The following is a 57,265-nucleotide window of genomic DNA, read 5'->3' as shown; positions in this document are numbered from 1 at the left end:
CCGAGGCGGCCCGTCGGTCCCTCCGGCGAGTAGAGCTTGTCGATGCAGATCTCCGAGCGATGCGTGTTGCCGGTGATGTCCACCAGCAGATGCCTGAACAGCCGGTCGACCAGCCACAGCGGCACGCTCTGCCCGATCCGTGGCACATTGGCGAGCGCGATCTCCAGCTCATAGAGACTGTCGTGGCGCGCCTCGTCGATGCGCGGAGCCTGGCTGGTCGGCCCGATGAACATGCCGGAGAACAAATAAGACAGCGACGGATGCCGTTGCCAATACAGGACGAGGCTCTTCAGCAGATCGGGGCGGCGCAGGAACGGCGAATCCGGCGGCGAGCTGCCGCCGACGACGACATGATTGCCGCCGCCGGTGCCGGTGTGGCGGCCATCGATCAGGAAGCGATTGGCGCCGAGCCGCACCTTTGCAGCATCCTCATAGAGCCCGAAAGTGATGTCGACCGATTGCCGCCAGCTCGCGGCCGGCTGGATGTTGACCTCGATGACGCCCGGATCGGGCGTCACCTTGATCACCTCGATGCGCGGATCGAACGGCGGCGCATAGCCCTCCACGTGAACCTTGATCTGCATCGCCTCCGCCGTCGCTTCGACCGTTGCGACGAGTTCCAGGTAGTCCTCGATGGTTTCGACAGGCGGCATGAACACGCAGAGAATGCCATCGCGGATCTCGACCGACATCGCCGTGCGGACGCCGAGCCCACCCCAGTACTGATACTGAACGTCCTGCTGCGGCTTCGGCGCGCGATCGAGCTTCGGCAGCGGCGGCACCTCCGGCACGATCACCGGCCGCCCCTGCGTGAACATCGGCAGCGGCCCGCGCTCCTCCATCGGGTCCTGCTCGTGGATATACGGGAAATCTTCCGGCGGAATGTAGGCCAGCGAGCCGATCGGCAACCGCAGGCCGAGCGGCGAGTCGCCGGGAATCAGGAACAGGCGCTTGCGCCGCAGGCCCCAGCGCTCGCTGCGCCAGCGCCTGGGCTGTGCATTCCAGCGTTGGATCGGCAGCACGAAGCCGCGCGGAATGTGCAGCCCTTCGTCGAACACCCGCGCCATGCGTGCGCGCTCTTCGGGATCGGCGAGCTTGGAGTCGAGTGCGTCGACGTTCTCGGGCAGCGCGGCTTCCTTCTGCAGCCAATGCGCGGGATCCTCGAACGCGGGCAGCACGTAGTCGGATTCGAGCCCGAGCGTCTCGGCGGCCATGTCCAGGAAACGCTCCGCATCCTGGATCGTCGCCTTGCGCGGACCATCGACGCTGGCGATCAGGTCCGGATTGCGCCAGATCGGCTCACCATCCTTGCGCCAATACAGTCCGAACGCCCAGCGCGGCAGGCTTTCGCCGGGATACCACTTGCCCTGGCCGTAATGCAGCAGGCCACCGGGCGCGAAGCGCGCGCGCAGACGCCGGATCAGGCTGTCGGCGAGCCCGCGCTTGGCCGGGCCGACGGCAGCCGTATTCCACTCAGCCGATTCCATGTCGTCGATCGACACGAAGGTCGGCTCGCCGCCCATCGTGAGCCGCACGTCGTTCGCGGCGAGATCGGCATCGACGGCTTCGCCGAGGCGGTCGAGCCGGTCCCACGCCTCATCCGAAAATGGCCGGGTGATCCGCGGCGCTTCGCGGATGCGCCTCACATTCATCTCGAAGTTGAAGTTGACCTCGGCAACTCCGGCGCTGCCGCTGATCGGCGCGGCCGAGTGATAGTGGGGAGTCGCAGCAACGGGGATGTGTCCCTCGCCCGCCAGCATGCCCGAGGTGACGTCGAAGCCTATCCATCCAGCACCGGGCAGATAGACCTCGGCCCAGGCATGCAGATCGGTGAAATCATTCTCGACCTCGACCGGCCCCTCGACCGGATCAATGTCGGGACGAAGCTGAATCAAATAGCCGGAGACGAAGCGGGCGGCGAGGCCGAGATGCCGCAGCGTCTGGATCAGCAGCCACGCCGAGTCGCGGCAGGAGCCGGCGGCCGACGACAGCGTCTCCTCCGGCGTTTGAACACCGGGCTCCATCCGGATGATATAACGAATCTTTTTCTGCAACTGCGCATTGAGTTCGACGAGATAGTTGACGGTGTTGTCCGCATCGCGGGGAATCGACTTCAAGTATTCCGCGAACAACGGCCCCGGCTCGATCGTCTCGAGATAGGGCGCGAGTTCCACCTTGAGACCCTCCGGATAGGCAAAGGGAAAACTGTCCGCATAAGGCTCGACGAAGAAGTCGAACGGATTGATCACGGTCATCTGCGCCGTGAAGTCGACCTCGATTTTGAGTTCGTTCACCTTCTCAGGGAAAACGTAGCGGGCCAGCCAATTGCCTTGCGGATCCTGTTGCCAGTTCACGAAATGGTTGGGCGGCGTGACCTTGAGCGAATAGCTCAGCACGGGGGTCCTGGTATGTGGTGCAGGACGCAGGCGGATGGTCTGCGGGCCCAGTTCGACCGGACGATCGTATTTGTAATGGGTGACGTGATGTAATGCGACGTAGATTGACACGAGGTTTCGGCGCTCCAGCAACTTTTTTAAGCAGAACATTGCTGTGCTTAGGGATCAAGCACTAACAAAGGGCAGAGCTGCCTATTGAACTATCCTAAGCCCGAAAGGCGGCATTTGGGTCCGCATAGGTCGAGTTGAGCCTCCCCTGTCAGGTGCTTCCGCTGCACGCACCGGTCGCTTTTCCGGCCGCTGCGCGCCCCAATCCGGCCCGTCACGAAGAACGAGAGAAGAACAAACAACCTCTCCAGCCACACGCGGAGAGTTGTCCACAGGAAGGCGCGCAGGCGCTCACGGAAGATTGACCAGTCCCTCAAAGCAGGGATTAACCCCGAATGATGAACTAACAAGAACTAATAGCGTTGCATTTGCCGCAATCGCTTGATAGCTCGACTACACATGCTATTTAGGACCACCATTGCCAAAAGGAGAATCAAGTGGCGAAGACAGCTAAGAAGGCAGCTACCAAGAAGTTGGCGCGGAAACCCTACACGCCCGCCGACATCAAGCTGCTGAAGCAGCACTCGAAGTCCAAGACCCCGGTTGCCAAGATCGCCAAGGCCATGAAGCGGACCGAAGGCTCGCTCCGTCAGAAGGCCCTGGCGCTCGGCATCGGCCTGGGCCACCAGCGGTAAATTGCTCTGCGCCGCTGTCGCGCGAGCGTCGGCAGGGCCAGCCCATGACGGACTGCCCACGACAGCCAGCACATGGCGGCGCGCTCACCTGTCATCTGATCTCAGTTGCGATCCAGTCTCAGCTATTGGCGATCTCAGCTGCGATCAGATGCCGGGACATGTCAGACGGCAGCCCCGATATGGGGCAGCCGAATAGCTGAGTAATCCAGCTACATCGTCGCGCCGAGCACCCAGGGTGCGAACTCGGCCCCGCCGAAATCGAAGCTCTCGCTCTTGGTCGGCTGCCCCGAGGCGGTCTTCAGCATCAATTCGAAGATGCGCTGGCCGCACTCCTGCACCGTCTCCTCGCCGTCGAGGATGGTGCCGCAATTGACGTCCATGTCGTCTTCCATCCGCCTGTACATCGGCGTGTTGGTCGCGAGCTTGATGGACGGCGCCGGCTTGCAGCCGAACACGCTGCCGCGTCCGGTCGTGAAGCAAACGAGATTGGCTCCTCCGGCCACCTGCCCCGTCGCCGCGACGGGATCGTAGCCAGGCGTGTCCATGAACACGAAGCCCTTCTTGGTGACGGCCTCGGCATAATGCAGCACATCGACCAGATTGGTGCTGCCGGCCTTGGCCATCGCGCCGAGCGACTTCTCGAGAATCGTCGTCAGGCCGCCCGCCTTGTTGCCCGGGCTGGGATTGGCGTTCATCTCCGCACCCTCGCGCGCCGTATACTCCTCCCACCAGCGCATCAGGGAGACGAGCTTCTCGCCGACGTCGCGGCTGACTGCGCGGCGCGTCAGCAGATGCTCGGCGCCATAGGTCTCGGGCGTCTCCGACAAGATCACCGTGCCACCATGTCGCACCAGCAGATCGCTTGCTGCACCGAGCGCCGGATTGGCCGAGATGCCGGAATAGCCGTCGGAGCCGCCACACTGCAGCGCGACCGTCAGCTCGCTGGCCGGAACCGTCTCGCGCTTGACCCTGCTGGCGTCGGCGAGCGCTTCCTTGACGAAAGCAATGCCGGCCTCGACGGTCTTGCGGGTGCCACCGACCTCCTGGATGTCCATGGCACGCAGACGGCCGGCGAGCTTCTGCTCCTCCATCAGTCCGCCGATCTGATTGGCCTCGCAACCGAGACCGAGCACGATCACCGCAGAGAAGTTCGCGTGACGCGCGTAGCCGCCGAGGGTTCGCCGCAGCAGCTTCAGCGGCTCGTCGAGCGTCATGCCGCAGCCGGTCTTGTGCGTCAGCGCCACGACGCCATCGACGTTCGGGTAGTCGGCGAGCGGATCATCACCGGTGAAGGGATTCCGCTTGAAGACGTCGGCGACCAGGCCCGCGACATGCGCGCTGCAGTTCACCGACGTCAGAATGCCGATGTAGTTGCGGGTCGCAACCCGGCCATCGGGACGGCGAATGCCCTCGAACGTCGCCGGAAGATCGAAATTCGGCGTCGGCTTCACGTCGACGCCATAGGCATAATCCTTGGCGAAATCGCCCATGCCGCAGTTCTGTGTATGAACGTGCTGCCCCGGCGCGATCGGCGCGGTAGCGAAGCCGATGATCTGGCCGTAGCGGCGGATGGGCTCGCCCTGCGCGATCGGACGCACCGCGACCTTATGCCCCGCCGGAATGCGGTCCACCGTGGCCACGCCATCGGCAACCGCGAGGCCGGGCGGCAGACTCGCACGCGCGATCAGGACGCTGTCCTCGGGATGAAGACGGATGACGGGGGCGGGAGCCATGGCAGTCTCTCTTCGTTTGTATCGGTAGGTCGCAAACCGGCATGCGAATAGCGAGTTGCGAATAGCGAATGAATGAATCCCCTATTCGCTACTCCCCATTCGCAATTCGCCTCAGGCCTTGCCGCCGGAGTCCTTGCGGGTCTGCGCGACTTGCTGGCGGGCATAGACCTGCATCAGGCCGACCTCGTTGGACAAGGTCACGAGCTTAAAGCCCATGTTGATGGCGCGGACAGCGCCCTCGGCGCCGCTGCAATGAATACCGGGATTGAGCCCGCGCTTGCCGCATTCCTTCACGATCTTCTCATAGATCTTGAGGATCTCCGGCTCGTCACGATCGAGCTTCGGCACCAGGCCATAGGAAAAGCCGAGATCGGAGGGACCGATATAGACGCCGTCGATGCCTTCGACATCGAGAATGGCTTCCATGTTCTCGACCGCGGTCCTGGTCTCCATCATCGGCAGCAGCACGATCTCGTCGTTGGCCGTCTTCTGATACTCGCCCGCGCCGCCATACATGCCCGAACGGATCGGACCGTTGGAGCGCACACCCTTGGGCGGATATTTGGAATAGGAAACGAGGTTGCGCGCTTCCTGCGCTGTGTTGACCATCGGGCAGATGACGCCATAGGCACCGCCATCGAGCACCTTGCCGATGATGCCGGGCTCGTTCCACGGCACGCGCACCATCGGCGTGACCGGACGGCCATGCATCGCCTGAAAGCACTGCACCATCGACAGATAGTCCTGTACCCCGTGCTGCATGTCCACGGTGACGCTGTCGAAGCCGCACTGAGCCACGACCTCCGCGGAAAAGCCCGAGGGGATCGCGAGCCAGGCATTCACCACCGTCTTGCCTTCGGCCCAGAGCTGCTTGACCTTATTGTTCGCCACGACTGCGTTTCCTTCCCTTGTTGTTCAACCGATCCGTCTCGTTAGAATTCGTTGTCGCCGATGGCGCAACGCAATGCAATCCCGCTCAATTTGAGCATGGATGCTTCGCACCACCCGCAGTCACACTGATTTCACGATGTCGCCCGCTGAATGCTCGCTTCGCTGACACCCACTTCGCGTGCCGTGTTCACTATTGCCGCCCAGGTGTCATCGGGCAAGGGCACGCCATTGGCCGTACGCTCGGCCCGCATCTTGCGCTCGGGATCGCCCGGCACCAGCACCTGATCGACGCCGGAGACCGGCTTGGTCGCCCGGATGAAATCCGTGTAGCGGGTGATCTCACCATCGAAGAAGCTCGCCGGATCGACCACCTTCGGGTCGATGTAGATCGCGAGCATGCCGTTGGCAAAGCGCCGGTTTGCCGACGTCGCCCCGGTGCCGGTCAAGGCGCCGCCAAGCAGCTCACAGATGAAGGCGAGACCGGAGCCCTTGTGCTCGCCGAAGGCGCGGATCGCTCCCGTCCCCTTGGTGTGGTCGCGCGTCCCCTCGGCCTCATAGGGTCCATAGAGCACCGCCGGATCCTCGCTGAGCGTACCATCGGCATCGATCAAGGCGCCCTTGGGCAGCTTCTTGCCGCCGCGGCTCGCCACCAGGACCTTGCCCTCAGCCACGATCGAGGTCGCGAAATCGAGCACGATGGGATCCTGTCCCTGGCGTGGGATGCCGACACAATATGGCGCGGTCGAGAACCGCTTCTCGACTCCGCCATAGGGAGCCACCAGCAGCGAGCCTGCGGCCGTGACGAAATGAATGGAGACGAGTCCCTCAGCGGCGGCCATCTCCGCCCAGTCGCCGACCCGGCCGAGATGGCCGGAATTACGCAGCGCCAACGCAGCCAAGCCGCTCTTCTTGCAACGCTCGATGCCGATCTTCACGGCCTGTGGTGTCACGGTCTGGCCGTAGCCGAACTTGCCGTCGACGACCACCAGCGACGGGGTGTCGACCACGACCTCTGCGGTCTGGTTGGGCACGATCGAACCCATCTTCTGCCAACGGATATAGACGGGCACGCGGATCACACCGTGGCTGTCATGCCCTGTCAGGTTGGCCGTCGTCAGATAGGTCGCGATCCGGCGGGCCTCCTCCGGCGAGGAATTGGCGTGTTCGAAGACATCGGCAACGAAATCGATGAGATGCGCAACCTTGATAGTGACCATGACAACTCGCGGGTTCGATCAGCATGCGAAAACAGAGTTAGCATGGTTTGCCATGCCTGCGACGCACGCCATCTCCGCTCGACTGCATCGCTTCTTATCAAAACGCCGAACGGCCTGCCAAGCACGAGACCCCACCCATTGCGTCTCGTCCGCGGCATATCAGCCGTCGCCGCTGTCGTCGGGGTCGAGATCGCCGCCAATGCTCCGCTCGAGCTCGCCCAGCATCTTGTGCAATGCGGCAAGCTTGCGTGCACCATACCGGCTGGAAATTGATGCGTAGATCGCCTCTGAGCTCGGCGCGACCTGCGCGATCAGCTTCATGCCCTTGGTCGAAATCGACAACACGCCCCTGCGCATGTCGCGGCTATCGACTTCGCGCTGAATCAAGCCGCGCGCCTCGAGATCGCGCAGGATGCGAGAGAGGCTGGGCCCGAGCAGGAACGCGACCCGCGCCAGCTCCGTCACCTCGATCACATCGACCGCCGCCAGCGCGCGCAAGATGCGCCATTGCTGCTCGGTCAGGCCGTGCTGTCGCAGATTGGGGCGAAACTGCCGCATCACGGCCTCACGCGCCCGCAACAAGGCCATCGGCAGCGACTGCGAGAAGTCGCGCATCGGCACCTTGCGCGCTTCCTTCGCAGCCTGCCTGGCGACCTTGGCCCTGGTCTCGCTCACATCAATCTCCCGTGGGCCATCCTGAATATTTGCACTGCAGCAAACGTCCTTTCGGTTTGCCGGCTGAAACTTAACATGTTAATCATCTGCCGCTATCTCTTTTCTGAGCGATAGACCATGCCTCTTGCGAGCGACCAGATTCATAGCTGCGCCTTACGCCTGGATCAGGCCGAAAAGAGCCGCCGCCAGATCAGGCAGTTGTCGCAGGAGTTTCCCGATATCACCATCGCAGATGCCTATGCGATCCAGGACGCCTGGATCGGCATCAAGGTCGCCGCGGGCCGCGTCATCAGGGGTCATAAGATCGGGTTGACATCGAAGGCGATGCAGAGCGCGCTGAACATCGATGAGCCGGATTCGGGCGTGCTGCTCGACGACATGTTCTTTGCCGATGGCGGGCTGGTGCCGTCCGACCGCTTCATCGCGACGCGTATCGAGGCGGAGCTTGCCTTCGTCATGAAGCATCGTCTTTCGGGACCGGACTGCACTCTGTTCGACGTGCTCAACGCGACCGATTTCGTGGTGCCGGCATTGGAGATTCTCGACACCCGGATCGAGCGGGTTGATCAGGAAACGAAGGCGACGCGCAAGATCTTCGACACGATCGCCGACAACGCCGCAAATGCCGGCATCGTGCTCGGCGGCCGGCCGCTGCGGCCGCTCGATGCCGACCTGCGCTGGATCGGCGCACTCTGTTATAAGAACGGTCAACTGGAAGAGACCGGCTTGGCCGCCGGCGTGCTGAACAACCCGGCAACGGCCGTTGCGTGGCTCGCCAACAAGATCGCGGCAAATGGATTCGCGCTGGAGCCGGGACAGGTGGTCCTTGCCGGCTCGTTCATCCGGCCGATCGAGGCGCGCAAGGGCGACACGATCCAGGCCGACTACGGCCCGTATGGGACGGTGAGCTGTTACTTCGCCTGACGCCTGCCCCGGAGCGACCGCACCATGCCGCATTTCAGCATCGAATACTCCGCCAATCTCGACGGCTTTGTCATGATGGGCAACCTTTGCGAAGTGGTCCGCAAGGCCGCCAGCGAGACCGGGATCTTTCCGATCGGCGGCATCCGCGTGCGCGCGATCCGCTGCGAGCACTACGCGATCGCCGACGGCAAGCCCGATTCCGCCTTCCTCGCGATGCTGCTGCGGCTCGGCGAAGGCCGCGACCTCGCGGCACGGCAGAAGGCCGGCGAGCACGTCTTCAAGGCACTTTCAGATTACCTCGACCCAGTCTTCGCCAGTAGCAAGTTCGCGCTGTCCTTCGACATGCAGATCAACGATGCCGCGACCAGTTGGAAGCGCAACAACATCCACGACGCCCTGAAAGCGGAGGCATCCCATGGATAAGGCCAGTCCCAAAGCCGACATCTACAAGGCCAATCTCGACCGTGCCGCTCCCCTGCTCGCGAAGCTGAAGGACGAGGGCATCGGTCACGTCATCGATGGCAAGGTCGTGCCGGCGATCTCAGGCGCGACGTTCGAGACGAAGTCTCCGATCGACGGTGCCGTGCTCGCCAAGGTCGCGCGCGGCAATGCCGAGGACATCGATCGCGCGGCGACGTCGGCCGCCCTCGCCTTCAAGTCGTGGCGCGACATGGCGCCGGCGATGCGGCGCAAGCTGCTGCATCGCGTGGCCGACGCGATCGAGGATCATGCCGACGACATCGCCGTGCTCGAATGCATCGACACCGGTCAGGCCTATCGCTTCATGGCCAAGGCCGCGATCCGCGCCGCCGAGAATTTCCGCTTCTTCGCCGACAAATGCACCGAGGCCCGCGACGGCCTGAGCACGCCGAGCGACGAGCACTGGAACATCTCGACGCGGGTGCCGATCGGGCCTGTCGGCGTGATCACGCCGTGGAACACGCCGTTCATGCTGTCGACCTGGAAGATCGCCCCGGCGCTCGCGGCGGGCTGCACGGTCGTGCACAAGCCGGCGGAATGGTCGCCGATCACGGCGCAGTGGCTGGCCAAGCTCGCCAAGGACGCCGGCATTCCCGACGGCGTCCTCAACACCGTTCATGGCTTCGGGGAGGAGGCCGGCAGGGCGCTGACCGAGCATCCCGCGATCAAGGCAATCGGCTTCGTCGGCGAGAGCTCGACGGGATCTGCGATCATGGCGCAGGGCGCACCGACCCTGAAGCGGGTGCATTTCGAGCTCGGCGGCAAGAACCCGGTGATCGTGTTCGACGATGCCGATCTCGACCGCGCGCTCGATGCCGTCGTGTTCATGATCTACTCGCTCAACGGTGAGCGCTGCACCTCATCCAGCCGCCTGCTGGTGCAGCAGAGTATCGCCGAGACCTTTACGGCCAAGCTTGCGGCGCGCGTGCGTGCGCTGAAAGTGGGTCATCCGCTCGATCCCGCCACCGAGCTCGGGCCGCTGATCCACGAGCGGCATCTCGCCAAGGTCTGCTCCTATGTCGACGTTGCACGCGAGGACGGTGCGATCATCGCCGTCGGCGGCAAGCGGTTCGACGGCCCGGGTGGCGGGCATTACGTCGAGCCGACGCTGGTGACCGGCGCGCGCCAGACCATGCGCGTGGCGCAGGAAGAAGTGTTCGGGCCGTTCCTCACCGTGATCCCGTTCCGCGACGAGGCTGACGCGATCGCGATCGCCAATGACGTGCAATACGGCCTTACCGGCTATGTCTGGACCGGCGACATGGGCCGCGCGCTGCGCGTCGCCGACGCGCTGGAAGCCGGCATGATCTGGCTGAACTCGGAGAATGTCCGCCACCTGCCAACCCCGTTCGGCGGCATGAAGGCATCGGGCATCGGCCGCGACGGCGGCGACTATTCGTTCGACTTCTACATGGAGACCAAGCACGTCTCGCTCGCGCGCGGCACCCACAAGATCCAGCGGCTCGGCGTGTAAGGAGACAAGCCCATGACCTCCCCTCGCCTCGCCACCTATGTCGCCGATGGCTCGGTCCGCTACGGACTTGCGACCGACAAGGGCCTCATCGATCTCTCCACGCGTTTCGCCCAGGATTATCCGACCTTGCGCGAGGTGATCGCCGCGGGAGCCCTGCCCCGGCTGATCGATGCCGCAGCCGGGCTGTCGCCCGATCATGGCCTCGATGCCATCAGCTGGCAGCCGCCGGTCCCCGCGCCCGAGAAGATCATCTGCATCGGCGTCAACTATCCCGATCGCAACGCCGAGTACAAGGACGGCCAGGACGCGCCGAAATATCCGTCGATGTTCATGCGCACGCCGCGCTCCTTCGTCGGCCATGACACGCCGCTGGTGCGCCCGCGCGCCTCGCCGCAGCTCGACTATGAGGGCGAGCTGGTCCTCGTAATCGGCAAGGCCGGACGGCACATTCCGGAGAGCGAGGCGCTGGATCACATCGCCGCGCTCACGCTGTGCAACGAGGGCACGATCCGCGACTGGGTGCGGCATGCGAAATTCAACGTCACGCAAGGCAAGAACTTCGATTCGACGGGCAGCCTCGGGCCCTGGATCGTGCCCTACACCAATGAGAGCCAGCTCGCCGACATCAGGCTGACCACGCACGTCAATGGCGAATTGCGCCAGGACGACCGCACGTCGCGGCTGATCTTCGGCTTCCGCTACCTCATCAACTACATCTCGACCTTCACCACGCTTGTCCCCGGTGACGTGATCGTGACGGGCACGCCCACCGGCGCCGGTGCACGGTTCGATCCGCCGCGCTATCTGAAGCCCGGCGACGTCATCGAGATCGAAGCCGAGGGCGTCGGCACCTTGCGCAACGGCGTCGTCGACGAAGCCCTGTAGAAGTTCAGAAACGGAATGTCAGCATGACCACCATGACCGGCGGCGAAGCCATCGTCAGCGGGCTCGTCGCCCACGGCGTCGACACCGTGTTCGGCCTGCCCGGCGCGCAGGTCTACGGCCTGTTCGACGCCTTCCACCAGGCGCAGCTCAAGGTCGTCGGCGCCCGCCACGAGCAGGCCTGCGGCTACATGGCGTTCGGCTATGCGCGCGCCAGCGGCAAGCCCGGCGTGTTCAGCGTCGTACCGGGTCCCGGCGTGCTGAATGCTGGTGCTGCGCTGCTCACCGCCTTCGGCTGCAATGAGCCGGTGCTGTGCCTCACGGGCCAGGTGCCGACCGACTATCTCGGCCGTGGCCGCGGCCATCTGCACGAGATGCCGGACCAGCTCGCGACCTTGCGCACCTTCGTCAAATGGGCCGAGCGCATCGAATACCCCGACAGCGCGCCGACGCTCGTGTCGCGCGCCTTTCAAGAGATGATGTCCGGGCGGCGCGGCCCCGCGGCGCTGGAAATGCCCTGGGACGTCTTTACGCAGAAGGCGGCAACGGCGGCTGCGACGCCGCTGGCGCAATTCGCGCCGCCGCAGCCTGATCCTGATCGCATCGCCAAGGCGGCGGCGCTAATTGCGGGATCGAAGACGCCGATGATCTTCGTCGGTGCCGGCGCGATCGAGGCGCGCGAGGAAATCCGTGAGCTCGCCGAGATGATCGACGCGCCGGTGGTCGCCTTCCGCTCCGGGCGCGGCATCGTCTCCAATGCGCACGAGCTCGGGCTCACCATGGCCGCGGCCTACAAGCTCTGGCCGACCACGGATCTGATGATCGGCATCGGCACCCGCATGGAGCTGCCGACCACGTTCCGCTGGCCGTTCAAGCCGGACGGCCTGAAGTCGATCCGCATCGACATCGATCCCGCCGAGATGCGGCGCCTGATCGTCGATGCCGGCATCGTCGCCGATGCCAAGACGGGCACGGCCGCGCTCGCCGCTGCCGTCAGCAAAGCGGGCTATCGCAAGACATCAGGCCGTCGCGCGGCCATCCGCGACGCCAGCGCTGCGACCTTGCGGGAAATCCAGCAGGTGCAGCCGCAGATGGCCTATCTGAACGTGCTGCGCGAGGTGCTGCCGAAAGACGCCATCGTCACCGACGAGTTGTCACAAGTCGGCTTCGCTTCCTGGTACGGCTTTCCGGTCTACGAGCCGCGCACCTTCATCACCTCGGGCTATCAGGGCACGCTCGGCGCCGGCTTCCCGACCGCGCTCGGCGCCAAGGTCGCGCATCCCGACAGGCCTGTCGTCGCGATCACCGGCGACGGCGGTTTCATGTTCGCCGTGCAGGAATTGGCGACCGCCGTGCAATACAACATCGGCGTCGTTACCCTGGTGTTCAACAACAATGCCTATGGCAATGTCCGGCGCGATCAGCGCGAGCGCTTCGACGGCCGCGTCGTCGCCTCCGATCTCGTCAATCCGGATTTCGTCAGGCTCGCCGAATCCTTCGGCGTCGCCGCCAGCAAGGTCACGTCACCCGACCAGTTCAAGTCGGCGCTGGAGACCGCGCTCGCCCATGGCGGGCCGTATCTGATCGACATCGAGGTGCCTCGCGACAGCGAGGTCTCGCCCTGGGCCTTCATCCATCCGTCGAAGCCTCCAGGGATCTGATCGACCTCACGGCGGGGACGCGCGGCGTCCCTGCAATCCGGCCGCGGCCATCGCCAGCAGGCCGGCCCCGGCCACGAGCCAGCACGCGACCGGCGCCCACTGCACCAGAGGTGCGTAGTCGGGCAGCTTCTGCAGACCGCCGGCGACGGCGGCGATCCGCGCGAAGGTTGCCAGCGCCAGCGCCGAGAAGACGAGCCCGGTCACCTTGCCCTCGGCACCCGTCGTCCCGATCGCGAGCGCCGCGGAAATGGCGCTCATCATCATGCAGCCCCAGGCCGCACCGGCGATGAACTGCGCCACGATCAGCACGGTCAGCGCACCCGCGAGCTCGGCACTGACGATGGCGAGTGCACCCAGCAGCCCGGCAATTCCCATCACCATGAGCCCGCCGCGATGCTTCACCACGACGCTGGCCGGGAACAGCACGAGGTTGAAGCCGATCCAGAACACCGGCATCAGCCAGGGCAGATCCTCCGGCTTGGCAAAGCGCAGATAGAACGCCGAGCTGTTGATGCTGAAATGCAGCTGGTAGCCGAGCGCGAGGATCACCATGGCGCCGATGAACAGCAGCGGCAGTCCCCGCAGCGGCTTGGGCTCGGGCTTGGGATTGGCCGGCGCTTGCGCGGCCGGACCGGCATCCTGCGGGATGCGCGCGAGACCGAGCGCGGTCAGCAGCAGCACCGCCGATGAGATGACGAACGGCAATCGCGGATCGTAGTCGCGCAGGATCACGCCGAGATACGGCGACACGGCGCCGGCCACGCCATAGCCGAGCATGACCAGCGCTGCCAGGAACGGAATGGCCGGCCGGGCCGCATGGCGCCCGAGCAGGGTCAAGGGCGGTGCGCGCAACACCGAGGAGGTCAGCGCCCAGATCGCGATCAGTCCGATGAAGACCGCTGGACCTGCGGAGGCCGCCACGAACGGCAGCGCGACGAAGGCGGCGCAGGATACCGCAGTCAGCAGGCCGACGAAGATGCCGAAGCGCGCGGCCGCGCGCCCGATCCGATCGGCCGCAACTCCCATCGCGGTATCGGACAATGTGAAGATCGCCTGGTCCAGCATCAGGATCAGAACGACGGCCGAGGGCGCGACGCCGGCCTGGGCCGCGAGCTTCGGCAGATAGATCACATAGGTCGTCCACAGCAGCGTGAACACCAGCTGCAGCAGCGCAAGGTGAAGTCCCAATCGCGTCGCCGCCGGCGCTCGCTCCTCCGCAAGTTCGACAGTGCTCATGGCCCCTCTCCCGGGGGCAGCATAGAGCCAAGGATGCCCGTTGCAAAACGAGGAAGATCACAGACCGGCCAGGACTACCGCGCTCGGCGGAAGGTCAGGTTGATGCGCCGGCGGCCGAGCCGAGCATGCTCACCGTCGGCGAGCGGCGCAACGCCGTGAAATGCGAGCCGCGCCGGCCCGCCCCAGACGACGACGTCGCCGTGGACCAGCCGATAGCGTTGCGTCCTGTCGGTGCGTTTGAGCCCGCCGAACAGAAAGGTCGCGGGCAGCCCGAGCGACACCGAGACGATCGGCGCGCCGATGTCACGCTCATCGCGGTCCTGATGCAGCGACATCCTGGCGCCCGGCTCATAGCGGTTGATCAGGCAGGCATCGGGCGCGAAGCCTGCGAAGCCGGCTTCGCTTGCGGCGACCTCGGCAAGTTGATGAAACAGCGGCGGCATCGCCGGCCATGGCTGGCCGCTGTCCGGATCAACAGCATCATAGCGGTAGCCGCTGCGATCCGTGACCCAGCCACACGCGCCGCAACTCGTCATCGCCACCGACATCTGATGGCCGCCCGGGGTCACCATGCGGCGGAACGGCGCCTGCGCCGCGATCGTCTCGATCGCTGTGATAAGCTCCGCCTCCTGCGGCCGCGCGAAGCCGCGCAGCAGCACTGCGCCGGGCGCGAGCTGCTCGCGGGTCGGTCCTGCCAACTCGAGGCCATCGAACAGATCCGCCGTCATGCGCCTCACTTCGCATCGTGAAAGATCACGCCCAGCGTATGCCGCCGGCCGGCGCGCAGCCGGCTGACACCATGGCGCATGTTGACGCGGTAGCTGCCGCGCGTGCCCTGCACCGGACGATTGTGGACCGCGAACACCACGGCATCGCCCTGCCGCAGCGGCACCACCTCGGCGCGCGACTGCATGCGCGGGCGCTGCTCGGTCAGCACGAACTCGCCGCCCTCGAAATCGCGCCCCGGCTCCGACAGCAGGATCGCGACCTGCAACGGAAATACGTGCTCGCCATAGAGATCCTGGTGAAGACAATTGTAGTCGCCCTCGACATATTGCAGCAAGAGCGGCGTCGGCCTGATCTGGCCGGCCTGATGACAGCGCGCCAGGAAGTCGTCGTGCTCGGCGGGATATTGGATGTCGATCCCCATCGTCGCAGTCCAGCGATTGGCGATCGCGACCAGACGCGCATAGAGACGCGGCCGCAGCCGCGCGATCGGATCCGGCAGCGGATAGCTGAAATATTTGTATTCGCCGCGCCCGAAGCCATGTCGCGCCATGACGACGCGGCTGCGGAAATGCCGGTCGTCCGGATAGAGCGCCGCCAGCGCGCGGCAGTCGTCGGGCGACAGCAGCTGCGTCAACACGGCGCAGCCGCGCGCATCGAGGTCGCGTTCCACCATCGCCCAGTCGACCGCGTTGGGGCGCGGCGTGGGTTCGGGCGACGATGGAGTCATCTTGCGTGCCTTGATCATGCAAGCAATGTGGCCATCAGGCTGGTCCAGCGCCACCCGTTTTCCGGGGTAGAGCAAACTCGATCAGAGACAACGCTGCTCCCCGAAAACGAGCTCACGTAGCTCGATACCGAGCCGCAGACATGCCGAGCCGCCGCCTCAGCCCCGCACCACGCCCTCGACCCCCGCCGCGATCTCCAGCAGCTTGCGGTCATTGCCGCCGGATTGCGCCAGCATCAGGCCGACGGGGACCTCGCCATGGCGGTGCGCCGGCAGCGAGATCGCGCAGCCGTCGATCATGTTGATGAAGGTGCAGTTGCGCAGGGCACGGATGTTCTCGCGGGCGAAGACCTGGTCGTCGGCGAGATCGGCGATCCTGGGCGGCGCGTTGGCGGTGGTCGGCATCACCAGCGCGTCATAGGGCGCGATGCGCGCGGCGGCCCGCTTCACCAGCGAGCGTCGGGCATTCAGCATCTCGATGTAGTCCGGCACCGTGATCGCCTCGCCGCGCAGGATGCGGACGGAGACGCGCGAATCATAGACGTCGCCCTTGGCTGTCAGCAGGAACCGGTGCCAGGCGTAGCTCTCGGCCGCGGCAAAGCCGCCCTTCGCGCCGATGAGGCCGACGTCGAGGAACTCGGGGAATTCGATACGCTCGATGAGCGCGCCCTGCTTCGCCAGCGTCTGCAGCGCCCGCTCAAAGGTCTCGGCGACCTCGGCATCGAGCTCGTCGAGCACGATCGTCGTGGGCACCGCGAGCCGCAGACCCTTCACCGGTCGCGCGGCCAGCGGCCGGATCGGCTCATCGGCCAGCACCGAGTCGAGGATCGCGCAGCATGCGACGGTGTTGGCGAGCGGCCCAAAGCTGTCGAGCGTCGACGACAGCGGCACGCCGCCGTCGAGCGGCACGCGGGCCTGCGTCGGCTTGAAGCCTGTGATGCCGTTGAAGGCGGCGGGGATGCGGCAGGAGCCGCCGGTGTCGGTGCCCAGCGCGCCATAGGCCATGCGGTCGGCGATCGAGACGGCGGCGCCCGACGACGAGCCGCCGGGGACATGGCCGACCTCGCGCTTCCAGGCGCTCTTCGGCGTGCCGTAATGCGGGTTGATGCCGATGCCGGAATAGGCGAACTCGGTCATGTTGGTGCGGCCGATCACGACGAAGCCGGCCCGGCGCAGCCGCGCCACGGCAGGCGCATCGGCCTCGGCCGGCGCGGAGTCGTCGAGCGCGCGCGAGCCGGCACGGGTCACCTGGCCCTTGATGTCGAACAGATCCTTGATCGAGACCGGAATGCCGGCGAAAGGCGACGGCGCGGCATTGGCCTTGCGCAGCGCGTCCATGCCGTCGGCGGCCGCCAGCGCGGCGTCCTTGTCGACATGGATGAAGGCGCGCCCTCCCTCGCCGGCGGGATCGGCGATCCGGGCCAGACACGCCTCCACCAGCTTGCGCGACGTGGTGCGGCCAGCGGCGAGATCGTCGGCCAGCGCGGCCAGGGTCGGATTTGAAGCGGTCATGGCGTCCTATCGCGTGTGATCAGCGGCATCGGCCGCGATATCCATATCGAGCAGCGCGGAACTCAGCGACTTGCCGTGCGCATCCAGCGCCAGCGAGCGGGTCACCCCGCCGCCGAGCGCCCGGCTCATCACGAAATTCAGCGCCGCAATGTTGGGCAGCTCATAGCGGACCACCTTGCCCCGGACAATGCCGGCGAAGTGGGCCCTGACCCGCTCGGCCGTCACCTGTGCGAGCAGCAATGGATAATCCTTGGCGTCGTAGGCGATGACGGAGATGTTCGAGGTATCACCTTTGTCGCCGGTCCTGGAATGGGCGATGTCGCGCAGCTTCATCTCGTCTCCGATCATGCGGCCGCATCAAAGACCAATTTTCATCAGGCGGCAATTGCCGTCCAAACACCTCTGCGCCTCCCGGAGGGCCGCATGCGTAGCGTGATGGACCGTTGACGCGTCTGCGTCAAATGGCGCATCACGGATGCAAAGGAGCGGGCGACGGAGCCCGCCGCAGGGAGGATCAACCGGGATGGCCGAGCCGATGCGTGCACGCCCCAAACCGACACCCGAGACGCAGCATTTCTGGGACGGCACCCGCGCTGGCGAATTGCGGCTGCAGCGCTGCGACGCCTGCGCCCACGTCTACTTCCCGCCGCGCCCGTTCTGTCCGGCCTGCGCCAGCCGCAAGGTCAGCGTCTTCAAGGCCACGGGCAAAGGCACGCTCTACAGCTACGTCATCAACCATCGTCCCCCGGCGCCCGGCTTCACGCCGCCCTACGCCATTGCCGTCGTGGCGCTCGAAGAGGGCCCGCGCATGATGAGCAACATCACGGGCTGCCCCCAGACACCGGAGGCATTGGAGCTCGACATGCCGCTCGAAGTCACTTTCGAGCCGCTCGACGAACAAATCACCCTGCCCCTGTTCCGGCCGGCGAAAGGATAGCGCCATGCGTCGAAACCAGGTGGCCGTGGTCGGCGCGGCCGAGACCACCGAGCTCGGAATCATCCCGACGATGTCGCAGATCCAGCTGCATGCGGACGCGGCGCTGAATGCCATCGCCGATGCCGGGCTCAAGCTGTCGGACATCGACGGCTTCGCCACCGCGGTCGAGACGCCGCAGCAGATCTGCCATTATCTCGGCATCACGCCGACCTGGGTCGACGGCACCTCGGTCGGCGGCTGCTCCTTCATGCTGCATGTCCGCCACGCCGCGGCTGCGATCGAAGCCGGCCTATGCAAGACCGTGCTGATCACCCACGCCGAGAGCGGCAAATCGATGATCGGCAGGCTGCCGCGCTCGATTCCGCCGGACAGTCTGCAGGGCCAGTTCGAGGCGCCGTTCGGCATCTCAGGGCCGCCCAGCATGTTCCCGATCCCCGTACTGCGCTACATGAAGACCTACGGCATCACCCATGAGCAGCTCGCGATGGTCGCGGTGGTGCAGCGGGAATGGGCGGCGAAGAATCCGCGCGCGATGATGAAGGACCCGATCACGGTCGACGACGTCCTCAACTCGCGCATGATCGCTTATCCGTTCCGGCTGCTGCAATGCTGCCTCGTCACCGATGGCGGCGGCGCACTGATCCTGACCTCGGCCGATCGCGCCAAGGATTTTCCGCAGAGGCCAGTCTATGTTCTCGGCACCGGCGAAAGCGTGGAGACGCCGATGGTCAGCCAGATGGAGACGTTCAATTCGTCGCGTGCCTTCAAGGTCGCGGGCCCCCTCGCCTTCAAGGAAGCCGGCATCAGCCACGCCGACGTCGACCATCTCATGATCTACGACGCGTTCGCGCATCTGCCGCTGTTCGGGCTCGGCGATCTCGGCTTCATGCCGCATGAGGAGACCGGCCCGTTCATCGCTGCCGGTCACACCCGTCCAGGCGGCAAGCTGCCGCTCAACACCAATGGCGGCGGCCTGTCCTACATGCATTCGGGCATGTACGGCATGTATGCGTTGCAGGAGAGCGTGCGCCAGATGCGCGGCATCGCCCCGGCGCAGGTACCAGGAGCCAAGATCTCGGTGTGTCACGGCGTCGGCGGCATGTTCGCCGCGTCAGGGACGATTATTTTCACGAACGAAGGATAACCACCGTCATTCCGGGGTGCGCGAAAGCGCGAACCCGAAATCTCGAGATTCCGGGTCTGGTGCTGCACACCAGCCCGGAATGACGGGGCAAAACAAGGAGACCTCCCCATGACCAAATCGCTCCAGGACAAAGTCATCATCGTCACCGGCGCCGGCCGCGGCATCGGCCGCGAGATCGCGCTGCTGTGCGCCGCCGAAGGTGCCAAGGTCGTGGTCAACGATCCCGGCGTCGCCTCCGACGGCTCGGGCACCAGCGCAGCGCCGGCGGAGGAAGTGGTCGAGGAAATCAAGAAGCGCGGCGGCACGGCGGTGGCGAATTTCGAGAGCGTGTCCGAAGCGATCCCGGCCAGCAAGATCGTGAAGGCCGCGACCGACCACTTCGGCAAGCTCGACGGCGTGGTCAACAATGCCGGCATCCTGCGCGACATGATCTTCCACAAGATGAGCATCGAGGCGTTCGAGGCCGTCATCAAGGTCCACCTGATGGGCTCGTTCTATGTCGCTCACTCCGCCGCGCGGCTGTTCCGCGAGCAGGAGAGCGGCTCCTTCGTCCATTTCACCTCGACCTCAGGCCTGATCGGCAATTATGGCCAGGCCAACTACGCCGCGGCAAAGCTCGGCATCGTCGGCCTGTCGAAGTCGATCGCGCTCGACATGGGCCGCTTCAACGTGCGCTCCAATTGCGTCTCGCCATTTGCCTGGAGCCGCATGATCGGCACCATCCCGGCGGAGACCGAGGCCGAGAAGGAGCGCGTCGAACGCATGAAGCGGATGGGGCCCGAGAAGATCGCGCCCGTCGTCGCCTATCTGCTCGGCGATGCCTCGAAAGACGTCACCGGCCAGATCTTCGCCGTTCGCATGAACGAGATCTTCCTGATGAGCCAGTCGCGCCCGCTGCGCTCGGTGCACCGCGGCGAAGGCTGGACGCCGCAGACCATTGCGGAGCATGGCATGCCGGCGCTGAAGCCGTCGTTCTACAAGCTCGATCGTTCCGCCGACGTGTTCGGCTGGGATCCGATCTGAGATTTGCAGCGCGCAAAATGTGCTTGCAGCGCACACCATCTCAAGTTGTTTTTTATCCAAACGACCCGCGCGTTGCCATGATTTCGTCGTATGGTCGCCTCCCAACAAAAGTCGGGAGGACATAGATGACGAATGCACGACACGACCTCACGCAGGATTCGCCGGCCGGAACTGATGGCTTCGACCGGCGCATGCTCCTCAAGGGCGTCGCCGGCTTTGCCGCGGCGGCAGCGGCAGTCTCGCCGGCCGGTGCCCGCGATTTCGGACCGGGCGCGCAGCCGCAACGCTATCCGGATCCCGACATCGTCGTGATCGACGAGAAGCGCTTCAAGGCCAAGGTTGGCAACACCACGATCAAGCGTCTGTTCACCGGCTGCCTGTGGGCGGAAGGTCCGGCCTGGAACGCGCAGGCGCAGTATCTGGTCTGGAGCGACATCCCGAACAACCGACAACTGCGCTATCTCGACGACGACGGCCACATCTCCCAGCAGTTCCGCAAGCCATCGAACGAATCGAACGGCAATACCTTCGATTATGAAGGACGGCAGATCACGGCCGAGCGGACCCGCCTCGTCCGCTTCGAGCACAACGGCTCGGTCACCGTTCTCGCGGAGAAGGCGAACGACAAACCCCTCAACGGCCCGAACGACATGGTCGTCAATCCCAGCGACAAGTCGATCTGGTTCACCGATCCCGGCTACGGCTCGATCAACCTGTATGAAGGGCAGAACGCCCGCAGCGGCTCCAACCAGCCGTTCCAGAAGGAAGCCGTCTACCGCGTCGATGCGCAGTCCGGCGCGATCACCAAGGTCGCGGACGAGCCGTTCAAGCCGAACGGCATCGCCTTCAGCCACGACTACAAGAAGCTCTACGTCTGCGACACCGGCATCACGCACTATCCGAACGCCAAGAACGTGATCTGGCAGTACGACGTCAATGGCGACAAGCTGGCGAACCCGAAGGCGTTCATCGACATGACGCTCGACGGCAAGTCGGGCTTCGCGGACGGGCTGCGGGTCGACATCGACGGCAACATCTGGGTCGGCGCCGGCTGGGTCGGCGAAGGCTATGACGGCGTCCACATCTTCGCGCCGGATGGCGTCCGCATCGGCCAGATCAAGCTGCCGGAGATCTGCGCCAATGTCTGCTTCGGCGGCAAGAAGCGCAATCGCCTGTTCATGACCGCGAGCCAATCGCTCTATGCGGTCTATGTGGAGACGCAGGGCGCGCATATCTGTTAGGCCGGAAAACCGCCCTTGCTACGAGGCGTCCCTGCGAAAGCGGGGATGCCTCGTCAACGATGGGGCCACACTCACACTGCCGTCCCGGACAGGCGCGCGGTACGCGCGCGCAGATCCGGGACCCATAACCCCAGGGAGACGTGGGAGGCACGATGGTCGATCCTCCTCGCCCAGCCACATCTGCCTGCGGCTCCGGGTCCGAATCAAGACCGGGACCCGACGAAGGGACGCACCTCACCTTCTGAAACGAATAAAGCGCTTGCTATTTTTCGGAAATCATGTTCTTCTCTCGCCATCCCGCCTCATGCAAGGGGCGTAGCGCGCGATCGTCACGACACGCGAGGCGGGGATGCGATGGCCGCGGTTGAGCCGCAGCGTGTCCCTGGATGCGCGGACGAACGGCTTTGCCGCGGACGTGAAATCGCGTGGTCCTGGCGCCCCGAAGCAGGCGTCAAGTCCGTGGTGATGCCCAGCGCATCGCGCGGGCGACGGTGTCTACGAGCCGGCACACCGGGGAGATCGCGTATAAGCGTGAAGACATCGCGCGGGGAATGCCGGATGTTCGGCTGAACCTGTGGTGACTGCCGCCTGCTTTCTTTTCTGCAGGCGGGCCATGGGTGAGGCCTTCACCCGGCATTCCCCGCGCCCTTGCACTCTCGTGAGGGACATGTTCGCTGCATGCACTCGGGCGCGAAACGCCGCGAGGACGAGATCGTATGTCATTTGCTGCTTGAGCCGCAAATCAGTCGCACCACCGCTGTCGTCCCGGGCAAGCCACGATGCGCGCAGCGCGTCGTGGCGCCGACCCGGGACCCATACGCCGCGGCGGCCGTGATAGGCGAAGGTCGACAACGCATTCGCCCCAAACTACTCCCTGGTGTTATGGGTCCCGGCGTTCGCCGGGACGACAGAGAGTCTGTGGTTACAGCCGAGCTATCCCGTATTTCTCAACCCCGCCGAGATGCCGTTGATCGTCAGCTGAATCCCGCGCAGCACCTGCTCGTCCGGGTTCTGCGCGCGGTGCTCCTTGAGAAGCTCGACCTGCACGTGGTTGAGCGGATCGAGATACGGAAAGCGGTTGCGCACCGAGCGCTCCAGCAGCGGATTGCCCTGCAGCAAGCGCTCCTGTCCCATGATATCGAGCAACGTCTCGATCACCAGATTCCATTCGCGCCGGATGCGGCCAAAAATCTTTTCGCGCAGGGCCTCGTCCGGGACCAGCTCGGCATAGCGCGAGGCGATGGCGATCGAGCTCTTGGCGAGCACCATGTCCATGTTCGACAGCAGCATGCGGAAGAACGGCCATTCCTGATAAAGCTCGCGCAGGAACGGCATGCCCTGCTCCGGATTTTCCGCGATCCAGGTCTCGACCGCGCTGCCGAAGCCGTACCAGCCCGGCAGCATCAGCCGGCACTGCGCCCAGGAGAACACCCAGGGGATCGCACGCAGGTCCTCGATCGCGCGCGTCTTCTTGCGCGACGCCGGGCGGCTGCCGATGTTCAGGGTGGCGATCTCGTTGATGACCGTCGAGGCCCAGAAATATTCGACGAAGCCGTCGGTCTCGTAGACGAGGCCCCGATAGGCCTTGAAGGCGAGCTCCGAGAGCCGATCCATGGCAGTCAGATACTCGCGCTTCGGCGCCGGCTGCCGCGGATGCAGCAGACTCGCTTCGAGCGTCGCCGCGGCGAGGATCTCCAGGTTGTTGCGGCCAACCTCTGCGTTGGAATACTTGCTGGAGATGATCTCGCCCTGCTCGGTGATCCGGATCTGGCCGTTCACGGCGCCGCCGGGCTGGGCGATGATGGCGTCATAGCTCGGACCGCCGCCGCGGCCGACCGATCCGCCGCGGCCATGGAACAGCCTGAGCCGGATGCCATGGCGTTCGAAGATGTCGACCAGGCCGATCTCGGCCTTGTAGAGCTCCCAGCCCGAGGTGACGAAGCCGCCGTCCTTGTTGCTGTCGGAATAGCCGAGCATGACCTCCTGCACGGCGCCGCGGCTGTCGACCAGGCGGCGGTAATCGTGCAGCGCCAGCATGCGGTCCATGATGGCGCTGGAGGCCTGCAGGTCCTCGATGGTCTCGAACAGCGGCACGATATTGACGGCGCAGCGGCCCGAGGGATCGATCAGGCCGACCTCCTTGAGCAGCAACGCCACCTCGAGCATGTCGGACATGCCCTTGCACATCGAGATGATGCACTGGGGGATCACGTCGGCGCCGAAGGTCGCGTGCGCCTCGGCAGCGGCGCGGAACAGCGCGAGCTCGCCGATGGTCTCGTCGCTGTACTTGACGAATTGCGATACGAGCGGCCGCGCATTGCGCAACTCGCTGACAAGCAGGCCGACCCGCGCATCCTCGCTCAGCGCCATATAGGACATGCCGGGCATCGCGGTGTCGATCAGCTCGGCGACCGTTCGCTCGTGCACCGCCGAGTTCTGGCGGATGTCGAGCCGGGCCAGATGGAAGCCGAAGCAATCCACGGCACGCCGCAGCAGCCGCAGCCGCCCGCGGGCGATCACCTCGGCATTGTTGGCGACCAGCGAGTGATGCAGCACGTCGAGATCATCCTGCATCTGCTTGACGCTGTCGTAAGGCGCCACCGCCGCCACGGGAAGGCGGCTGATCTGGATACCGAGCTTCTTCGCCGTCGCCGCCAAGCGCGCATAGATGCCGGACACCGCCAGGCGATAAGGCTCGCCGTGACGATGCGGCGACGTGTCCGGCGAGCGCTCGGCCAGCGCACGCAGCTCCTCGGAGACATCGGCGAGATGCGCGGCGATGGACAGCTCGCTGCCGAGCAGATGCAGCTCCTCGAGATAGTAGTGCAGCGCCAGGCTGGATTGCAGCTTGAGCGTTCCGCGCATCACCTCGGCGGTCACGAATGGATTGCCGTCGCGATCGCCGCCGATCCAGCTCCCCATGCGCAGGAACGAGGCGAGATCGCCCGCCACCTCCGCTCCGTCATTGAGCCGATCCTCGAGCGAGCACAGCAGCCGCGGCACCTCACGCAGAAACGTGTAGTCGTAGAACGACAGCCCGTTGGTGACCTCGTCGAGCACCGTCAGCTTGGTCCGGCGCAGCAGGTTGGTCTGCCACAAGGTCAGCACGGCGCGGCGCAGCGCCTCGTCATTGGCCTCGCGCTCATCCGGCGTCAGCTGCATCCGCTCGCGGCGGTCGAGCAGCATCGCGATCTCCATCTCGCGATCCATCGTGCTCTTGCGCCGCACCTCTGTCGGGTGCGCGGTCAGGACCGGGCTGACCAGCGCCGTCGAGAAGAACTTGCGCAGATCGGAAGCCTCGAACCCGGCGGATTTGGCGTGAGCGAGCGTCGCCGCCAGCATGCCGGCCCCGCCATTGGAATCGCTCTTGGCACGCATGCGCCGGATGTTGTTCTGGTCCTCGGCAATGTTGGCGAGGTGAGAGAAATAGCTGAAGGCGCGGACGATGCGGACGGTCTCAGCCGTCGTCATGCCGTCGAGGATCTGCTCCAGCTCGCGCCGCGCCTGGCGGTCTTCGTCGCGGTGGAAGCGCACCGATGTCTGGCGGATGCGCTCGACGAGGTCGAACAATTCGGCGCCCTCCTGGTCGCGGACCGTATCGCCGAGGATGCGGCCGAGCAGCCGGATATCGTCCCGCAGCCGCGCATCCTCCTCCATGGCCTGCGCCTCGGCAGCGCGGTTGGGACGGATTTCCTCTGTCATGGTTTGCGGCGACATGGATGCGCTCTCCAGCAGCTGCCCATTTACGGGTCAGTCTGCCGTATCTATACCGCAGCGCAAGATCAAGAAGGAGGCGTCGCCTGCCCTATTCAATGCTCACGTGACGTCTTCTCATCGCTGAGAGCCGCCAATCGATCAGATCTTTCGCCCTGCCTGCGCCCAATAGGGGTCGCGCAGCCGCCGCTTGAAGATCTTGCCGGAATCCTCACGAGGCAATTTGTCCTGGATTTCGATGTGCTTGGGCACCTTGTAGTCGGCCAGCGAAGCCCTGAGCCGGTGTCTGATCTCGCCGGTGTCCAGCACGACGCCGGGCTGCGGCTCGACCACGGCCATCAGGGCTTCCCCGAACTCGGCATCGGGAATGCCAAATACCGCGCAATCGTGCACGCCGGGCACGGCATGCAATACGGCTTCGATCTCGGCCGGATAAATGTTGACGCCGCCGGAGATCACCATGTCGCGCTTGCGGTCGCACAGGAAGACGTAGCCCTCGGCATCGATGTAGCCGACATCGCCCGAGGTGATGAAGCCGTCGCGGTCGATCTCGGCAAGCTTCTCCGGCTTGTTGTGATAGGTAAAATCCGGATTGCCCGCGATGCGCGAATAGATCTCGCCAACCTCGCCCTGCGGCAGGATGCGGCCGTCCTCGCCGAGGAAACGAAGCTCGGCGCCCGGCGAGACCTTGCCGACGGTGCCTGGCTTCCTCAGCGCGTCCTCCGAGGTTGCGAAGGTGACGGCGCCGGATTCGGTCGAGCCGTAGAACTCGTAGATGACCGGCCCCCACCAGTCGATCATCGCGCGCTTGACGTCGGCCGGGCACGGCGCGGCAGCGTGAATGACATGGCGCAGCGACGATACGTCGTAGCGGCGGCGAACCTCCTCCGGCAGCTTCATCAGCCGGATGAACATCGTCGGCACCATGAAGATCGTATCAATCCGCTCTGTCTGGATGATGCCGAGAAATTCTTCCGGCTCGAAGCGCGGCATCAGCACCAGCGCGCCGCCGAGACGTCCGGCACGCAGGCCGAACGCATTCGGGGCAGAATGATACAGCGGCCCCGGCAAGAGCGCGCGCGAGCCCGGCTTCAAGCCGTAGATCAACGCTCGCATGCGCTCGGCCGACGCGGCCTGCTCCACCGTCGGCGCATTGCGGCGCACGCCCTTGGGATGACCGGTCGTGCCCGAGGTGTAGATCATGTTCTGCGGCTGTGGCACCTGCGGCCCTTCGTAAGGGCTCTGCTGGGCAAGCCAGCCCTCGAACTCGATTGCGAACTCCGGTGTTGCGAGCAGATCCGCGCCGATCTTGTAGTTGGACAGAATCTCCGGCGGTGTGGGCACGCTGAGCGCCGTGACATCGGCCGGTATCGCCCCGGCGAGCTGATGCAGCAGATCGGCGTGACCGATCAGCACCTTGGTCGCGGAGTCCTTGAGGATGTAGTCGATCTCCTCCGGCTTGAAGTGCCAGTTCACCGGCACGCCATAGGCGCCCAGCCGCATCGCGCCATAGGCCGCCTCGATGAAGGCGATGTCGTTGCGCATCAGCATGCAGACGCAATCGCCCTGGCCCACGCCGAGCTGCGCGAGGCCGCTGGCGATCCGCGCGGCGCGGTCGGCGATTTCGACGTGGCTGCGCCGGCGCTCGCCGGAGATGATGCCGCAGAACAGGGAGGACGTTTCCATTTTCTTTGTTATCCGATCTGGCGTCGGTTTGAGTTTCGGCCGTCATTCCGGGCCGATGCGCCGCGACAAAACGGCGGAGCCGTCTTGCGCGGAGCATCGAACTCAGGTGCGCAGTTGCGCACCGGAGAATCTCGAGATTCCGGGCCTGCTCCTTCGGAGCATCCCGGAATGACGGACTCAGTCCGCAAACTTCGGCGCGCGCTTCTCGATGTTGGCGCGCACCGATTCGAGCTGGTTCAGACTGCCGATCAGCTTCTGCTGCTCGACCGATTCGGCGAGCAGCGCCGGCCCCGGATCGACCGAGAGATTGTTCAGCATCCGCTTGGCGGCGCGGATCGCATCCGGATTCTTGCCGGCGATCTCACGCGCGGTCTCCAGCGCAGCCGCGCGCGGATCGGCGCAGATGCGGGTAACGAGGCCGTAGGACTGGCCTTCCTCCGGCGAGAACACCCGGCCCGTGTAGGTCAACTCGCGCAGGATGTCGTCGCGCATCAGGGTCGCCAGGATCGGCGTGCCCGCCATGTCGGGCACCAGACCCCACTTGATCTCCATGATCGACATCTTGGTATCCGGCGCGACGTAGCGCATGTCCGCGCCGAGCGCGAGCTGGAAGCCGCCGCCATAGGCGACGCCATGCACTGCAGCAATCACCGGCACCGGCAGCTGCCGCCAGCCCCAGACAGCCTGCTGGGCGAAATTCGCCTTGCCGTGGGTGCGAATGGTGAGGTCGCGCTTCTCGCCGCCGGGTATGCCGTTGCCGCCGGACTCCTTCATCGCGGCGAAGCGGCCCATGTCGAGGCCCGCGCAGAAGGCACGCCCCTCGCCGGACAGCACCACCGCCCGCAGTCCCTTCTCCTTCGACAGCCGGTCGGTCGCCGCGACCAGCGCCTCGAACATCTCCATGTCCAACGCATTCATCTTGTCGGCGCGAACCAGGCGAACGTCGGCGACGCCGTCCTTGATCTCGATCGCGAGGCGGTTGTCCATCGAGCGGTCTCCCTACGGATGTCTTTGTGACTTTACAGAAGGCTGTCGGAGCGATTTAGTCAATCGACCAATTAACTCACAACATGTCAGGCGGAAACTCCCATGTTCAAGGACAATCTCCTCGAAGGTCGACGCATTCTGGTGACCGGCGGCGGCACGGGCCTTGGCAAAGCGATGGCTGCACGCTTCCTGCAACTCGGCGCCGAAGTGCATATTTGCGGCCGGCGGAAAATCGTCTGCGACGAGACCGCGACCGAACTGATGGACCTCTACGGCGGCCGCGTGACCAGCCATGGCGTCGACATCCGAAATGCCATGGCGGTGGAGGAAATGATCGAGGCCATCTTCCAGGAAGGCGGTCTCACCGATCTCATCAACAACGCGGCCGGCAACTTCATCTCCCGCACCGAGGAATTGAGCCCGCGCGGCTTCGATGCCGTCGCTAACATCGTGATGCACGGCACGTTCTACGTGACGCATGCCGTCGGCAAGCGCTGGATCGCTGCGAAGCAACCGGGCAACGTCGTGTCGATCACCGTGACGTGGGTGCGCAACGGCTCGCCTTACGTGGTGCCATCGGCGATGAGCAAGTCGGCGATCCACGCCATGACGATGTCGCTTGCGACCGAATGGGGCCGCTATGGCATCCGCCTCAACACCATCGCGCCCGGCGAAATCCCGACCGAAGGCATGAGCAAGCGCATCAAGCCCGGCGACGAGGCTGGCGCGCGGACCAAGGCGATGAACCCGATGGGTCGCGTCGGCACCATGGAGGAGCTGCAGAACCTCGCGGTGTTCCTGATCTCCGGCGGCTGCAACTGGATCAACGGCGAGACCATCGCGATGGACGGCGCCCAGGCGCTGGCGATGGGCGGCAACTTCTATCAGTTGCGCGACTGGAGCGACGACGATTGGACCAAGGCCAAGGAGTCGATCAAGGCGCAGAACGAGAAGGACCGCGCGACGCGCACGAGCTGACGGCCGAATCGCCCGGTTGATCGGCGACGTGCGCCCTGTAGACTGATCGAGAGATGCTTGCTCCGGCGCGATCCGGGACGAGGACCACGACAAGACATCAAACAAAGAACAAGACGCAATCGGAGGGGAAACATGTCCGTCTCGACGGCATCGTCGACGCTCGTCGACGTCGTGCGCGACAGAGCGCAAACGCTGGGCTCCGCCACCGCCTATGAGTTCGAGGGGCGCATCACCAGCTTCGCCGCGTTCGACCGCAAGACCAACCAGGTCGCCAACGCGCTGAAGGCGCTTGGCGTCAAGCCGCACGAGCGGATCGCCTATTTCGGCAAGAACAGCGACATCTATTTCGAGCTGCTGGTCGGCGCCATGAAGGCCAACGTCGTCATGGCGCCGGTGAACTGGCGCCTCGCCGGTCCCGAGGTCGCCTTCATCGTGGAGGACTGCAAGGCTCCTGCCCTGTTCGTCGGGCCGGAATTCATCACGATGATCCGCAACATCCGCGACCAGATTCCAAGCGTGCGGCACATCATCACCACCGAAGGCGGCGCGCCGGAATGGCAGGACTACACGGCTTGGCGCGACGCGCAGAGCGCGGATGATCCGGGCGTACCAATCACGCCGCAGGACATCGCGCTGCAGCTCTACACCTCCGGCACCACCGGCAAGCCGAAAGGCGCGATGCTGTCGCACGCCAACTTCCTCAACCTCGTCAACACCGGCAATCCCGAGGAGAAACCGGACTGGAACAAATGGTCGACCGACGACGTCTCGCTGATCGCGATGCCGATCTTCCACATCGGCGGCTCCGGCTGGGGCCTGATGAGCCTCTATCACGGCGCCCGCGGCGTGATCGCCCGTGAGTTCGATCCGACCAGGATCCTCGACTTCTTCGAGCAGTCCGGCATCACCAAGCTGTTCATGGTGCCGGCGGCGATGCAGTTCGTGGTGCGGCAGCCGCGCGCGCGGCAGGTCGATTTCTCCCGCCTGAAATACATGCTCTACGGCGCCTCGCCAATCCCGGCCGCGCTGCTCAAGGAATGCATCGACGTGTTCAAATGCGGCTTCGTGCAGATGTATGGCATGACCGAGACCACCGGCACCATCATCGCGCTGCCGCCCGAGGACCATGTCGAGGGACTGGAGCGCATGCGCTCCGCCGGCAAGCCGTTGCCCGGCGTCGAGGTCGCGATCATCGATCCCCTCGGCAATCCGCTGGCGCCGCGGCAGGTCGGCGAGATCGCGACGCGCTCGGGCTCCAACATGACCGGCTACTGGAACCTGCCGGAGGCGACCGCACGCACGCTCGGCAAGGACGGCTGGCTGCGCACGGGTGATGCCGGCTACATGGACGAGGACGGCTACGTCTACATTCACGACCGCATCAAGGACATGATCATCTCCGGCGGCGAGAACATCTATCCGGCCGAGGTCGAGAGCGCGATCTGCGATCATCCCGATGTCGCCGAGGCCGCGGTGATCGGGATTCCCGACGACAAATGGGGCGAGGCCGTCAAGGCGATCGTCGTGATGAAGCCTGGCACGCGCGCCACCGAGACCGACATCATCAATTTCACCCGCACCCGCATCGCCGGCTTCAAGACGCCGAAGAGCGTCGACTTCCTCGACGCCCTGCCGCGCAATCCCTCCGGCAAGATCCTGCGGCGTAATCTGCGCGACCCGTACTGGGCGGGCAAGGACCGGCAGGTCAATTGAGTGCACGCACCGCCATCCTGGATCGCTTCGCTTGCGCTCGCGATGACGCCGTGGAGAGAGTGCGCGCTCCCTCTCCGCCGTCATTGCGAGGCGCCTTGCGCCGAAGCAATCCAGGGCTCCGGAGACGACGCTCGATTGCATCAATTGCGCTTGCGACAGGGCCCTGCCGCTCAACAGCGTGTCACCGCTTGTTCACCCCCATGTAGCCGAACAGGAAGCCGGCGACCTTCCGCATCTGGATCTCCTCGCTGCCCTCGGTGATGCGGTAGCGGCGGTGGTGGCGGTAGATGTGCTCGAACGGCTTGTGGCGCGAATAGCCCATGCCGCCATGGACCTGTATGGCGCGGTCGGCCGCCTCGCAGCACAGACGGTTAGCCCAGTAGTTGCACATCGAGACCTTGTCCGAGAGTGTGTGCTCGACCTGGGCCTGGGTGAGCCGGTCCATCTCCCAGGCCGTCTTGCGGATCAGCAGCCGCAGCATCTCGGCCTGGGTCGCCAGCTCGACCAGCGGCCACTGAATCGCCTGGTTCTCGGCCAGCGCCTTGCCGAACGGCTTGCGCTCACGCGCGTAATTCACACTCTCATTGATGCAGTAGACGGCCGCGCCGAGCGAGCTCGCCGCCTGGCGGATGCGGTTCTCATGGACGAAGCATTGCGCCAGCGACAGCCCGCGCCCGACCTCGCCGAACTGCGCATCCTCCGGCACGAACACGTCGGTGAAGCTGACGCGCGGATGATCGGTCGGCATGTTGAAGGTCCAGAGATACTCCTCGACCTTCACACCCTCGGTCTTGGCCGGCACCAGAAAGCAGGTGATGCCGCGCGCGTCACCATCATTGCCCGAGGTGCGCGCGAACAGTGCACAGTGGGTGGCGACGTGCATGCCCGTCGTCCACATCTTCTCGCCGTTGATCAGCCAACCCTTGATGTTGTCGCGGGTGGCCGGAACGGCCTTGGTTTCCATGTGGGTCGCGTCCGAGCCGTGATGCGGCTCGGTGAGACCGAACGTGATGCGGTACTTGCCGGTGATCGAGCCGTCGATCATCGCCTTCTGGTCGTCGCGGCCGTACCGGTCGAGCATGGTGACGATCGGCAGATTGCCGACGATCGAGTGCTCGTTCTGCAGGTCGTTGTGCAGGCCGAGGCCCTTGGAGGCGAAATGCTCGCGGATCACGGCCATCCAGAGGTTGGACCCGTCCTTGCCGCCATAGCGCTTCGGAATTGCAAAGCGCAGATGGCCGGCCGCATCGGCACGATCCTTGGCCTTGCGCAGCAGTTGCTCCCATTCATGCCGCGGCAGGCCGCCATTCTCGAAATCGGTGCGCGCCCATTCGCGGCGATGATCGAAGAAGCGGATGTTGTCGTCGGCCTGCTCCAGCGGCTTGATCTCGGCGGCGATGAAGCGATCGAGCTCGTCGAGATAGGCGACCAATTCCTTCGGCAAGGAAAAATCCACGGCGTGTCTCCCAGTGTGTTTCGTTGTTGTTGTTGATCCTGGTCGGCGCGACCTCCCGTCGCGTGCTTGTGGCGCGCAGCGCCGTTGCGTATTTGGATGACTGCAACACCTGCGCAGGCGCTAAGCTGATGCGCGACAGCCAATCAGAAGACAGGAGGAACAGCCGATGGAGCTGAAGTTTTCGAGAGTGACGCGCAAGGGGCCGATCACGATCGTCACCCTGGCGCGCCCCGAGGTCTACAACGCCCTGCACATCGAGGCGCATCATGAACTCGAGCGCGTGTTCGACGCCTTCGCCGCCGATCCCGAGCAGTGGGTCGCGATCGTCACCGGTGAGGGCGACAAGGCGTTCTGCGCCGGCAACGACCTGAAATGGCAGGCGGCCGGCGGCGCCCGCGGTTGGGGTAAGAGCGGCTTCGCGGGGCTCACCTCCCGCTTCGATTGCGACAAGCCGATCATCGCCGCCGTCAACGGCGTCGCAATGGGCGGCGGCTTCGAGATCGCGCTCGCCTGCGACCTGATCATCGCCTCCGAGAATGCGACCTTCGCGTTGCCCGAGCCGCGCGTCGGCCTCGCCGCGCTCGCCGGCGGCCTGCAGCGGCTGCCGCGCCAGATCGGCATGAAGCGCGCGATGGGCATGATCCTCACCGGTCGACATGTCGGCGCCCGCGAAGGCCATGAGCTCGGCTTCGTCAATGAGGTGGTGCCGCAAGGCGAGGCGCTGGCGGCGGCGGAGCGATGGGCCGAGACGATCGCCAAGAACTCGCCGATGTCGATCCGCGCCTCCAAGCAGGCGATCGAGAAGGGCCTTGCGGTCTCGCTGGAGCAGGCCATCACCGAGCAGCGCGACTACCCGGCGGTGCAGGCGATGATCCATTCGCAGGACTACATCGAGGGACCGAAGGCGTTCTCGGAGAAGCGGCCGCCGAGGTGGCTCGGGCGGTGAGCTATCCGATACTTCGCATGCTCTGGGCCTGATCGCGCCGGGTTGTCTCCGCTCCGTCATGGCCGGGCTTGACCCGGCCATCCACGTCTCGCAGCAGACTCGTGAAGAGATGGATGCCCGGGTCAAACCCGGGCATGACGCCGGTGGGTTAGGAGCCATCGGTGCTCCTCCCAGCTTCGCGCTTGTAGGACGCGTAGTTCGGCTGATCGACGGCGAGCTTGGCGAGAGTGGTCCGCCAGAGGTGCTGCTTCAGGCCCGGTGTCTGGAGACCAACGGCGCCGCTGGCGATCTGAGCCGTGAGCGCTCGATTGAGTTCGAGTAAATCACCATCCTGTCCCAGCAATTCTCTCAACCGCGCATGCTCCGCCTCATCTGCCGCAGCCGCCTGTGTCAGCTGTCGCACCACGAGATCGAGCGCGTTGATGCCCACGCGCAGCTTGAACGCCTCGTGCCCCGAGATCAGCGGCGCGATGTCGTTGCGCAGGAAGTCGGCGACGGATTGCACCAGCTCGGTCGGCGTCGGCTCGTCCTGCATCAGCCCTCTCCCCTCGGCGCAAGCAATCGCAACAGATCGATCTCGGTCTCCGACGCGCGGCGGCCGATCATGGCGCGCTCCATCGAATGGTCGGGACCGATGCGAAAACGCTGCATCATGCCGCAGCACATCACGCCCCAGCGCAACGTGCCCATCACTTCCCAGAATTTCACCCTGTCAGGATCGACCTTGCGCCCTGCGGACTCATAACCGGCGAACAGCTCCTCGCGGGAGCCGAGGCCACCGACCGGCTTGTCGATTTCGCCGAAGCGCCAGGAGTTGACGCAGAGCCAGCCGAGATCCTCCATGGGATCGCCGAGATGGGCGAGCTCCCAGTCGAGCACGGCGCGCACGCCATCGCGGCCGATGATGAGATTGCCGTTGCGGAAATCACCGTGCACCAGCGTGATCTCGGCCGGGGGACCGGGATCGTTCTGCGACAGCCAGCGCAGGGCCAGATCGAACACCGGGCGCGGCCAGTCGAAGCTTTGATATTCCCGTGCGAGCTCCGCGATCTCCTTGGTCGCGGTCATCCCGCGCAACGCGGGCAGCGTCTCGCGTCGAATCCCGTGGATGCCGGCGGCGATGCCGCCCAGCTGGCGCGCGAGGCGCGGCCTCGCCTCGGCGAATTCGGCATCACGCAGGATCTTGCGCGCGATGGTCTCGCCCTCGACGCGGCGCATGATGAAACCGGCGCCGAGATCGTCCTCCGGCCGCAGCACGTGCAGGACCTCGGGCGACGGCACGCCGGCGGCATAAGCGAGCCGCATCAGCGCCGCCTCGTTGTCGAGCCCGGCGGCACGCCCGGGCGCGGCGCCGTAGCCCTTCGGCGAGCGGCGCAGGATGGCGCCGACATCACCACCGGGATGGACGATGTCGAAGCGCCACGTCTCCTGGCTGGCGCCGCCGGAGAGTTTCGCGGCGCCGCTCACACCGGTCGCCCCCGGCATGAACGAGGCGACGCAGCGGGACAGCTCGGTCTCGATCATTGGCCCTTGAACTTGGCCGGGCGCTTTTCGAGGAACGCGGTGACGCCTTCCTTGAAATCCGAAGTGCTGCCTGCGACGCGCTGCGACTGAAATTCCGCGTTGAGCTGCTCCTCGAAAGAGTTCTCCGGGCTGTCCCAGTACAGCTGGCGGATCTGCGCCAGCGCCACCGTCGGCCCGTTGGCGAGCTCGTGCGCGAGCTTCATCGTCTCCTCCTTCAGGACCGCATCGTCATAGACGCGGTTGACGAGGCCCCATTGCAGCGCCGTCTCGGCCGGCAGCTTCTCGCCCAGCAGCGACAGCTCGATCGCGCGGGCCTTGCCGACGAGGCGCGGCAACAGCCAGGTCGAGCCGCAATCAGGCACCAGTCCGATGCGGCGGAAGGCCTGCAGAAAGTAGGCGGACTTCGCGCACAGGATCATGTCGCCCATCAGCGCGAAGCTCATGCCGGCGCCGGCGGCCGGGCCATTCACCGAGGTCACGATCGGGCAATGCAGATTGCGCAAGCGGCGCAGGAACGGATGGAAGGCGGTCTCGAGCGCGGCGCCGGCATTGCTGCGGCCGGGCTTGGCCTGCGCATTGCGGCCCTGCAGGTTGGCGCCGGTGCAGAACGCGCGGCCGGCGCCCGTCACGACGAGGCAGCGCACCGCAGCCTTCTTCTCCTCGATCTCGTCGAGCGCTTCGGCCAACCCGCCGAGCATGTCGATCGAGACCGCATTCATCACCTCCTGATGGTCGAGCGTGAGGATGGCGACGGGCCCGTCGAAATCGAGCGTGACGTGCTTGTACTGCATGGTTTCCTCTCAAGAGCTTTTCGGTCGCTGCATTCTTCGCGGCGGAAATTCGAAGCGCAGCCCGGTTCGGTCAGCATATTTGATTTTTGCGCTTCGCTTGTCCATGGTTGCATCATCCAAATAACCGAAGCGACGCGCAGCGCGCTCACATCATCACGGAAACGCCCGAGAGAACCCCATGACCATGTTCGACCTCACCGGCCGTGTGGCCGTCGTCACCGGCGGTAATGGAGGCATAGGCCTCGGTATTGCCCAGGCACTTGCGTCCAGTGGCTGTAACGTCTCGATCTGGGGCCGCAACGCCGAGAAGAACAAGGCTGCGGCGGCGTCGATGGCCGCCGGGCCCGGCAAGGTCGACACCCGTATCTGCGACGTGACCAGCGCCGCTTCCGTCAACGAGGCGATGAAGGCCACGCTCGACACGTTCGGTCGGGTCGACGGCTGCTTTGCCAATGCCGGCATCGGCGGCGGTGGCCGCAAGCCGTTCATCGAGCGCAGCGAGGAGGAATGGCGCACGATGTTCGCAACCAATCTCGACGGCGTGTTCCATGCGTTTCAGGCTGCCGCGAGGCACATGACCGCGCGCGCCGAAGCCGGTGACGCGTTCGGCCGGCTGGTTGCCACCTCGAGCCTGGCCTCGCTGTTCGGCACCGCGCGCAACGAGCATTATGCAGGGACCAAAGCCGCGCTGAATGCGCTGTGCCGCGCGCTCGCGGTGGAGCTGGCGCGCTATGGTGTCACCGCGAATGCCATCCTGCCCGGCTGGATCAAGAGCGACATGACCGCGGGCATCATGGGCAACGAGAAGTTCGTCGCCAACGTCATGCCGCGTATCCCGGTGCGCCGCTTCGGCGAGCCGTCGGATTTCGGCGGCATCGCCGTCTACCTCATGAGCAAGGCGTCGTCCTATCACACCGCCGACTGCTTCGTGATCGACGGCGGCTATACCGCATTCTGATCCCTCGCAGCGGGTGGTGAGCCGGTGCGCCGGCTCACCAGAGGGGGATTGTTCCGTGCTGCGCTCCAAGATTTCCGAAATTTAATCCGCCTCTGGCTGCCACGCCCCCGTGACGCCGGCGTTGTCATCCATCACATAACGGAGAGAATTCCCAGGAAGGATGCCATGAAGCGCGGTGTGACGGTTTTGGCCTGTGTGTCTGCCCTGGCTGTGGCCGGCTACTTTGCGATGGCAAAGTGGGGCATCCAGCACGAGAGCCGCGAGTTCTTCGATGCTGCGCGGCAGCGGTCGATCAATGTCGATGTCGCGGTGCGCAAGGACTACGAGATGAAGGCCAATGCCGGGCTGTGGCGGCTGCCCGTGGCCATCATCAGCAACGGCAACACGGTCAAGAACACCGAGTACTCGTTCCTCGCGAACGTGTTCGCCGCGCGCGGCTACCTCGTCGCCAGCGTCCAGCAGGACCTGCCGACCGATCCGCCGCTCGTCACCAAGGTCGGGATGCCATATGTCGGCCGGCTCGACGTCTACCAGAAGGGCGAGGCCAACATCCTCTGCGTGCTGAACGAGATGAAGAAGCGTCATCCGAATGCCGACTACGATCACCTGACCCTGGTCGGCCACTCCAATGGCGGCGACACCGCGATGTATTTCGCCAAGGAGCATCCGAACATCGTCTCGCAGGTGGTGACGCTCGACAATCTGCGCGTGCCTTTCGTCATCAGGGACAAGCTCAAGATCCTGTCGTTCCGCTCGGATGATCCGCAGTTCAAGACCGACCCCGGCGTGGTGCCGACGCATGTCGACAGGAAGAGCGGCATCGACATCATCAAGACCGAGTTCCAGCACACCTGGATGAGCGACCGTGGCCCCTACACGGCGCGGGAACGGATCCAGGCGACGCTCGACAAATATCTCGGCGGCGATGCAACGAGCGAGCTGGCCCCGTCAGATACCGACAATCTGATCGTGACCAACGGGGCAGCCGCCCTTCCCTGATCTGGCAATCAGCGCGACGGCACGACCGGCGAAATGCGAAGGGCGGCCGCGCAATCGCGCAGCCGCCATCGCAGACGTCAGTCCTGCGGTTTCTTGGCCGGCGGGCCGCTCTTGTTCCCCGGCATGCCCTTGATGTTCGACGGGTCCTGCGCGCTGACGTCCGGATTATGGCGGTTGATCGTGGACGAGCCCACCGTGCCGCTTCCCGTCTCAGTGCCCGGTCCGTTCTTGTTGCCCGGCGCGCCCTGGATGCCTGCTCCGGAATTCTGCGCACTCGGCGGCGGCGCGGTCTGTGGGCTGCCCTGCGCCAGCGCGGACGTGGCCGAGACGACGAATGCGCAAGCGATCAGACCGATCATTGATTTCATGGCGCGACCTCCATTTGTCGTTGCCGTGCTGTCCGAACGTAGCGCTGGCGGAGCCGTTCCCGGGAACATCGAATTTCCGCGAAGACGGCGCTGATGTGCGCAACCCCTGCCCGCTTTATTGGCTTCCGCATCGCGTCACAGCCCACTACGGTCGGGGAACCGACGCACCAGAGGCCTCTAGATGGAATACCTCTCCACCGATCTCAGCCCGCGCGAGCGCTACAAGATTCTGACCTCCTTCGTGCTGCCGCGGCCGATCGCCTGGGTGACGACGAGAGGCGAGACCGGGATCGTCAACGCCGCGCCATTCTCGTTCTTCAACGTGCTCGGCGAGGACCCGCCGCTGTGCGTGTTCGCGATCAACCTGCGGCCCGATGGGCGGGTCAAGGACACCCTCGTCAACATCCGCCGCGGCGGCGAGTTCGTCGTCCACATCACCGACGAGCCGCTGGCGCAGGCGATGCACGAGACCGGCGGCGACTTTCCACCTGAGATCGGCGAGCCGGATCACCTCGGGCTCAAGCTTACACCGTCGCGGATGATCGGCGTTCCGCGGTTGACGGAGGCACCGTTCGCGATGGAGTGCAAGACCTGGCAGCTCATCGACGTCAATGGCGATCGCGTGCTGGTGCTCGGCGAAGGCCTCGCTTTCCACATCCGCGACGAATTGTGGGACACCGAGAAGATGCGGGTCGAGATGGAGCTGTTCCATCCTGTCGGGCGCATGTTCGCCGACCGCTATTGCCGCACCAATGACCGGATGGATTTCCCGCCGGCGAAGGGCGCCGCCTGAGCGTTCCCGGCCGCCGGCACGGGCAGTCAGTAGGTCGCGGCGAGATAGTCGACGATCTTGCCGACATCGGCCGCGTCGATCGGGGCGCCATAGACCTTGATCATCTTGGTGACTTCGGCCTGCCAGAACTCCTTCCTATTCTGCATCGGCGGCTGGGTCCTGATGTAGTCGGAGGAGTGACAGGCCGTGCAATTGCCCTGCACGACGGCGAGATCGGGCCCCGGCTTGAAGGCCGCCGTCTCCTGCGGAACCTGATAGTTGACCGGGGCTGCCGTGAGCGAGATGGGGCGGCCCGCCAGGCAGCCAAGTCCGACGGCCAGCGTGGCGATGAGGAAAGGCGTCCGACGCATGGTGATGCTCCTCAGGCCGCCGTGACGCGGACGGTTTCGACGACGTTGCGCAGATAGCCGGCCGGATTCCAGCGCGGCGTCTCCGGCTGGGTCTCGCCGGAATTGCTCGTGGCACGCACCTTGAGATCGTGGGACCCCGCGGCAAGCTTCACCGGCAGCTTCCACTCGCGGAAGGAATATTTTCCGAGATCCTTGCCGAGCTTGGCGTCGGTCCAGGTTTTTCCGCCGTCGGTCGAGACCGCGACCTGCTTGATTCCCGTTCCGCCGTCGAATGCGAGGCCGCGCAGCATTGCCCTGCCCGCCTTGAGCTTTGCGCCGTCGGCCAGGCTGGTGATGAACGAGCGGACCGTGAAGCGGTTGATCGGGATCGTCGCTTTCGGCGTGGTTCCGGGCTCGACGGCATTGTTCGGCGTGTCCGGAATTCGATAGGCCGATTTCATCCAGAAGCCGTCAAAGACGTTGTCGATGACAGTGATCTCGTTGAGGTGCTTGACCCAGTAGGTGCCGTAGTAGCCGGGCACGATCAGGCGCAGCGGAAAGCCGTTCAGGAACGGCAGATCCTCGCCGTTCATGCCGTAGGCCAGCATCACCTCGCCATCCATGGCGTGATCGAGGTCGAGCGCCTTGACGAAATCCGGCGTCTTGTCGATCACCGGGCCGTCCATGCCGCCGAAGGTGACCTGCCTGGCGCCGGCCTGAACACCCGCCATGTCGAGCACGGTCTTGAGCGGCACGCCACGCCAGCGCGCATTGCCCATGGCGCCATTGCCAAGCTGGCCGCCTGCGACGCGCGGCTCGAAGAAGCCGCGGCTGTTGCCGGAGCATTGGTTGACGGCGACGATCTCGGTCGCCTTCATCTTGCGGATGTCCTTGAGCGACAGCTTGAGCGGCTTGTCGACCTTTCCCTTGATCGCGAGCGTGAACTTGTCCGGATCGAGATCGTAAGGCAGGCCCGCCAGATGATAGCGGACGAAGAAGGCATTGTTCGGCGTGATCACGCCGTCATTGAACACCCCGAATGGCGTTTCGAGTTGCGGCGGCCGGCTGGTCAGACCGATCATCGGTCGCTTCTGCGGATATTTCACCAGCGGGCGCTCGCCATTGGCGAAGGGCAACGTCACCGTCTCCTCGGCCAGCGCACGGGTCGTGCCGAAGCTGCCCAGCAAAGCAGCCATCCCCGCTCCCTTGAGCAGATCACGTCTGTCGATCATGCAACTCCCTCCGGAGTGGTCGTTTTGAACCCGCGGTCATCACCGCCGGCTCTCATCGAAATCTGGCGGCATGCACGGCCGCTGCGAATTGATCGTTGCACATTCTCTCACTGCGAGAAAAGCCGTGAACGTCCGCAATCATGGCATCGCAGCGCGGCAACGGACGAGACTTCGCACGTGCAACAAGAGCAATCGTGCATCGAACCGCAGGGCGGGCAAGCGGGGCCGTCAGGCGGCGTGTGCCCACCGACGGCGCCGGCGAGGGACGACGTTGGGCACGGCGCACTCCACAGTCGTTGCACGCCGCGATGAGCTCGCCGCGCCTTTGCGCACCCTACACGCGCAACTACGTGCCCTGCCCGATCTTGTCCTGTGTCCTGGTGTCGAAGTCGCTGGCGTCGTGGCGCTCGTGGAGCTGGCTCTTTGGATCGCCGGAGACGCGGTTGACCATGCGGCCGCGCTTCACAGGGGCGCGCTGCGCGATCTGGTCGGTCCAGCGCTGAACATTCCTGTAGTCCTGCACCGAGAGGAACTCGCCGCCTTCATAGAGCAGGCCCTTGGCGAGCGCGCCGTACCACGGCCACACCGCGATGTCGGCGATGGTGTAGTCGGGGCCGGCGAGATACTCGCTTTCGGCGAGACGGCGGTCGAGTACGTCGAGCTGGCGCTTCACCTCCATCGCGAAGCGGTCGATGGCATACTCGATCTTGGTCGGCGCATAGGCATAGAAGTGGCCGAAGCCGCCGCCGAGATAGGGCGCAGCTCCCATCTGCCAGAACAGCCAGGACAGGCATTCGGCTCGCTTGGCCGGCTCGGTCGGCAGGAAGGCGCCGAACTTCTCGGCCAGATACACCAGGATCGCACCGGACTCGAATACGCGGATCGGTTCGGTCCCGCTGCGATCCAGCAGCGCCGGGATCTTGGAATTGGGATTGATGGCGACGAAGCCCGAACCGAACTGATCGCCCTCGCCGATCCGGATCAGCCAGGCGTCGTATTCGGCGCCGCTGTGGCCGAGCGCCAGCAGCTCCTCGAGCATCACTGTGACCTTCACACCGTTGGGCGTTCCCAGAGAATAAAGCTGCAAGGGATGACGGCCGACAGGCAATTCCTTCTCGTGCGTCGGACCTGCGATCGGCCGGTTGATGTTGGCGAAGCGGCCGCCGCTGGCCTTGTTCCAGGTCCAGACCTTGGGCGGCACATAGCTGTTCTGTTCAGACACGGCAGACTCCGGCGTGAGCGTCAGGAGCGAGCGTTTTAGGCGCATCTGCCGTGAAGCGGAAGCCATGCTGCGCGCGGGCGCCATCAGCATTTTCTGCATTGCGCGGTCGAACCTGCGATGACAGAACGGAGACAAGACAACAATGACGGTCCGTCACGGGCCGGCTCTTGGAAACGCCGATGACTGCAAGTACCCTGCCCCCCGACCGCATTCCCGTGATCGTCGGCGTGGGCGAGATCGTCGATCGTCCCAAGGATATCGGCGACGGTCTCGAGCCGCTGACGCTGCTCGAACAGGCGATCCGCCGTGCGGAAAATGACGCGGGCGCCAAGCTCATCCACGACATCGGCTCGCTCGACGTCGTCAACTTCCTGAGCTGGCGCTACCGCGATCCCGAGCAGCTTCTCGCGCAGCGGCTCGGCGTGACGCCGGCGCACTGCCATTATGGTCCGGTCGGCGGCGAGAGCCCGATCCGCTTTCTGCACGAGGCCGCCTTGCGCATCGCGCGCGGCGAATGCGAGGTCGCCGTGGTCTGCGGCGCCGAGGCGCAATCGACCGCGACCAAGGCCGACCGCGCCGGCGTGCCCTTGCCGTGGACGCCGTTCGCCCACGACGTCGAGGAGCCGAAGCGCGGCGCCGCGTTCCAGAAGCCGCTGGCGGTGAAGCTCGGCGTATTCCGCCCGGTCTCGGTCTATCCGTTCTACGAGGTCGCGAGCGCGGCCAAATGGGGCCAGACGCCGCGGCAGGCGCTCGCGGAATCCGGCGAGCTGTGGTCGCGCTTTTCCGCGGTCGCCGCCTACAATCCCAACGCCTGGCTGAAGCGGCACTTCGCGCCCGAGGAGATCACGACTCCGTCAGCCGACAACCGCCCGATCGCCTGGCCCTACACCAAGCTGATGGTCGCCAATCCCATGGTCAACATGGGGGCGGCGCTGATCCTGACCAGCCTGGCAAAGGCGCGTGCGGCGGGCATTGCCGACAGCCGCATGATCTATCCGCTCGGCGGCGCAGCGGCCGAGGATCCGCGCGACTACCTCACGCGCGATCAGTTCGCCGAGTGTCATCCGCAGAACGCCGTGTTGCGGGCCGCAATGAACATGGTAGGCGGCAACGGCGCGGCGTTCGACGTCATCGAGCTCTACAGCTGCTTTCCCTGCGTGCCGAAGATGGCACGGCGGATCCTCGGCCTCGGCGCCGACGTGGAGCCGACCGTCACCGGCGGGCTGACCTTCTTCGGCGCGCCGCTCAACACCTACATGACGCACGCCGCCTGCGCGATGGTGCGGCGGCTGCGCGGCGGCGCCAGGCGCGGCCTGCTGTATGGCCAGGGCGGCTTCGTCACCAAGCATCATGCGCTGGTGATCTCGCGCGAGCCGCCGTCGTCCCTGTCACAGGAGGCGAGCGTGCAGGCCGAGGCCGATCGGCATCGCGCCGCCGCGCCGGCGTTCGTCAGCGAAGCCGGCGGCGGCGGCCGGGTCGAAAGCTTCACCGCGCTGTTTGATCGCAACGGCGAGGTCGAGCATGGCGTTGCGATGCTGCGCACCGAGCAGGACACGCGCACGTTGGCGCGCGTTCCGGCGCAGGACGCAGCCACGCTGGCGCGGCTGATGGATCAGGACAGGACGCCGGTCGGCGCGCTCGGCAAGATCACGATGGCCGCCGATGGTGTGCCGGAGTGGCGGACGAATTAGTTCGCTTCCGTCGCCTCACACCTCCCGGGCGTCACGCTGCCAGCGCGCATAGGCCGTGTCCCAATCAGGATCAGGATCGCTGTCCGCCACGAAGCCGAGCGTCCTGCCGCCGCCGAGGTCGCGGAAGCCGATCATGGCGCGGCGGTGCGCGCCGCTTCTGACATAGGCGCGCATGCTGGCTTCGTCGGTCCAGACCGTCAGCGTATGATAGATGCCATTCACCTGACGAAGCTCGACGCGCAGATTCCCGGGAGCCGCACGCGCCTGGCGGACGGCGCGCAACGTGTGCCACCAGAATCGCGCCAGCCGATTGAGGCCGCGATGCGGGCGGAAGCCGGTGACGGAAACGTAAACGCTCATGGCGCGCTCCTGGATCGCAGACCGCCGCGCAATGGAACGGTCGCGCCGACGGGTGTGAGCACAACGCTGCTCGCCGTCTCCCGGATGTCGGAGCGCAGATCACGGTCCGGCGCTCAGCGCCCGCTACGCCTGGGCTTCGCGTCGGCAGGCACCGTGCCCGTGGTCTCCGCCGCCGCCGGAGGCGCGCTGTTGTCGCCGGCCAATTGCCGGTCGCGCCTGCGCGCGAGGGCCTCATCCCGCCGTGCGGCCGCGATCGCCAATTCCGGATCCAGCTTGAGGGCCTGGTTGAAGTCGGCGAGCGCGCGGTCGTAGCGCCCCTTCGCCAGCCACACCGCGCCACGGTCGCTGTACATTCCGGCATCGCTGAAGCCCATGCGCACGGCGTGGTCGAGATCGACGAGGGCCTCGTCGAGATCGCCCTTGCGCTGAAGCGCGAGGCCACGATCGTGAAACAGCACCGGGTCGTTCGGATCCAGCCGGATCGCCCGCTCAAAATCGCCAAGCGCGCGGTCGATGCGGCCCATGCGGACCAGATCCCTGGCGCGATAGTGATAGAGATCGGCATTGCGGGGCGCGAGCCGGATCGCTTCGTCGAAATCAGCGACAGCGCGCTCGAGATCGCCCTGCCGGCTGCGGTCCATCCCCCGCTTCAGGAAGGATGCGGCGGTCGTCGGTGCAGCCGGGACGACCTGCTCTGCGGCTCTAGGCTCTGCCGGCGGAGACAGCGCGGGGGCCTCCGCCTCCGGAGGCGGCACCGGCAGCACGGCTCCGGTCGCGTCCTGGACGGCAGGCGCCGGGACGGTCTCACCTGCGACCTTGCGCTGCGGCCCCGATCGGGCCTGCGGCGACGGTGTCACGATCGAGCGCGTCGCTGGCCTGTTCATCCAATCACCGGCGGAGGGCAAGAGCAGAATCTCGAGGCCGATCAGGATCGCGCTGAGCACGGCGGTCGCCGCTGTGAACTGCAGGATGGCGTCCCAGCGTTCGCGGCGGACGCGGTCGCGCTCAGAAGCAAGATGGGCGTCGTATTCGGCGCGCAGGTCAGGGTCGCGCAGCACGTTGTAGGCGACGATGATCAACTTGAGCTGGTGCTCCGACGCCGGATCGGCGCCGCCCCGGAGGTCGGGATGGTGCGCCTTGGCGGCCTGGCGGAACGCCCGCTTGATCGTGTCGAGATCGGCCCGCGGCGATACGCCGAGCACCTCATAATGCGTCGTCATGGCGCGATCCCGAGCCTCTCTTCCGAGGCCGGTTCGGGATCACGCGGGGAGCAGGTCGAGCGCATAATGGGCGCCATCGCGGGTGAGCCGACCGAACGCGGCCCACGGAAAATGAGATCCACAAACCAACATCTTTTCTGCAACGATACGATCGAGCAATCTGCGCCGGCTGACCTCGGCAGCCGCGCCGTCCTGGTCATAGGCGCCGTGCCATTCGGGATGGCGCAGGCACAACGCCGGCACATAGGCGGTGTCGCCCGAGATCATCAGTTGCTCCGCTCCGGAGCTGAGATGAAACGCGGTGTGCCCCGGCGTATGACCGGGGACGCTGACGAAGCGGATGCCGGGCACCACCTCGTCCTCGCCCTCGACCGGCAGCACGTTCTTCCAGCCCGGGATCACGCTCTGGATGCGGCGCGCCAGCGACTGCCGCCACGGCGGCAGCCGGCTGGTCAGAGATGCATCGGTCCAGAATTTGTATTCGGCCGCAGCCACGATGATCTCGGCGGAGGGAAACACCGGCGCGTTGGTGTCCTCGCCGAGCAGTCCGAAAATATGATCGGGATGGAAGTGCGAGATCAGGATGGTGTCGATGTCCTCCGGGCGAATGCCGGCTGCTTTCAGATTGTCCAGCAGGCGGCCCGAAATGAAGATCGAGTCGGAATTGTAGCCCTGGACCTGACCGCCGCCGCCGGCATCGCACAGCACGGTCTTGCCCTTCAGCCGCACCACGAAGGTGGAGATCGGGACCGGGACGAAGGCGGGGCTCAGACCCGCAGCGCGCAGTGCTTCCTTCACGTCGCTGATGCTGGCATTGTCGATGAAGCCGGCCTCGTGCGGCTTTTCCCATACACCGTCGTAGAGGGCGATCACCTCCGCCTCGCCGATCGTGATCCGGCGATAGCCGTGCGCGGGATCCTCAGTGCGGCGGCGCGGCTTGGCGGCAACCACGGCAAGCCCCGCATCGAGACCCAAGGCGACCGCGGCCGTCGCGGCCGTTAGCACCAGGGTCCTGCGCGAAGGTCTGCTCGCAATCACATTGCCTGCCACTAAATGTACCGCTGGTTGAATAAATATCTAACACAAGTTAATCTCTGCACCTTAGCGGGATTATGGCGCCACAACGGCCTTTCTGGCCGGGGCGTCAGGTGTGGGGAGTCTGCAACGGTGGGGGATGATCCGGTCGAGCGGGGCGCCGCCTGACGAACGGCGCACGCATGAGCGTCCACGTCGACGTGGTTCGCCGCGGCGTCATCGGCTGTGCCCGCGGCTATCGGTCGGGGCTGTGCCGTTCGACTATCGGACGCGACAGCGGGCAATCTCGGCCGCTGTCGCCGGCTTCGTCATGTCGCGGATCAGGCGGCGCGAACCGATTGCAGGAAACGGCCGACCTCCTGCTTGAGACGCTCGCTATCACCGGAGAGCTGGCGCGCGGCGCTGAGCACCTGCCCCGAGGTGTCGCCGGTCTCGCTGGCGCCGCGCTGGACGTTGGTGATGTTGGCGGACACCTGCTGTGTACCCGCGGCGGCGTGCTGGATGTTGCGCGAGATCTCGGCGGTCGCTGCGCCCTGCTCCTCGACCGCGGCCGCCACCGTCGCGGCGATCTCCGACAGCCGCTCGATCGTCGTCGAGATCTCCCTGATGGCGCCGACCGACTCCTGCGTGGCCCCCTGGATGCCGGAAATCTGTTGGCCGATCTCGCCGGTCGCCTTTGCAGTCTGCTCGGCCAGCGCCTTGACCTCGGAGGCGACGACGGCAAAGCCGCGGCCAGCCTCGCCCGCCCGCGCGGCCTCGATGGTGGCATTGAGCGCCAGCAGATTGGTCTGCCCGGCGATCGTGTTGATCAGCTCGACGACGTCGCCAATGCGGGTCGCCGCCTTCGACAGCTCGCCGACACGATCATTGGTGCGGCGTGCCTGCTCGACCGCGTCGGAAGCGATGCGCGCGGACTCCTGCACCTGGCGGCTGATCTCACGGACCGACGAGGTGAGCTCCTCAGTCGCCGACGCCACGGCCTGAACATTGGCCGACGCCTCTTCGGAGGCCGCGGCAACAGTGGTGGAAAGCTCCTGCCCCCGCACGGCGGTGCTCGACAGCGAGTTGGCCGAGCTCTCGAGCTCGCTGGAGGCCGAGGACACCGTATTGACGATGTTGCCGATGGCGCCTTCGAAACCGTTGGCGAGCTCCGACATCTCCCGCTTGCGCGCGGCGGCTGCGCGCCGCTCCTGCTCTCCGAGCTCCCTGTCGTTGAACCGCACCATCGTTTGAACGGTCTGCAGGTTACGCAAGGCGCGGCCGATCTCGTCGTCGCGCTCGATGCGCATGCGGGTGTCGAGCGTGCCCTGGGTGATGCTCTCCATCGTCTCGTTCAGATGATCGAGCGGCGCCACGATCACGTTCATCGTACGCAGCCCAACCAGACCACACAGCACGACACCAGCGGCAGCAATCGCCACGGCGGTCATTCCGACGAGCCCGCCCTCCCCGAACGAGATGACGCCAAGCACGAGCAGGAACAGCGTCTGCAATCCGACCAGCGTTCGCAGCCTTGCCGCGATCGTGCCGGTGAACATCGAGAGATGGTCGAACACCGAGCGGCGGCGGACGATGCCGTCGTCGATCTTGTAACCATGTGGCCGCTTTTCGCGGATCGCCGCATAGACCTGCTCGGCCTCCGCGCGCTGGTCGGCGGGCAGCTTGGTGCGCACCGAGGTGTAGCCGACGACTTGGCCGTCTTTGCAAATCGGCGACGCCGTCGCCAGCACCCAGTAATAGTCGCCGTTCTTGCGGCGGTTCTTGACCGCGCCGACCCAGGGTCGGCCGGCCTTGAGCGTGGTCCAGAGATTGTCGAAGGCTTCAGGCGGCATGTCGGGATGACGCACGATGTTGTGCGGCTGCCCCATCAGCTCGGCTTCGGTGAAGCCGGCCGCGTCGACAAAATCCTGGTTGAAGAAGGTCAGCTTGCCCTTCGTGTCGGTCTTGGACACGATCAGCGTGTCATCCGTGATCGGATACTCGACGTTGGTGACCGGCAAATTCTTACGCATGGCGAGTCTTTCGAGCCATGCCGGCATCGGCATGGCTAATTTTGCTGCAAACGATGCGTCCATTGTCGCAGTCGCCGATTAACCTAAGATAAAGTGCCGCAACCGTTGAAATACGGATCGCTGGCCCCCATTCACGGGCGATTGCCGTTGTCCGGCCGGCAAAGCAAAAGGGCGGCTTTCGCAGCCGCGCCCCTTTATCATCGGCGGCCGTGCGCGCTCAGGCGGCGCGGACGGTCTCCAGGAATCGGCTGACTTCGGCCTTCAACCGGTTGCTGTCGGACGACAGCGCCTGCGCGGCGGACGACACCTCGGACGAGGCGGAGCCGGTTTCATTGGCGCCGCCCTGCACCTCGATGATGTTGGACCAGACGTCCTTGGTGCCCTGCGGGGCGTGCTGGACGTTGCGGGAAATCTCCTGCGTCGCCGCCCCCTGCTCCTCGACCGCAGCAGCGATGGTCGAGGCGATCTCCGAGAGCCGCTCGATGGTGCCGGAAATCTCCTTGATGGCGCCGACCGATTCCTGGGTCGCGCTCTGGATGCCGGAAATCTGCTGACCGATCTCGCCGGTCGCCTTCGAGGTCTGCCCGGCCAGCGCCTTGACCTCGGTGGCAACCACCGCGACGCCGCGGCCGGCTTCGCCGGCGCGCGCCGCTTCGATGGTGGCCTTGAGCACCAGCAGGTTGGTCTGGCCGGCGATGGTGTTGATGAGCTCGACGACGTCGCCGATCCGCGCGGCGGCCTTGGACAGCTCGCTCACCTGGTCGTTTGTCCGCCGCGCCCGGTTGACGGCCTCGCTCGCGATGCGGGCCGATTCCGGCACCTGGCGGCTGATCTCGGTCGCCGAGGAGGACAGCTCCTCGGTGGCCGACGCGACCAGGAAACGTCCGACCTCGCGCCTGAGGGGGTGGTGTCGCCCGACGGCATCTGCGGCCGATGGCCGAAGAAATCTCCGACAGCATCTCGATGATTGCGAGCTGCTGCATCTCGCGCTTGCGATGCGGCCGCCATGGGCCGCACATGCTGGCGCTCGCTCCCCCTTTTTATCCCGCGCCGCGGGTCACTCCAGCTCGATCGCCTGATAGGCGCCGGTCTCGTCGAGCGCCGTGCCCCAGATCTTGTGCGAGGCCTGATGTTCGGCGGGGCCGAAGTTGAGCAAGGCTCCAAGACCGAGATCGATGTTACGCATCGACTCGAGGGTATCGATCAACCGCTCGGTATCGAGCTGCGGACCGGCCTTCTTCAGGGCTTGAATTAGGATGCTCGCCTCGATGTAGCCCTCGAGCGAGGTGTAGTCCGGTGGCTCGCCGGGGAAATGCTTCGCCAGCGCGGCCTTGTAGTCGAGCACCACGCTCGAATAGCCGGAGACGGCGGGAACGGTCTGGGTCACGATGACCCCGGTGGCGTATCGCGAACCAAGCAGCATGAGCTCGTTGGCAAGCGCCGATGCACCGACCGCCGACACATTGACGAAGACGACGCCGGGAAGCGCGTCGCGCGCCTTTTCGATGAACTTCGCTGCCGCGCGCGAGGTTGCGACCATGATGACCGCACGGACGGGCACCTTCTGTGCCTTGAGCTGGTTGATCGCGGGCTCCACATCCACGGTGTTGCGGGTGTAGTTGACGCGCAGGATCGCAGCGTCGCTGAGGCCCAGGACGCGAAATGCCTTCGCCACGCCGGCAAAGCCTGCATCCCCGAACGAATCGTCCTGCGCGAACAGCGCGATCTGGCGCGGCGGCACTCGGCGCAGCTTCACCAGGTAACGGACCAGCGCATCGGCTTCTTCCGAATAGCTCGGGCGATAGTTGAAGACGTAGCGGTCCGGCGGATCGTGGCGCGAGACATTCGCACCGGTGTAGGGGCTGAAGAACAGCATCCGGCGCTCGAGCGAATATGGAATGGCAACGGCCGCGGTCACGGTCCCGAAACTGCCGACGAAGCCGAACACGCGCTCCTTCTCGTAGAGCTGCTTCATGGCATCGAGTGTGCGGTTCGGATCATAGCCGTCATCGGCGACGGCGAGCTTGAGCATCCGGCCATTGACACCGCCGGTGTCGTTGGCATGGTTGAAGGCGGCTTCGATACCGACCTTGAGCAGACGTCCTGATTCCTTGTTCGCGCCCGACAGCGGCAAGACGCTGCCGAACGTGATGTCACGCTCCGTGACGCCGCGAACCGATGGAGCAGGCACAGCACTCGTCACACCAGCCGCAGCGACCGGGAGCGTCGCATCCGGCAGCGCGCCGGCCGCCGTTGCCGGTGCGCCGATCGATCGCTCGATGTCTCCGAGCTGGAGCTCGGCCCGTCGGCAGTCCTGGCGGCCACTCGCCACGGCCGCGCGACCGTCGGCGATGAAGCGGTCGAACTGGCGCGTCAGCTCGTTTCGATCGCCGTCGTTGTTCGAGGCCTCCCGGATGACGGCCTGGAACTTGCCGATGATGGCTTGGATACGCGGCCGAGGGATATCGCTGCAGGCAAGGGCCCCCCCGATGACGGGACCGATCCTGCCACTGAGGTCGCGCACGACGGCGAGGTTGTCGCCGGGCGCTGCATGGATCGATGTAGTGAACATGAGGGCGAGGATGATCGCCGAGGAATTCGCGAACGATCGCATCCGGCTTACCACCTCGTGGCGGGGCCGGAAGTCAAGAAAGGTGATCATGGCGGAGCTTCAAACTCGTTGAGACACGTTGGTTGGATCGCTGATTTAGCTGATGAGATTGCTGTCGGCCTCTCAGGCCGCGCGGACCGTCTGCAGGAAGCGGCTGACCTCGCGCTTGAGGCGGTTGCTGTCTGTCGACAGACCCTGGGCCGCCTCCAGCACCTGGGTCGACGCCGAGCCGGTCTCGGTCGCGCCGCGCTGCACGTCGGTGATGTTGACGGAAACCTGCTGCGTGCCGTGCGCCGCCTGCTGCACGTTGCGCGAGATTTCCTTGGTCGCGGCGTTCTGCTCTTCGACGGCGGCAGCAATCGTCGAGGAAACCTCCGACAGCCGCTCGATGCTGCCGGAGATCAGCCTGATCGCCGCGACCGATTCCTGTGTCGCCGCCTGGATGCCGGCCACCTGCTGGCCGATCTCGTCGGTCGCCTTGGCGGTCTGCTCCGCCAGCGCCTTGACCTCGGCGGCGACCACGGCAAAGCCCCGCCCCGCCTCGCCGGCACGCGCCGCCTCGATGGTGGCGTTCAGCGCCAGCAGATTGGTCTGCCCGGCAATGCTGTTGATCAGCTCGACCACGTCGCCGATGCGGCTCGCCGCGCGCGACAGTTCGCTCACCCGCTCGTTGGTCTTCTTCGCCTGCTCGACCGCTTCATTGGCCATGCGCGCCGATTCATGCACCTGGCGGCCGATCTCGGTGACCGAGGACGTCATCTCCTCGGTGGCCGAGGCGACGGATTGCACGTTGGTGGACGCTTCCTCCGACGCGGCCGCCACCGTGGTTGCGAGCTCGCCGGCGCGGACCGCCGTCTTGCTCAACGTGTCCGCCGACACTTCCAGTCTGGACGAAGCCGACGAGACCGTCTCGACGATCTCGCCAACGGCGCTTTCGAAGTCGTCGGCCATCTTGTGCATGTCGGCCTTGCGGCGGGCCAGCGCCCGCTGCTCGGCTTCCTTCTGCTCCGCTTCCAGCGCGTGACGTGCGACCGCATTGCTCTTGAACACCTCGACGGCGCCGGCCATCTCGCCGATCTCGTCGCCGCGTCCCACGCCGGGGACCTCGACGTCGAGACGGCCGCCGGCGAGGCTCTTCATCGCGCTGGTCATGCGATGCAGCGGGTTGGTGATGCCGCGCCCGACGAGCGTCGACACGACGAGCAGGATCAGCAGCACGATTCCGGCCGCCGTCAACGACTGCCGCGTCGAGGCCCAGGCCTGCGCCGAGAGGTCATCGATATAAACGCCGGTTCCGACCAGCCAATTCCAGGGTGCGAACCCCGCGACATGGGTCAGCTTGGGCTGCGGCGTCTCGGAGCCGGGCTTCGGCCAATCGTAGTCGACGAAGCCGCGGCCATGCTGGCGAACCACATCGATCATCTCAATAAACAGCTTCTTGCCGTTCGGATCCTTCATGTCCGCGACGTCCTGCCCGACCAGCTTGGTCGAGATCGGATGCATCAGCATCTTCGCGGTCATGTCCGTGACGAAGAAATACTCGTTGCCGCCATAGCGCAGCTGGGAGGCGCGCTCGAGAGCGCGCTTCTGCGCCTCGGCGACCGAGATCGTCCCCTTCTGCGCGGCCGCATGCTCCTCGGCGAAGATGCCGAGCGCGAGCTCGGTCAGATGCCGGAGCTCGAGCTGCTTCTGCTGCTTGAGGCCTGCGGCGAGCTCGCGGGAATTGAAGGCAGTCAGGCCGATCAGGCCGAGGAAGCTCAGACCGATCAGGGCATAGATCTTGATCCCGATGGTGAGCTTGAGGCGATGGGGCATTGCAAAGGACATGTCGGTCTCCACGGCGCGACTCATGCTGGGGGCGCTCGGGGACAGATCACGTCGACGGGCGTGGGCTCGCCTCGTCGTCACGCAAACGGGCCCGCAGCCCACGCGTGGAAGCTACGGGAGCCAAAATTAAGTCTGGTTAAGACCATGTCCGTGCAAATACGGAGCAGCGATCGAAAAGTGATCGTTGCCCGTCCAGATCGGTAACGCGCTCCGGCTTGGCCGTGCGGCGCGTCATCTCATGCCGTGCGACCGAACGAGAGAAGCGCCGTTTGCCCGTGGGGCTCGACTGCGCGTTGGCCGCGAATGACCAGACCCTACACGCCTATTCTTAACGCAAGTTAAAAACGCAGATTGACTACGCAGGTTAGTTTTCCGGCGTCGATGTAGCGCGAACAGAAAAGCCGCGGGCGACGGGACCGCGGACTGTCCCTGTTGGGCCAGAAAATGCAGAAGGCCGGAGCGTTCGATGCTCCGGCCTTCCAATCCCCCGCGCGACCAGCAGTTCGTCGCTTCCGCTGCTCAGCGTTACGCCGCCCGCACCGAGCCGAGGAAGCTCGCGACCTCCTGCTTGAGGCGATTGCTGTCGCCGGACAGCGCCTGTGCCGCTGAGAGCACCTGGGCCGAGGCCGACCCGGTCTCGGCCGCGCCGCGCTCGACATCGGCGATGTTGGACGAGACCTGCTGCGTGCCATGCGCGGCCTGCTGAACGTTGCGTGAGATCTCCTGCGTCGCCGCACCCTGCTCTTCGACAGCCGCTGCGATGGTCGAGGAGATTTCCGACAGCTTCTCGATCGTGGAGGAGATCTCCTTGATGGCGCTGACCGACTCCTGCGTCGCGACCTGGATGCTCGAGATCTGCTGGCCGATCTCGCCGGTTGCCTTCGCGGTCTGCTCCGCCAGCGCCTTGACCTCGGAGGCGACGACCGCGAAGCCGCGGCCGGCGTCGCCGGCGCGCGCCGCCTCGATGGTGGCGTTGAGCGCCAGCAGGTTGGTCTGGCCGGCAATCGTGTTGATCAGTTCGACGACATCGCCGATGCGGGTGGCCGCCTTGGACAGCTCGCTGACACGCCCGGTCGTGGTGCGGGCCTGGCCGACGGCGTCGTTGGCGATGCGCGCCGATTCCTGCACCTGGCGGCTGATCTCGGTGACCGAAGAGGCCATCTGCTCGGTCGCAGACGCCACCGACTGGACGTTGGTCGTGGCTTCCTCCGAGGCGGACGCAACCGCCGTCGTCAAGCCCTGCGAGCGCGTCGCGGCCTGGGTCAGCGTGGTGGCTGACTGCTCGAGCTGGCTCGAGGCCGACGAGACGGTGTTCACGATTTCGCCGACCGCGGCTTCGAACTGCTCGGCCAGCCGCTGCATGTCGGCCTTGCGCTGGCGCGCCGCGATCGCGTCCTGTGCATTCTTCGTTTCGGCCTCGGCACGCGCCTTCTCCTCCGCGTTGCCCCGGATCACCGTCACGGTCTTGGCAAGATCGCCGATCTCGTCGCCGCGCGATGCACCGGGGATGACGATGTCGAGCCGGCCACGCGCCATCTCGCCGAGCGCCGCATTGAGCCGGGTCAACGGACGGGCGATCCCGAGGAACGAGAACACGACCGAGCTGAGCACCGATGCCAGGACGGCCAGTCCGACGATTAGCATGATGCGGCTCGCCTGCGCGGCCACCTCGTCGGCATCATATCTTGCGCTGGCGTTGCGCGCGCGGGCATCCTGGATCGCTGCCGTCATGAGCTCGCCGGCCTCGCCGAGATAGACCAGCGTACGGTCGCGCAGCACCGCTTCCTTGATTCCTTCGATCTTGACCACCTCGTCGTTCGCAGCGACGAAGTCCGACGCGATGCCGTTGAGCTTGCTGATCGTCGCCTGGATCTCGCGGTCATCGGCCAGCATGCGGGCATCGGTCAGCGAGCTCTTCAGGATCGGCACCGTCTGCTTCAGATGCGCGATCGTCACGGCATCCCCGGTCATGCCGAACCGCCAGGCCTGGGACCGCATGTAGTTCAGCTTGGCATCGGCCGCATGAAGCTGCCGCTCGACGCGCTCGCGGAAGGCAAGCTTCGGCAGCGCCGGCGAGGCGAGCAGCGCCTTGAGACCGTTGGTCCACTCGTTGGAGACCGCGCTCCGCTTGTCGATCTGCAGCAGCAGCGCCTTCTGCGCCTGGGCAAGCTCCACCGCGCCGGCGGCGTAGTTCGTCATCAGCTCCTTGAGCCGGCTCAGCCGAGACCGATTTTCGGCCGTCGCCACGTTCGCAAGGGCGCCGTCGATGTCCGTGACCATCGCGGCCGAGAACTGCTGAATGTCGGCAGCGGCCTTCTCGGCATCGGCCGGCACCCGCGCCAGCCGGGCCGAGCGGCCCGCGAGCTGGGTCTGCTGCATGTTGATGCTGGCCGACATGACGCTCTCGACCACGCGCCGGGAGCTCTCCGCCCGCTGATTGGCTTCGTTGACCGCTCTCTCGGCAATCATCTGATTTGCGATCATGCCGACCGCGAGAGATGCGCCGATGGCGCCAGCAAGCCCGAGTTTGTAGCCGATCCGATTCAGTTTCATTGCCCTACCCACAGATGGACGCGTCACGCGACGGTCCGTACCGGAGGTATAGCGGTGAGGTCCCTAGAGACCGTTAATTTACGGGAGTTATCGGGCATTACACGCAAAAAACTTCTGCTTTTTCAGTGTGCGTCCCGATGCTTATGGCGGCACGGCGGCGCTGCCGTGCCGAGCGACGGCTCACAAACTAAGCAGATGATGAGATCGGGACCGAGGCCCAGCACGTCGTTCCAAAATCCGGCACAGGCCGACGCAGCCGGCAGTCGGCTGACGCGCAGTTAGCGCATCAGCCCGAGCGCGTCGGCGAAGAACTGCGGCCCGCCGAAATTGCCGGACTTCAGCGCCAGCAGCATGTCGCCGCCCTGTGCGCCGATTGCGCGAAGCACCGGCACACCGGCCGCGATCTCTGGACCAACGAGGAAGCCGGGAATCCCCAGCCGGTCAACGACGGCGCCCGAGGTCTCGCCGCCGGCGACGATCAACCGCCGCACGCCGGCCTCAATCAGCCCCTCGGCGAGATCGGCCATCGCCTGCTCGATGGCGTGCCCCGCCGCTTCGCGGCCGTGCCTGGATTGCAGCGCGCTGACCTGATCCGGCGTCGCGCTGGAGGCAATCAGCACAGGCCCCTTGGCAATGCGCTCACGCGCCCAGGCCAGCGCGCGCTGCGCCTCGTCCGGACCGGCGACCAGGCCCGCCGCATCGAGATGCAGCACCGGCATGATGGTCTCGGCCTGCGCGATCTGCTGCAGCGTCGCCTGCGAGCAGCTTCCGGCGAGGCAGGCGGCCATGCCGCCGACGGGCGCATCCGCGTGATGCGCCAAGCCGTGGGCATGCACGTGCCCGGCCTCGACCAAAGCGCGCGCCAGCCCGAGCCCGATGCCGGACGCGCCGACAGAGACCCGGTTCTTCAAGGCGGCCGCGCCGATCGCAATCAGGTCGGCGTCGAACACGGCATCGACGATCGCCGCACCAATGCCCTGCGCGGCCAATTCCTGCAGCCTGTGGCCGATCGCCTCCGGCCCGTGCACGACGGCGGCGAGGTCGACCAAGCCGATTTTCCTGCGGCTCTGGCGCGCCAGCACGCGCACCAGATTGGCGTCGTGCATCGGGTTGAGCGGATGATCCTTGAGCGGGCTCTCGTTGAGCGGCACGCTGCCGACGAAGAGGTTGCCTTGATAGACGGTCCGCCTGGTTTCCGGGAAGGCCGGGGTCACCAGCACGATGCCGTCGCCCGCATCACCGGCGAGCGCGTCCATGACAGGGCCGATATTGCCGGCGTCGGTGGAATCGAACGTCGAGCAGATCTTGAACAGCACGTGGTCGGCACCCCGTGCGCGCAGCCATTTGTCGGCCTCGCGTGAGCGGGCCACGGCGAACGAAGCCTCGATCGACCGGCTCTTCAGCGACACCACGACGGCATCGACCTCCGGCAGCGTGAGGTCATCAGCCGGCACGCCGATCGTCTGCACCGTGCGCAGGCCGGCGCGAGTCAAGGTGTTGGCGAGGTCGGAGGCGCCGGTGTAGTCATCGGCGATGCAGCCGAGTTTCAAGGTCACGGCTTCACTCCCTTGTAGGGCGCAAACCAGCCGAGCCCGTCCTCGGTGCGACCGCGCGGATTGTACTCGCAGCCGACGAAGCCGGCATAGCCGAGCCGGTCGAGCTCGGCGAACAGGAACGGATAGTTCAGCTCCTCGCCGTCGGGCTCGTTGCGCGAGGGGATGCTGGCGATCTGGATGTGGCCGATGATGTCCATCATCTCGCGCAGCCGCATGGTGACGTCGCCATGGATGATCTGGCAGTGATAGATGTCGAACTGCAGCTTGAGATTGGGAATCTTCAGCTCGCGGATGAGATCGCGGGCGAAGCCGAAATCGTTGAGGAAGTAGCCGGGCACGTTGCGCGCATTGATCGGCTCGATGACGACGTCGAAGCCATGGGGCGCGAAGAACTCGGCCGTCCATGCCACCGACTTGTAGTACGCCTCGACCGCCTTCGCATCGCTGCGCTCGGCAATCCCCGCCATCAGGTGCAGCCGCTTCACGCCGGTGGCCTTGGCATAGGGCAGCGCCGTCTCGAGGCTCGCCTTGAGATCATCGAAGCGCTGGGGCAGCGCGGCAAAGCCCTTCTCGCCGGCATCCCAGTTGCCGGGCGGCAGGTTGAACAGCGCTTGCGTCAGGCCGTTGCCGTGCAGCCGCTTGCCGACCTCCTCGGCCGGATAATCATAGGGAAACAGGAATTCGACCGCGGTGAAGCCGGCCTTGGCGGCGGCGGCGAAGCGGTCGAGGAACGGATGCTCGGTGAACATCATCGAGAGATTGGCGGCGAAACGGGGCATGGCGTGAAAACTCGTCGTGCTGCTACTTGGAGGAGCCCGGCAGCGTCGTGCCGGTGACCTGCGCATACATCCGCGCCACCGAGGCGTCGTCGTCGCGGCCCATGCCGGCGGCCGACGTCATCAGGAACATCTGCAGCGCGGCGGCCGAGACGGGCACCGGAAAACGATGGCTGCGCGCCATGTCCTGGATGATGCCGAGATCCTTGACGAAGATCTCGACCGCACTGCGCGGCGTGTAGTCGCCGTCGAGGACGTGCGGCATGCGGTTCTCGAACATCCAGGAATTGCCGGCCGAGGCTGTGA

Annotated in this window: 48 protein-coding genes and 1 pseudogene (2 of these 49 cut by a window edge); 17 read left to right on the top strand and 32 right to left on the bottom strand. The window is 65.5% G+C overall.

What is annotated here, in order from left to right:
- A protein-coding gene (locus tag QX126_RS05045) for a transglutaminase family protein (protein ID WP_315779663.1) crosses the window boundary here: on the bottom strand, positions 1-2,507 show its 5' portion. The gene continues 808 nt to the left of window position 1, outside the view; the window shows 2,507 of its 3,315 coding nt (coding positions 1-2,507); the start codon lies at positions 2,505-2,507; its stop codon lies off the left edge, out of view.
- Between the two features lie 434 nt (positions 2,508-2,941).
- On the opposite strand from QX126_RS05045, the gene QX126_RS05040 reads away from it, so the two are divergent.
- On the top strand, positions 2,942-3,139 hold the full coding sequence (locus QX126_RS05040; RefSeq protein ID WP_008964013.1) for a hypothetical protein: 198 nt from the start codon (positions 2,942-2,944) through the stop codon (positions 3,137-3,139).
- 209 nt (positions 3,140-3,348) lie between these two features.
- On the opposite strand, the gene QX126_RS05035 is transcribed toward QX126_RS05040, so the two are convergent.
- The 4 genes from QX126_RS05035 to hpaR all read right to left on the bottom strand — a co-directional run bounded on the left by QX126_RS05035 (position 3,349) and on the right by hpaR (position 7,595).
- A complete protein-coding gene (locus tag QX126_RS05035; protein WP_315779661.1) occupies positions 3,349-4,872 on the bottom strand; it encodes an altronate dehydratase family protein in 1,524 nt (507 codons plus the stop codon).
- A gap of 111 nt (positions 4,873-4,983) precedes the next feature.
- On the bottom strand, positions 4,984-5,763 hold the full coding sequence (locus QX126_RS05030) for an HpcH/HpaI aldolase family protein (RefSeq protein ID WP_315779660.1): 780 nt from the start codon (positions 5,761-5,763) through the stop codon (positions 4,984-4,986).
- Between the two features lie 131 nt (positions 5,764-5,894).
- Complete coding sequence (locus QX126_RS05025) at positions 5,895-6,980, bottom strand: malate/lactate/ureidoglycolate dehydrogenase (protein ID WP_315779659.1); 1,086 nt, start codon at positions 6,978-6,980, stop codon at positions 5,895-5,897.
- 159 nt (positions 6,981-7,139) lie between these two features.
- The gene (hpaR, locus tag QX126_RS05020) at positions 7,140-7,595 is read right to left on the bottom strand and encodes a homoprotocatechuate degradation operon regulator HpaR (protein ID WP_409999077.1); all 456 of its coding nucleotides are present in this window, start codon (positions 7,593-7,595) and stop codon (positions 7,140-7,142) included.
- 177 nt (positions 7,596-7,772) lie between these two features.
- Here hpaR and hpaH point away from each other — a divergent pair, with 177 nt between their 5' ends.
- From hpaH to QX126_RS04995, 5 genes are read left to right on the top strand one after another with little or no spacing between them, the layout of a single operon-like run.
- Positions 7,773-8,579 carry a 2-oxo-hept-4-ene-1,7-dioate hydratase gene (gene hpaH, locus QX126_RS05015; protein ID WP_315779655.1) on the top strand — a complete coding sequence of 269 codons (807 nt, stop codon included), beginning with the start codon at positions 7,773-7,775 and terminating at the stop codon, positions 8,577-8,579.
- Positions 8,580-8,603: 24 nt separating this feature from the next.
- Positions 8,604-9,002, top strand: a complete 399-nt coding sequence (locus QX126_RS05010) for a 5-carboxymethyl-2-hydroxymuconate Delta-isomerase (protein WP_315737276.1) — start codon at positions 8,604-8,606, stop codon at positions 9,000-9,002.
- Entirely contained in the window at positions 8,995-10,533 is a 1,539-nt protein-coding gene (gene hpaE / locus QX126_RS05005) for a 5-carboxymethyl-2-hydroxymuconate semialdehyde dehydrogenase (RefSeq protein ID WP_315779653.1), read from the top strand. Before QX126_RS05010 ends, hpaE begins: the two co-directional genes overlap by 8 nt.
- Before the next feature lie 12 nt (positions 10,534-10,545).
- Entirely contained in the window at positions 10,546-11,418 is an 873-nt protein-coding gene (locus QX126_RS05000) for a fumarylacetoacetate hydrolase family protein (RefSeq protein ID WP_315776472.1), read from the top strand.
- 23 nt (positions 11,419-11,441) lie between these two features.
- A complete protein-coding gene (locus tag QX126_RS04995; RefSeq protein WP_315779652.1) occupies positions 11,442-13,076 on the top strand; it encodes a thiamine pyrophosphate-dependent enzyme in 1,635 nt (544 codons plus the stop codon).
- A gap of 6 nt (positions 13,077-13,082) precedes the next feature.
- On the opposite strand, the gene QX126_RS04990 is transcribed toward QX126_RS04995, so the two are convergent.
- From QX126_RS04990 to QX126_RS04970, 5 genes are all read right to left on the bottom strand, one after another.
- On the bottom strand, positions 13,083-14,312 hold the full coding sequence (locus QX126_RS04990; RefSeq protein ID WP_315779650.1) for an MFS transporter: 1,230 nt from the start codon (positions 14,310-14,312) through the stop codon (positions 13,083-13,085).
- 74 nt (positions 14,313-14,386) lie between these two features.
- Entirely contained in the window at positions 14,387-15,040 is a 654-nt protein-coding gene (gene alkB / locus QX126_RS04985; RefSeq protein WP_315779649.1) for a DNA oxidative demethylase AlkB, read from the bottom strand.
- A 5-nt stretch (positions 15,041-15,045) separates the two neighbouring features.
- The gene (locus QX126_RS04980; protein WP_409999076.1) at positions 15,046-15,714 is read right to left on the bottom strand and encodes a 2OG-Fe(II) oxygenase; all 669 of its coding nucleotides are present in this window, start codon (positions 15,712-15,714) and stop codon (positions 15,046-15,048) included.
- Between the two features lie 210 nt (positions 15,715-15,924).
- Positions 15,925-17,277, bottom strand: coding sequence for an amidase (locus QX126_RS04975; RefSeq protein WP_315779645.1), 1,353 nt, complete (start codon positions 17,275-17,277; stop codon positions 15,925-15,927).
- 6 nt (positions 17,278-17,283) lie between these two features.
- Positions 17,284-17,610, bottom strand: coding sequence for a hypothetical protein (locus tag QX126_RS04970; protein ID WP_315779644.1), 327 nt, complete (start codon positions 17,608-17,610; stop codon positions 17,284-17,286).
- A 190-nt stretch (positions 17,611-17,800) separates the two neighbouring features.
- On the opposite strand from QX126_RS04970, the gene QX126_RS04965 reads away from it, so the two are divergent.
- The 4 genes from QX126_RS04965 (at position 17,801) to QX126_RS04950 (ending at position 21,622) form a co-directional block, all read left to right on the top strand.
- A complete protein-coding gene (locus QX126_RS04965; RefSeq protein ID WP_315737267.1) occupies positions 17,801-18,214 on the top strand; it encodes a Zn-ribbon domain-containing OB-fold protein in 414 nt (137 codons plus the stop codon).
- Positions 18,215-18,218: 4 nt separating this feature from the next.
- Positions 18,219-19,358: a thiolase C-terminal domain-containing protein gene (locus tag QX126_RS04960; protein WP_315779642.1), complete on the top strand. Its 1,140-nt coding sequence runs from the start codon at positions 18,219-18,221 to the stop codon at positions 19,356-19,358.
- 108 nt (positions 19,359-19,466) lie between these two features.
- Positions 19,467-20,381, top strand: coding sequence for an SDR family oxidoreductase (locus tag QX126_RS04955; protein WP_315737265.1), 915 nt, complete (start codon positions 19,467-19,469; stop codon positions 20,379-20,381).
- A 125-nt stretch (positions 20,382-20,506) separates the two neighbouring features.
- Positions 20,507-21,622 carry an SMP-30/gluconolactonase/LRE family protein gene (locus QX126_RS04950; protein ID WP_315779641.1) on the top strand — a complete coding sequence of 372 codons (1,116 nt, stop codon included), beginning with the start codon at positions 20,507-20,509 and terminating at the stop codon, positions 21,620-21,622.
- Between the two features lie 933 nt (positions 21,623-22,555).
- Here the strand turns inward: QX126_RS04950 and ppc are convergent.
- The 3 genes from ppc to QX126_RS04935 all read right to left on the bottom strand — a co-directional run bounded on the left by ppc (position 22,556) and on the right by QX126_RS04935 (position 28,009).
- The gene (gene ppc, locus QX126_RS04945) at positions 22,556-25,339 is read right to left on the bottom strand and encodes a phosphoenolpyruvate carboxylase (RefSeq protein ID WP_315779640.1); all 2,784 of its coding nucleotides are present in this window, start codon (positions 25,337-25,339) and stop codon (positions 22,556-22,558) included.
- Between the two features lie 138 nt (positions 25,340-25,477).
- Positions 25,478-27,022, bottom strand: coding sequence for an acyl-CoA synthetase (locus tag QX126_RS04940; RefSeq protein ID WP_315779638.1), 1,545 nt, complete (start codon positions 27,020-27,022; stop codon positions 25,478-25,480).
- A 177-nt stretch (positions 27,023-27,199) separates the two neighbouring features.
- Positions 27,200-28,009 (bottom strand): crotonase/enoyl-CoA hydratase family protein, encoded by an 810-nt coding sequence (locus QX126_RS04935; RefSeq protein ID WP_315737261.1) that lies wholly within the window; start codon positions 28,007-28,009, stop codon positions 27,200-27,202.
- 102 nt (positions 28,010-28,111) lie between these two features.
- On the opposite strand from QX126_RS04935, the gene QX126_RS04930 reads away from it, so the two are divergent.
- Together QX126_RS04930 and QX126_RS04925 are read left to right on the top strand one after the other, a co-directional pair.
- On the top strand, positions 28,112-28,987 hold the full coding sequence (locus QX126_RS04930) for an SDR family oxidoreductase (RefSeq protein WP_006613814.1): 876 nt from the start codon (positions 28,112-28,114) through the stop codon (positions 28,985-28,987).
- A 132-nt stretch (positions 28,988-29,119) separates the two neighbouring features.
- Positions 29,120-30,700, top strand: coding sequence for a fatty acid--CoA ligase (locus QX126_RS04925; RefSeq protein WP_315779637.1), 1,581 nt, complete (start codon positions 29,120-29,122; stop codon positions 30,698-30,700).
- A gap of 181 nt (positions 30,701-30,881) precedes the next feature.
- Here QX126_RS04925 and QX126_RS04920 read toward each other — a convergent pair whose 3' ends face one another.
- Positions 30,882-32,156, bottom strand: a complete 1,275-nt coding sequence (locus QX126_RS04920; RefSeq protein WP_315776459.1) for an acyl-CoA dehydrogenase family protein — start codon at positions 32,154-32,156, stop codon at positions 30,882-30,884.
- Between the two features lie 166 nt (positions 32,157-32,322).
- Here QX126_RS04920 and QX126_RS04915 point away from each other — a divergent pair, with 166 nt between their 5' ends.
- Positions 32,323-33,102 carry an enoyl-CoA hydratase-related protein gene (locus QX126_RS04915; protein WP_315737258.1) on the top strand — a complete coding sequence of 260 codons (780 nt, stop codon included), beginning with the start codon at positions 32,323-32,325 and terminating at the stop codon, positions 33,100-33,102.
- A 148-nt stretch (positions 33,103-33,250) separates the two neighbouring features.
- Here QX126_RS04915 and QX126_RS04910 read toward each other — a convergent pair whose 3' ends face one another.
- From QX126_RS04910 to QX126_RS04900, 3 genes are read right to left on the bottom strand one after another with little or no spacing between them, the layout of a single operon-like run.
- A complete protein-coding gene (locus tag QX126_RS04910; protein WP_315779635.1) occupies positions 33,251-33,637 on the bottom strand; it encodes a DUF6285 domain-containing protein in 387 nt (128 codons plus the stop codon).
- Positions 33,637-34,626, bottom strand: a complete 990-nt coding sequence (locus tag QX126_RS04905) for a phosphotransferase family protein (protein WP_315779633.1) — start codon at positions 34,624-34,626, stop codon at positions 33,637-33,639. Before QX126_RS04905 ends, QX126_RS04910 begins: the two co-directional genes overlap by 1 nt.
- Entirely contained in the window at positions 34,623-35,417 is a 795-nt protein-coding gene (locus QX126_RS04900) for an enoyl-CoA hydratase/isomerase (protein ID WP_315737255.1), read from the bottom strand. Before QX126_RS04900 ends, QX126_RS04905 begins: the two co-directional genes overlap by 4 nt.
- Positions 35,418-35,595: 178 nt before the next feature.
- On the opposite strand from QX126_RS04900, the gene QX126_RS04895 reads away from it, so the two are divergent.
- Together QX126_RS04895 and QX126_RS04890 are read left to right on the top strand one after the other, a co-directional pair.
- Positions 35,596-36,375 carry an SDR family oxidoreductase gene (locus tag QX126_RS04895; RefSeq protein WP_315737254.1) on the top strand — a complete coding sequence of 260 codons (780 nt, stop codon included), beginning with the start codon at positions 35,596-35,598 and terminating at the stop codon, positions 36,373-36,375.
- A gap of 165 nt (positions 36,376-36,540) precedes the next feature.
- The gene (locus QX126_RS04890) at positions 36,541-37,374 is read left to right on the top strand and encodes an alpha/beta hydrolase (RefSeq protein WP_315779632.1); all 834 of its coding nucleotides are present in this window, start codon (positions 36,541-36,543) and stop codon (positions 37,372-37,374) included.
- A 77-nt stretch (positions 37,375-37,451) separates the two neighbouring features.
- On the opposite strand, the gene QX126_RS04885 is transcribed toward QX126_RS04890, so the two are convergent.
- Entirely contained in the window at positions 37,452-37,742 is a 291-nt protein-coding gene (locus QX126_RS04885) for a hypothetical protein (protein ID WP_315779631.1), read from the bottom strand.
- 181 nt (positions 37,743-37,923) lie between these two features.
- Between QX126_RS04885 and QX126_RS04880 the strand changes: the two genes are divergently transcribed.
- Positions 37,924-38,535, top strand: coding sequence for a flavin reductase family protein (locus QX126_RS04880; protein WP_315779630.1), 612 nt, complete (start codon positions 37,924-37,926; stop codon positions 38,533-38,535).
- A 26-nt stretch (positions 38,536-38,561) separates the two neighbouring features.
- Here QX126_RS04880 and QX126_RS04875 read toward each other — a convergent pair whose 3' ends face one another.
- The 3 genes from QX126_RS04875 to yghU form a co-directional block, all read right to left on the bottom strand.
- Positions 38,562-38,885, bottom strand: coding sequence for a cytochrome c (locus QX126_RS04875; RefSeq protein WP_315737250.1), 324 nt, complete (start codon positions 38,883-38,885; stop codon positions 38,562-38,564).
- Positions 38,886-38,896: 11 nt separating this feature from the next.
- Positions 38,897-40,096 (bottom strand): molybdopterin-dependent oxidoreductase, encoded by a 1,200-nt coding sequence (locus QX126_RS04870; protein ID WP_315776455.1) that lies wholly within the window; start codon positions 40,094-40,096, stop codon positions 38,897-38,899.
- A 346-nt stretch (positions 40,097-40,442) separates the two neighbouring features.
- Positions 40,443-41,363: a glutathione-dependent disulfide-bond oxidoreductase gene (gene yghU / locus QX126_RS04865; RefSeq protein WP_409999075.1), complete on the bottom strand. Its 921-nt coding sequence runs from the start codon at positions 41,361-41,363 to the stop codon at positions 40,443-40,445.
- Between the two features lie 134 nt (positions 41,364-41,497).
- On the opposite strand from yghU, the gene QX126_RS04860 reads away from it, so the two are divergent.
- Positions 41,498-43,009 (top strand): acetyl-CoA acetyltransferase, encoded by a 1,512-nt coding sequence (locus QX126_RS04860; RefSeq protein WP_315779627.1) that lies wholly within the window; start codon positions 41,498-41,500, stop codon positions 43,007-43,009.
- A 15-nt stretch (positions 43,010-43,024) separates the two neighbouring features.
- Here the strand turns inward: QX126_RS04860 and QX126_RS04855 are convergent, their stop codons facing one another.
- The 11 genes and pseudogenes from QX126_RS04855 to ltnD form a co-directional block, all read right to left on the bottom strand.
- The gene (locus tag QX126_RS04855; RefSeq protein ID WP_315779625.1) at positions 43,025-43,369 is read right to left on the bottom strand and encodes an antibiotic biosynthesis monooxygenase; all 345 of its coding nucleotides are present in this window, start codon (positions 43,367-43,369) and stop codon (positions 43,025-43,027) included.
- Between the two features lie 113 nt (positions 43,370-43,482).
- On the bottom strand, positions 43,483-44,589 hold the full coding sequence (locus QX126_RS04850) for a J domain-containing protein (protein ID WP_315779624.1): 1,107 nt from the start codon (positions 44,587-44,589) through the stop codon (positions 43,483-43,485).
- Positions 44,590-44,628: 39 nt separating this feature from the next.
- Positions 44,629-45,594 (bottom strand): MBL fold metallo-hydrolase, encoded by a 966-nt coding sequence (locus QX126_RS04845; protein ID WP_315737244.1) that lies wholly within the window; start codon positions 45,592-45,594, stop codon positions 44,629-44,631.
- A 350-nt stretch (positions 45,595-45,944) separates the two neighbouring features.
- Positions 45,945-47,636: a methyl-accepting chemotaxis protein gene (locus QX126_RS04840; RefSeq protein ID WP_315776451.1), complete on the bottom strand. Its 1,692-nt coding sequence runs from the start codon at positions 47,634-47,636 to the stop codon at positions 45,945-45,947.
- Positions 47,637-47,853: 217 nt separating this feature from the next.
- Positions 47,854-48,510 (bottom strand): annotated as a pseudogene (locus QX126_RS04835) (methyl-accepting chemotaxis protein); the annotation flags it as partial.
- Between the two features lie 183 nt (positions 48,511-48,693).
- On the bottom strand, positions 48,694-50,298 hold the full coding sequence (locus tag QX126_RS04830) for an ABC transporter substrate-binding protein (RefSeq protein WP_315779622.1): 1,605 nt from the start codon (positions 50,296-50,298) through the stop codon (positions 48,694-48,696).
- Positions 50,299-50,370: 72 nt separating this feature from the next.
- Positions 50,371-52,074, bottom strand: a complete 1,704-nt coding sequence (locus QX126_RS04825; RefSeq protein ID WP_315737241.1) for a methyl-accepting chemotaxis protein — start codon at positions 52,072-52,074, stop codon at positions 50,371-50,373.
- Between the two features lie 525 nt (positions 52,075-52,599).
- Positions 52,600-54,627 carry a HAMP domain-containing methyl-accepting chemotaxis protein gene (locus QX126_RS04820; RefSeq protein ID WP_315779621.1) on the bottom strand — a complete coding sequence of 676 codons (2,028 nt, stop codon included), beginning with the start codon at positions 54,625-54,627 and terminating at the stop codon, positions 52,600-52,602.
- Positions 54,628-54,905: 278 nt separating this feature from the next.
- On the bottom strand, positions 54,906-56,183 hold the full coding sequence (gene otnK, locus QX126_RS04815; RefSeq protein ID WP_315779619.1) for a 3-oxo-tetronate kinase: 1,278 nt from the start codon (positions 56,181-56,183) through the stop codon (positions 54,906-54,908).
- Positions 56,180-56,962, bottom strand: coding sequence for a 2-oxo-tetronate isomerase (gene otnI, locus QX126_RS04810; protein WP_315779616.1), 783 nt, complete (start codon positions 56,960-56,962; stop codon positions 56,180-56,182). Before otnI ends, otnK begins: the two co-directional genes overlap by 4 nt.
- Before the next feature lie 22 nt (positions 56,963-56,984).
- A protein-coding gene (ltnD, locus tag QX126_RS04805) for an L-threonate dehydrogenase (protein WP_409997724.1) crosses the window boundary here: on the bottom strand, positions 56,985-57,265 show its 3' portion. Its footprint extends 643 nt past the window's final position; 281 of the gene's 924 nt are visible here — the last part of the coding sequence; its start codon lies off the right edge, out of view; its stop codon occupies positions 56,985-56,987.

This window comes from Bradyrhizobium sp. SZCCHNPS1003 (assembly GCF_032381555.1).
Lineage (GTDB): Bacteria > Pseudomonadota > Alphaproteobacteria > Rhizobiales > Xanthobacteraceae > Bradyrhizobium.
The sequence above is the reverse complement of the archived record's forward strand: the minus strand, read 5'-3'. Positions and strand labels throughout refer to the sequence as shown.

Bases quoted from the DNA above. Each gene is read 5' to 3' on its own strand.
- QX126_RS05035 (WP_315779661.1), bottom strand. From the start codon at position 4,872: ATGGCTCCCGCCCCCGTCATCCGTCTTCATCCCGAGGACAGCGTCCTG.
- hpaR (WP_409999077.1), bottom strand. From the start codon at position 7,595: ATGCGCGACTTCTCGCAGTCGCTGCCGATGGCCTTGTTGCGGGCGCGT.
- hpaH (WP_315779655.1), top strand. From the start codon at position 7,773: ATGCCTCTTGCGAGCGACCAGATTCATAGCTGCGCCTTACGCCTGGAT.
- ppc (WP_315779640.1), bottom strand. From the start codon at position 25,339: ATGTCGCCGCAAACCATGACAGAGGAAATCCGTCCCAACCGCGCTGCC.
- QX126_RS04935 (WP_315737261.1), bottom strand. From the start codon at position 28,009: ATGGACAACCGCCTCGCGATCGAGATCAAGGACGGCGTCGCCGACGTT.
- yghU (WP_409999075.1), bottom strand. From the start codon at position 41,363: ATGCGCCTAAAACGCTCGCTCCTGACGCTCACGCCGGAGTCTGCCGTG.
- QX126_RS04830 (WP_315779622.1), bottom strand. From the start codon at position 50,298: ATGATCACCTTTCTTGACTTCCGGCCCCGCCACGAGGTGGTAAGCCGG.
- QX126_RS04980 (WP_409999076.1), bottom strand. From the start codon at position 15,714: ATGGTGGAACGCGACCTCGATGCGCGCGGCTGCGCCGTGTTGACGCAG.
- QX126_RS04965 (WP_315737267.1), top strand. From the start codon at position 17,801: ATGGCCGAGCCGATGCGTGCACGCCCCAAACCGACACCCGAGACGCAG.
- QX126_RS04895 (WP_315737254.1), top strand. From the start codon at position 35,596: ATGACCATGTTCGACCTCACCGGCCGTGTGGCCGTCGTCACCGGCGGT.
- QX126_RS04995 (WP_315779652.1), top strand. From the start codon at position 11,442: ATGACCACCATGACCGGCGGCGAAGCCATCGTCAGCGGGCTCGTCGCC.
- QX126_RS04905 (WP_315779633.1), bottom strand. From the start codon at position 34,626: ATGATCGAGACCGAGCTGTCCCGCTGCGTCGCCTCGTTCATGCCGGGG.
- QX126_RS04850 (WP_315779624.1), bottom strand. From the start codon at position 44,589: ATGACGACGCATTATGAGGTGCTCGGCGTATCGCCGCGGGCCGATCTC.
- QX126_RS05000 (WP_315776472.1), top strand. From the start codon at position 10,546: ATGACCTCCCCTCGCCTCGCCACCTATGTCGCCGATGGCTCGGTCCGC.
- QX126_RS04875 (WP_315737250.1), bottom strand. From the start codon at position 38,885: ATGCGTCGGACGCCTTTCCTCATCGCCACGCTGGCCGTCGGACTTGGC.
- QX126_RS04915 (WP_315737258.1), top strand. From the start codon at position 32,323: ATGGAGCTGAAGTTTTCGAGAGTGACGCGCAAGGGGCCGATCACGATC.
- QX126_RS04880 (WP_315779630.1), top strand. From the start codon at position 37,924: ATGGAATACCTCTCCACCGATCTCAGCCCGCGCGAGCGCTACAAGATT.
- QX126_RS04860 (WP_315779627.1), top strand. From the start codon at position 41,498: ATGACTGCAAGTACCCTGCCCCCCGACCGCATTCCCGTGATCGTCGGC.
- QX126_RS04970 (WP_315779644.1), bottom strand. From the start codon at position 17,610: ATGAAGCTGCGCGACATCGCCCATTCCAGGACCGGCGACAAAGGTGAT.
- QX126_RS05010 (WP_315737276.1), top strand. From the start codon at position 8,604: ATGCCGCATTTCAGCATCGAATACTCCGCCAATCTCGACGGCTTTGTC.
- QX126_RS04890 (WP_315779632.1), top strand. From the start codon at position 36,541: ATGAAGCGCGGTGTGACGGTTTTGGCCTGTGTGTCTGCCCTGGCTGTG.
- QX126_RS04870 (WP_315776455.1), bottom strand. From the start codon at position 40,096: ATGATCGACAGACGTGATCTGCTCAAGGGAGCGGGGATGGCTGCTTTG.
- QX126_RS04820 (WP_315779621.1), bottom strand. From the start codon at position 54,627: ATGAAACTGAATCGGATCGGCTACAAACTCGGGCTTGCTGGCGCCATC.
- QX126_RS04840 (WP_315776451.1), bottom strand. From the start codon at position 47,636: ATGCGTAAGAATTTGCCGGTCACCAACGTCGAGTATCCGATCACGGAT.
- QX126_RS04950 (WP_315779641.1), top strand. From the start codon at position 20,507: ATGACGAATGCACGACACGACCTCACGCAGGATTCGCCGGCCGGAACT.
- QX126_RS04885 (WP_315779631.1), bottom strand. From the start codon at position 37,742: ATGAAATCAATGATCGGTCTGATCGCTTGCGCATTCGTCGTCTCGGCC.
- QX126_RS04975 (WP_315779645.1), bottom strand. From the start codon at position 17,277: ATGACCGCTTCAAATCCGACCCTGGCCGCGCTGGCCGACGATCTCGCC.
- QX126_RS04910 (WP_315779635.1), bottom strand. From the start codon at position 33,637: ATGCAGGACGAGCCGACGCCGACCGAGCTGGTGCAATCCGTCGCCGAC.
- QX126_RS04930 (WP_006613814.1), top strand. From the start codon at position 28,112: ATGTTCAAGGACAATCTCCTCGAAGGTCGACGCATTCTGGTGACCGGC.
- QX126_RS04960 (WP_315779642.1), top strand. From the start codon at position 18,219: ATGCGTCGAAACCAGGTGGCCGTGGTCGGCGCGGCCGAGACCACCGAG.
- QX126_RS04925 (WP_315779637.1), top strand. From the start codon at position 29,120: ATGTCCGTCTCGACGGCATCGTCGACGCTCGTCGACGTCGTGCGCGAC.
- hpaE (WP_315779653.1), top strand. From the start codon at position 8,995: ATGGATAAGGCCAGTCCCAAAGCCGACATCTACAAGGCCAATCTCGAC.
- alkB (WP_315779649.1), bottom strand. From the start codon at position 15,040: ATGACGGCGGATCTGTTCGATGGCCTCGAGTTGGCAGGACCGACCCGC.
- otnI (WP_315779616.1), bottom strand. From the start codon at position 56,962: ATGCCCCGTTTCGCCGCCAATCTCTCGATGATGTTCACCGAGCATCCG.
- QX126_RS04940 (WP_315779638.1), bottom strand. From the start codon at position 27,022: ATGGAAACGTCCTCCCTGTTCTGCGGCATCATCTCCGGCGAGCGCCGG.
- QX126_RS04855 (WP_315779625.1), bottom strand. From the start codon at position 43,369: ATGAGCGTTTACGTTTCCGTCACCGGCTTCCGCCCGCATCGCGGCCTC.
- QX126_RS04900 (WP_315737255.1), bottom strand. From the start codon at position 35,417: ATGCAGTACAAGCACGTCACGCTCGATTTCGACGGGCCCGTCGCCATC.
- QX126_RS04990 (WP_315779650.1), bottom strand. From the start codon at position 14,312: ATGAGCACTGTCGAACTTGCGGAGGAGCGAGCGCCGGCGGCGACGCGA.
- QX126_RS04825 (WP_315737241.1), bottom strand. From the start codon at position 52,074: ATGTCCTTTGCAATGCCCCATCGCCTCAAGCTCACCATCGGGATCAAG.
- QX126_RS04955 (WP_315737265.1), top strand. From the start codon at position 19,467: ATGACCAAATCGCTCCAGGACAAAGTCATCATCGTCACCGGCGCCGGC.
- QX126_RS05025 (WP_315779659.1), bottom strand. From the start codon at position 6,980: ATGGTCACTATCAAGGTTGCGCATCTCATCGATTTCGTTGCCGATGTC.